Source organism: Acinetobacter sp. CY05 (genome assembly GCF_059515805.1).
The window spans coordinates 1-57,671 of record NZ_JCAKMW010000013.1 but is presented as its reverse complement, the minus strand read 5'-3'; the positions used below and the strand labels follow the sequence as shown (position 1 = coordinate 57,671).

Genomic DNA, 57,671 nt, shown 5'->3' with positions numbered 1-57,671 from the left:
CTTAATTCAAGTGTTACAAACCTTAAAACGTCATGTGTCACAAGACCTTTGGGCCGTGTTTGGCTGTGGTGGTGACCGTGATCGTGGTAAACGTCCATTGATGACGCAAGCGGCATTACAAGGTGCTGACGTGGCCTTGCTTACCTCAGATAACCCACGTACTGAAGATCCTGAGCAAATTTTTGCTGACATGAAAGCCGGCATCGATTTTAGCGCGCATCGTGTGCATGAAATTCATGATCGCCGTGAAGCGATTAAATTTGCAGTTAAAACGGCTAAAGCCGGTGACATTGTGGTGATTGCCGGTAAAGGTCACGAAAATTATCAAGAAATTAATGGCGTGCGTCATTGGTTTGACGACGTTGTTGAAGTGCAAGCTGCGCTTAACATGCCACAGCAGGCCGATCGTGCCTATCCTGCGCAATAGGAAAACATCATGCATACCTCAACCACCAGTACTGTGCCTTTAGAGCCGTGGACAGCCGAACAACTTGCCGCAGCCACCCAAGGGCATTGGCATAATAACCAAGTGCCACAAGGCGCAATTAAACGTATTTTAACGGATTCACGTCATGCCGAAGCCGGTGATGCCTTTTTAGCTTTAAAAGGCGAGCGTTTTGACGCCCATGATTTTATTGTACAAGTGGCTGCCCAGGGCTGCCAAGTTGCGATAGTCAGTCATCCTGTAGATGCCGATATTTACCAATTGGTGGTGAGTGATACACGTTTGGCTTTGGGTGCTTTGGGCGCTTATCGTCGTCAGCATAATCCGCAGCTTAAAGTGATTGCTTTAACGGGCAGTAGTGGTAAAACCACCACCAAAGAAATGCTGGGTAGTATTTTATCGCGCTTAGCCCCAACGCTGATTACTCGCGGTAATCTAAATAATGATTTAGGTGTGCCGATGATGTTGCTTGAGCTGTGTGCTGAGCATCAATATGCTGTGATGGAATTGGGCGCAAGTCATCAAGGTGAAATTGATTACACCTCAAATTTAGTGCAGCCGCATGTGGCAGGCATCTTAAATATTGGGACTGCGCATTTGGGTGAGTTTGGTGGTCGTGATGGGATTTGCCGTGCTAAATCGGAAATTTACGCACATATTGCCAGCGATGGTACAGCCATTTTCCCAAGTGATGATGACTTTAGTGCACAAATTCAAACTGCCGTACACAATGAAAAAATCTTAAGTTTTGGTCACGGGGGTGACATCTTTGCCACAGATATTGATTTACAGCCCCAAGAAACCACATTTACTTTAAACACCCCGCAAGGCACTAGCCGAGTGAAGTTACCATTTGCGGGTGAGCACAATGTACAAAATGCGTTGGCTGCGGTGGCTTTTGCCTTGGCTTTAAATATTGATCTACAAGACATTGTACAGGGTTTAGAACAAGCTCAAGGTGCTAAAGGTCGTCTGAACTTTATTCAACATAAAAATCATTTATTTATTGATGACACCTATAACGCCAACCCAAGCTCAATGCGTGCTGCTGCCGAAGTGCTGGCGAAGCAAGAGGGTATTCGCGTGATGGTGATTGGTGATATTGGTGAACTAGGTGCTGCTGCTGCGATTGAGCATTACAAACTGGGGCGCGATTTAGTCTCAGTCAAAGGCTTAAACTTTGTCGTGGCAGTGGGCGAATTTGCCCCTGCGGCACAAGAAGGTGCGCGCAGTACCCAATATGGTAAAAAAATGCAGGCTTTCTTAACTCAAGAACAAGCCTTACCTCTTTTAATTAGTCTAGTCGAAACACATCAAACGCAATCCATGAGTTTCCTGTTTAAAGGTTCTCGTTATACCCATATGGAAACGTTGATGGCGCAATTGATGGAGAAACTGTAAATGCTACTCTGGTTGTTCGAACACTTAGCGAGTTATCATGACTCGTTTGGTGTAGTACGTTATTTAACGCTACGTGCACTATTAAGTGTCCTCACCGCGCTTGGGATTGGGCTTGCGCTTGGCCCCTATATGATCCGTAAATTACAAGCCTTAAAATACGGTCAAGCGGTCAGTAGCTTTGCGCCTGAAGGTCATGCCAAAAAAATGGGCACCCCAACCATGGGTGGTTTACTGATTCTATTGTCTATTGGTATTTCCACCTTACTCTGGGCAGATTTAAGCAACCCTTATGTCTGGATTGTGCTTGCAGTAATGGTCATTTTTGGTGCCGTAGGTTGGGCCGATGACTGGATTAAAATCCGTTATAAAGACAATGCCGGTTTACCAGCCCGCAAGAAATTCTTTTGGACTTCAGTTGGTTCAATTGGTGCAGGTATCGCGCTGTATTACATTGCAACTCTACAACCGAGTGCAGCGCAAACAGCGTCTATGTTGGATGTGCTGATTCCATTCTTTAAAGAAATCTCGATTCCACTGTCGATGATTCCACTGGGTATCGGTTTTATTATCTTTACTTATTTGGTGATTAACGGTGCATCCAATGCAGTCAACTTAACCGATGGTTTAGATGGTTTGGCCATTATGCCAATCGTCTTGGTGGCAGCAGGTTTGGGGGTGTTTGCTTATCTAGCGGGTGATGTACGCTTTGCTAATTATCTGCATATTCCTTATGTAAAATATTCATCTGAATTGGTGGTGATCTGTGCAGCGATGATTGGCGCAGGTTTGGCTTTCCTTTGGTACAACGCCCATCCTGCGCAAGTATTTATGGGTGATGTCGGCGCATTATCTTTAGGTGCGATGCTCGGTACCATTGCAGTGATGGTTCGTCAAGAAATCGTCTTTGCCATTATGGGCGGTGTGTTTGTGGTAGAAGCAATTTCAGTCTTCTTACAAATAGGTTCACTACGTATGCGTAACAAACGAGTGTTCTTAATGGCGCCACTCCATCATCATTACGAGAAAAAAGGCTGGCGTGAAACACAAGTGGTGATTCGTTTCTGGATTATCACAATTATGCTGGTAGTTTTAGGCTTAATGACTTTAAAATTGCGCTAAGCAAATCGTAAAAAGAAAGTCGGCATTTGCCGGCTTTTTTTGTTTTTGGAGAAAATGATGAACCTACTCATGTGCCCTGTATGTCGGGAAAAACTGAGTCTTACAGAAAAAACATGGCACTGCGTAAATCGTCATAGTTATGACTTGGCTAAACAAGGCTATGTCAATTTACATGTAGTGCAGCATAAACACAGTAAAAATCCGGGTGATACGCCTGAGTCGGTACAAGCGCGCCGTGCCTTTTTAAGCGCAGGGCATTACGCACCATTGCAACAGGCAGTGGTGAAAAAAATTGCTGAGTTAAGGATTGAAAACTTGCTGGATATTGGTTGTGGTGAAGGCTATTACACCAATGCAATGCAGGCCCAAGTATTGCAATGCGTAGGGGTAGATATTGCGAAAAATGCGGTACAAGTGGCAGCGAAGCTGAATAAAGACATCACTTGGATTGTTGGTACTGGCGCAACTTTACCTGTTTTAGACGCTTCAATTGACCTATGCACCAGTCTATTTAGCCCGATTCCTAAGCAAGAAATTCTACGTGTCTTAAAAGATAACGGTCATTTAATGGTGGTCACGCCAGCACAAAATCATTTATATGCGATGCGTGAAGCCTTGTTTGAAGAGGTGAAACAACATGATTCGGCTAAATTTGTTGAACAGCTCAAAGATGCCTTTGATTTAGTCGAAGATATCGTGATTGATGCCCCTATGCAGCTCAATCAAACTGATTTAAAAAATCTGATTGCCATGACGCCTTATGCCTATAAAGCCAAACCAGAGCGTCGTCAGACTTTAGAAGTCAATGAACACTTTAATTTGGCCGCGCAGTTCCAAATTTATGTGTTTAAAAAGAAATAAAAAAAGCCCGCAATCGCGGGCTTTTCCTTATTCAACTTCTCGAATTAAATTTTCTAAACTGTCGCTAGGTGCTTCCCGTTTAGGTTCAGGTTGCATCGGCGGTGGTGTTTTACGTACCGGCTGCAACGCTGTAGTGCCAGGTAAGTCGGCAAAGTCATTCTCTACGCTGCGTTTTGGTGCCACTGGGGGTGGACGATAAATTGGACGTGCCAGCGGCGGTGCGGTACGGTGTTGTTGATCGTCTTGTTCAGCAGATTCAACTTTGTTACGATCTTCTGGTCCTTTAGCTTTAGCATCTAGTCGAACCCATGCTGATGGTGTGCCTTTTAAAGATTTCTCCATAAAGTCACTCCAAATTGGAAGTGCTGCCACGCCGCCATATTCACGGCGTCCTAAGGTGCTTGGCTGGTCAAAACCGACCCAAGTAATGGTCACGAGTTTACCGTTAAAACCGGCAAACCATGCATCTTTTGCATCGTTGGTAGTACCTGTTTTGCCACCTAAATCATCACGACCAATTTTTAAAGCAGCACGACCGGTACCGTGATTAATTACATCACGCAAAATATTGGCCATATCATAAGCTGAGCTGGATTTTAAAATCCGCTGCGCTTGACGATATTCAGTGCTGTCGGCAGGTTTAGCAGTTGGAGTAGGTGCAGCAGTGGCTTCTGAACTTGCTGCTTCAGATGCAGCTTTGGCTTCAGATGCAGCCTCTAAAAATGCTGCATCATCTGCTGAAAGTTCTTTGAGATCCTTTTTAGCAGGTTCATCTTTTTGAGTAATACACTGAATACAGGCATATTCAGGATTGGCTTTATAGATCACTTTGCCATAGGCGTCTTCAATACGCTCAATAAAATATGGTTGAACGCGGTAGCCACCATTGGCAAACGTGGCATAACCTGTGGCCATTTGTACCGGTAAGACTTGTGGTGTACCTAAAGCAATGGTGTAGTTACGCGGAATTTGATCTTCTTGTAAACCAAAGTCCATAAATAATTGTCGTGCACGTTCAACGCCGACGCTTTGTAATAAACGCACTGATACTGTATTACGTGATAAATACAATGCTCGGCGCAGTGGAATCATGCCCAAATAACGTCCATCGGAGTTTCTAGGAGTCCATTTACCAATGGTAATAGGCGCATCATTAACCATACTATGCGGGGTCATGCCACGCTCTAATGCTAAAGCATAAACAAAGGGTTTGATGGTTGAACCTGGCTGACGCCAGCCTTGAATGGCACGGTTAAATTTAGACTGATAAAAGTTATAGCCCCCCACAACTGCTTCTAAAGCCCCATTGTTAGGGTTTAATGCAATCAATTGGCCTTGGACTTTTGGAACTTGGACCAGTGCCCATGAAGTTTTTTCTGTATTGGGGCGTAAACGTACAATATCCTTAACTTTGACAATTTGTGAAGCCCGGCTTGGCGCAGCTCCTACACTATTGGCGCTGCGATAGGGGCGTGCCCATGACATACCTGACCAGGGTACGGTTACCGTTGAACCATCTTGCATAACAGCATCAAAGCTATTCGTACCAACTTTAATGACTTGAGCGGGGTAGGTGTTGGCATAAGCCATAAATTCTTTTAAGGGTTTATCGTGTGCCTCAGCACCACGCCAACCATGACGACGGTCATAATCTTCTAAGCCATCACGTACTGCCTGTTCGGCGTAGGCCTGACGTTCACTATTAATGGTGGTATAAACTTTATAACCTGAATCGACTGCATGTTCGCCAAATTTTTCCACTAACTCGCTACGCACCATTTCGCCTACATAGGGAAATCGGTTGCTAATACTACGGTCAGGGCTGTCTAAATTTAATGGCTCGGCAATCGCAGTTTGGTATTGCGCTTGGTCAATATAACCTAGCTGTAACATCCGTCCTACAATCCAGTTACGACGCTCTAGCGCACGTTCAGGATTGGCAATCGGATTATATTTAGAAGGTGCTTTAGGTAATCCGGCAATCATGGCCATTTGCGCCACAGAAAGCTCATTTAAACTCTTGTTATAATAAATCCGCGCTGCAGCCGCGATACCATACGCATTTTTACCTAAGAAAATTTTATTTACGTATAAGGTTAGAATTTCTTCTTTACTTAAAGTCTGTTCAATTTTGCGTGCTAAAAATACTTCAGTCAGTTTACGTTTTAAGGTACGTTCTGGACTTAAATAATAGTTTTTAGCCACCTGCATAGTAATGGTTGAACCACCGGTTTGCACATCAGATCCAGTCAAACTCTCAGTCACAGCACGACCTAAGCCCTTAAAGCTCACCCCGCTGTGATCAAAGAAAGATGAGTCTTCGGCTGCTAAAAACGCATGGACAAAGGTCTGTGGAATTTGGTTGTAGGCCACCGGAACCGAGAGTTTGCCACCATATTCGGCAATCAGTTGGTTATCTGAGCTATAAACTTGTAAAGGCTTAAGCAAAGGCGCTTTTTTGAGGGTCGACATATCCGGTAAGGATGGGGCGATATAAAGGTACATGCCATAAAAACCCATCGGAATTGAGACTAAAATTATAATTATGCTCAAAAAAAATGGATGCACACGGCCTGAACAAGATAGCTTTTTCATAACAAGTAAGTTTTAATAAGAGCTAATGGCAAACTAATTGGTCGTCAGTATAGCCTTTACACCTACGGATTGTTAGATGAGTTATTGTATCCGTATAAAATTATAGACCTTGACCGATTAGTGGGTTTTTGTTTTTTGGGGATAAAAAAATAATAGGACTGAATTGTGCTCAGGTTATATCGTAAACCAAATAAGGGGTTAACGGGCGTAGATATTAGTTCTACTTCTGTTAAAGTTTTAGAACTCGCTGTAAAGAATGGTAAGTACCATGTCGAGAGTTATGCTCTTGTTCCATTACCAGATGGCAGTGTGGTTGAAAAAAATATTTTAAATGTAGAAGCTGTTGCAGATGCCCTAGAGCGTGCAATTAATCTTGCTGATCCACGCAGTGATCATGCCGCTTTTGCTGTTCCAACCTCCATGGTGATTTCTAAAGTCATTGAGATGGATGCGGACATGAATGATGACGAGCGTGAAGTGCAAATCCGTATGGATGCTGAGCAATATATTCCGTTCCCGCTTGATGAAGTCAGCCTTGATTTTGAAGTCCTCCCTGATCGTTTAGCTAATCCGCAACGCGTTAAAGTGTTACTGGTTGCGACACGTTTAGAAAACATTAGCCTTCGCTCTGAGGTACTAGAGCTTGCCGGTCTTACCCCAAAAATTGCCGACGTAGAAAGCTTTGCCATTGAAAATGCGTATGAAGTTTTTGCTGATACCTTGCCAGTGGGCGTACATACCGTAGCAATTTTAGATATTGGTCATACTATGACCACGTTATCTGTCATGCAAAACGGTAAAGTCATTTATACCCGTGAACAGGTCTTTGGGGGTAAGCAATTAACACAAGATATTCAAAACCGCTATGGCTTGTCTTTTGAAGAAGCAGGTCGTGCTAAGAAAACTCAAAGTCTGCCAGATGATTACGAGGCTGAGGTTTTAGAGCCTTATTTGGATGCCGTCGTCCAACAAGCCGCACGTTCATTGCAGTTCTTTTTCTCATCATCACAATTTAACGAAATTGACCATATTTTGTTGGCGGGTGGTAATGCCAATATCACAGGCCTTGCCAAGCTCATTCAGCAAAAACTTGGTTATCGCGTCACGGTAGCGAATCCATTTTTACAAATGGGCTTTTCCAGCAAAGTTGATGTACAAAAAATTGAAAAAGATGCGTCTTCACTGATGGTGGCCTGTGGCCTCGCAATGCGGAGTTTTGATTAATGGCAAGAATTAACTTACTCCCTTGGCGTGATGAGCTAAGAGAAAAACGTAAAAAAGAATTTATTGCGGTTTCTATTGGGGTGGCTTTACTTGGCGTATTAGGCGTGGTTGGGACTTGGATGTACTTTGATGGTCGTCTTGAAGACCAGAACCAAGCCAATCAATTGGTGATGAGCACCAACCAAAACCTAGATGTCCAGCTAAAATCTTTGGAAGGCTTGCAAGAACAGCGCGATGCCATTGTTGAGCGTATGAAACTGATTCAAGGTTTACAAGGTCAACGCCCTGTAGCAGTGCGTCTCGTCGATGAACTGGTACGTGTCATACCAAGCAATATGTACATCACCAAATTTGTCCGTCAAGGCGATAAATTTACCATTGAAGGGCGTGCTGATAGTCCAAATACTGTGGCAGATTTACTGCGTGGTCTAGAAGCATCATCGTGGTATCGCAATGCCTTTATGAATTCGTTCTTAGCCGTGGAAGAAGGTAAACAGCAACCAGCCAGTTCGCTTGTACCACGTCGTGAAGACAGCTATGGCTCATTTGTGGTGACAGCTGATCTTGATGAAATCAAAATGGATATCGTGGCAGATCTAGATGCAGCTGCAAGTGAAGCGGATCTTATCGTAACGGGGGCAGAATAATGAGTCGTGAAGAATTTGATGAATTAAGCCAAGACGTCGTCAGCCCCAAAAAGAAAATGACGGTGGAAAAGTTTTTCCAGCAGTTTAATACCTTAGATACCAGTAATTATGGTAGTTGGCCTGTTTCAGTCAAAATTACCTGTTGGTTATTTTTACTTTTAGTGATTGCTGCTATTGGCTACTTTTTGGCAATCAAGCCAAAGTTAGATGCGATTGAAGCTGCCCGTGCACAAGAAACTCAGTTACTCAATGAATTTCGTGAGAAAGATTCTAAATTGCGTAATTTACAGCAATATCAAGCGCAGCTCATGGATATGCAAGCCAACTTTAACCAGCAGTTAGAACAGCTACCTAAAGAAACTGAAATTCCAGGTTTAGTTGAAGACATTAACATCACTGGGGTGAATGCTGGACTGAAATTTAAAAATATCCGTCTAGAAAATGAAATTAAGCAAGAGTTCTTTATTGAACAGCCAATTTCGATTGAAGCGACAGGTGATTATCATGCCTTTGGTTCATTTGTCAGTGGTATTGCCGCCTTACCGCGTATTGTCACCTTACATGATTTTGAAATTTCAGCTTTAGAAAACAAAGAGAAACGCGCTGAAGTGCCTGTAGTGACTTATAAAGTTAATGCCAAAACTTATCGTTATATCGGTGTAAATCCAAACGAGCAAAATCCAGATGCAACAGAGGAGACGCCATAATGCATACACGCAAAATTAGCTTAAGCCTCTTGCTTGGATTGGCCTTGGTCGGTTGTGATTCACGCATTGACTCAGTCAATCAACAAATGGCGGAGATTCGTAACCAACCGCCTTTGCCAATTGAGCCTGCGCCAGTATTTATGCCTGTGCCAACCTTTGATTATGCAGCGCATCAATTAAAAAGTCCGTTTATGCCTACTTCTTTAGCGGCAGAGCTGAAAATTATGGCCGGCAAGCGAGTTTATCCAAACTTCTCGCGTGCGCCACAACCACTCGAGAGCTATGCCCTAGAAAGTTTGAATATGAAAGGCAGTATGCTCAACAGCTCAGGTAAAATCACAGCAGTTATTCAAACCCCTGATGGTGAGCTAGAGCGAGTACAGCTCGGCAGTTATATGGGCAACAACCACGGTCGCGTGGTGCGTATTACACCAACGCAAATTGATCTGATCGAAATCATTCCAGATGGTCGTGAAGGTTATTTAGAACGTCCACGGAGCCTGGTACTGCTGGGTGCTGCTGCACCTTAAGGAATAACAATGAACAATAGTGTGAAAGATTTTATTTTTGGGGATGGTAATACCATGAATTTATTGCGTCAGTTTTCGATGGCAACGGTAGCAATGGCAGTCATGCAAGTGGCAAACGCACAGGTGAGCATTACCAATATTGTGCCTATGCAAGTACCTAACCAAGGCACCGAAATTCGTGTCATGTTTAATGGTATTCCCCCTGAGCCACAAGCATATCAACTCGAAAACCCATCACGTTTGGTGCTAGATTTTGAGAAAGCCACACAAACCTTAAAACAAAATAAGATTAATATTGCCACCAAAGAAGCCAGTAATCTTGAAGTGATGTCAGATGCGCAGCGTGCGCGTTTAAACATTAATTTGGCTGATGCCGGTGCCTTTACCACGCGTGTAGAGGGCAATACTTATATCCTTAAAATTAATCCAACCACAACAACAGCTGCATCAGTCGCGCCAGTGGCTGCAGTTAAAGAAACCCAAGGCATTACCAATATTGGTTTTGAGCGCGGGGCTGCAGGCGAAGGCTTGGTGGTGATTGATCTTGCAGGACCGAATACCCCTGTAGATGTACAGCAACAAGGCAGCAAAATTGTGGTACGTACCCTAGGTAATAAAGTCCCGACTCACCTCGCACGTCGGTTAAATGTCAATGACTTTGCAACACCTGCTTCAACCATTGATGCACAAAACAGTGCTGGCAGTGGTGTTATTACCATTCAAACCAGTGGTAGCTATGAATACATGGCATATCAAGCAGAAAATAAGCTGACCATTTCGGTCAAACGCCCTGTTGACCGTAGTACTGCGACAGCACAACAGGCGGTAACACGTACCGTACAGCACTATAACGGCAAAAAAATCTCGCTGGATTTCCAAGACATTGAAGTACGCCGTGTACTACAGCTCTTAGCTGACTTTACCGGCATTAACATGGTGGCGGCAGATACAGTACAAGGCAACATTACTTTACGCTTAAAAGATGTGCCATGGGATCAAGCTTTAGATATTATTTTAAAGACTAAAAACTTAGATAAACGTCGTAATGGCAACGTGATTTGGATTGCACCTTTGGCGGAATTGACCAAAGCTGAAGAAGAAGAAGCCAAAGCGATTGCTCAAAGCATTAAATTGGCACCACTGCAAACTGAATATATTCAGCTCAACTATGCTAAAGCTGCTGATATTGAAAAATTGATTGTTGAAGGTCGTAATGCCAGTAATCGTGGTGGCTCAAGTAATAACAGTGCAGATAGCGACTTACTTGGTGATAGCGTAGGTTCACTCCTCAGCCCACGTGGTACAGCATCGATTGATCCACGAACCAATACTTTAATTATTAACGATACTTCAGCCAAAATTGATCAAATTCGTAAAATGATTGATTTACTTGATGTCTCGGTAAAACAAGTGATGGTCGAAGCGCGTATTGTGCGTGCCTCAACGGATTTCACCAAAGAAATGGGGGTGAAGTGGGGCTTGGTGTCACAAGGGATTAACAAGAATAATAACTTGTTGGTAGGCGGTAGCGATCAAACCCTATGGGATTTACGCGGTGAGCCAAATGAAAACGGTGGCTATGATATCCAACGTCCAGATAACTTAAACGTCGATTTAGGTGTAGCAAGTGCAGCAGGTCGAGTGGCGTTTGGTTTAATTAGCTTGTCTGACTTTATGTTGGATCTTGAGTTATCTGCACTACAATCAGATGGTTATGGTGAAGTCATTTCTACACCAAAAGTATTAACTGCTGATAAACAACAAGCTAAAGTGGCCTCTGGTCAACAAATTCCGTATCAAACCACCACCACCACAGGTGGCGGGACCACTGCTGATACCCAGTTTAAAGATGCGCTGTTAAGTTTAGAAGTCACACCAAGTATTACCCCCGATGGCAAAGTGCAAATGCAGCTATTAATTAATAGCGATTCGCCATCAGGCACAGCACCTAATGGTGAAATCATTTTAAATAAAAATGAAATTAACACCAATGTGTTGGTCAATAATGGTGAAACTGTAGTACTTGGCGGGATCTTTGAACAAGAAACTCAAACCCAGCAAACCAAAGTGCCATTTTTAGGTGATTTACCTTATGTGGGGCGTTTGTTCCGTAAGGATTTGAAATCTGAAGATAAGCGTGAGCTATTGATTTTTGTTACACCGCGAATTGTTAATGACAGTGTTTCAAGAAATCATTAATATATTTTCAATTTAAGCAAAATTAATAGGTGACTCCTTGCCAAGCAAAGAGTTTGACACCCTGCCAAATATCTATTTGGTAGGGCCGATGGGGGCGGGTAAGACCACGGTTGGTCGACATTTAGCAGAGCTGTTAGGACGTGAGTTTGTCGACAGTGATCACGAAATTGAGCGTAAAACCGGTGCCGCCATTCCATGGATCTTCGAAAAAGAGGGTGAACTTGGCTTCCGCGGTCGTGAAACGGCAGTGATTGATGAACTTACCGCACGCTCAGAGTTGGTGGTCGCCACTGGGGGAGGTGCAGTGACCCAAGCACCTAATCGTCAATTCTTAAAACAACGTGGTATTGTTGTTTATCTCTATACTCCTGTCGAAATTCAACTTCAGCGTACTTATCGCGATAAAAACCGTCCTCTCTTACAAGTTGAAAATCCGGAACAAAAGTTACGGGAACTACTTGATATACGCGATCCTTTATATCGTGAAGTGGCACATTACATTATTGAAACCAATCAAGGTGCAGCGCGTGATTTAGCGCAAAAAATCCTGACCTTGATTGTTCAAGCACCTCAAGCACAAGTTAAATAAGCGATCTTTAATCATGCAAACTTTACACGTTGAACTCGGTGATCGTCGTTACCCGATCTTTATTGGCAGTGACTTAAATCCACAAGTATTACTTGAACCTTATATCAAAGGTCGTCAGGTGATGATTGTCAGTAATACCACGGTTGCACCGTTGTATTTACAGCATTACGTGACTGCTATTGAAGCCTTAGGTAAAACGGTAGCAACGTGTATTTTGCCAGATGGTGAAAAGTTTAAAAATATTGAAAATTTAAACTTAATTTTTGATGCTTTACTGGAAGCTGGCTTTAACCGTGATTGTACGGTGCTGGCTTTAGGTGGTGGTGTGATTGGCGACATGGCAGGCTTTGCCTCTGCTGCGTTCCAACGCGGGGTGTACTTTATTCAGGTACCCACCACATTATTATCACAAGTTGATTCAAGTGTGGGGGGCAAAACCGGGATTAACCATCCTTTGGGTAAAAATATGATTGGTGCCTTCCAACAGCCACAAGTGGTGTTGGCAGATATGTCACAGCTCAAAACCTTACCCCCACGTGAATTATCAGCTGGCTTAGCCGAAGTCATTAAATATGCCTTATTGGGTGATATTGAGTTTTTAGCATGGCTTGAACAACATATGGATGCTTTAGTTGCAGGTGATGCTGAATTATTGGCCGAAGCGGTGTATCGTTCATGTGCGCATAAAGCGCGTATTGTCGCCAATGATGAAAAAGAGCAAGGCGAGCGCGCCTTGCTTAATTTAGGACATACCTTTGGTCATGCCATCGAATCTTATTTAGGTTATGGTGAGTGGCTGCATGGTGAAGCGGTAGCGACGGGTATGGTGATGGCAGCAGATCTATCGCAACGTATGGGCTGGATCTCTATGGATGATTTAGAACGTACAAAAAAAATCATTTCTCGCGCCCAATTACCGATTGTTTGTCCTAAAATTCCACTAGATGAATTCTTAGGATTTATGGCGCATGATAAAAAAGTGCTCAATGGTCAACTGCGTTTGGTGTTAATGCAGCAGCTGGGTCAAGCCATCATCACGAAAGAATTTGATGTAGAATTAATGCAACAGGCAATTTTAGCCAATCAAGAATAAGGTTATCCATGGCAGCAATCCGTACTTCTAAGCAAAACATGCACAATACTATATGGTTAGTATGCGGATTGCTGTGCTTACTCTTGGGCTTGGTGGCTTGGGCAATAACCGACAAAGATCAATTACAGGTGGTAGAAACCAAAGCCGAAACCGAAGTGGCTGTACAAATTCAACCTGAAAAAGTTGCAGCAACGACGCATTTAGGCGGGTTGTTAGAGGAAGTACGCCCTTTAGAAATGACTACACGAGTGGTGGCAACGGGCCAGCATGAAGCTGAATTCCGTGGTAATAAATTTATTGAAGACAATAAAAACAAATATGTTGTTGAGTTATTCCGGGTCTCGGAAGAACAGATCATTAATACTTTTTTAAAGAAGCAAGAGTCACGTAAAGATTATCGCTATATTCGTTTAAGCGGTGAGAATCAAGCCGAACAATATGTATTGTTATACGGTTTATATGACAATGAAACGGAAGCTAAAAATGCGTTGGCTACCTTAGCTATCAGTTTGCCTAAATCTGTAGCGCCACATGTTGCACAGGTCAACAGCTACAAAGATTTTGTCAATGATATGGGTTCAGATGAGCTTGGCTTAAATCAAAAACTGTATGCAGTCAAATTGCGTCCTGTTGCAGTGCCTATCGTTGATGAAACAGTATTGGCAGAAGCCAAGCGCAGAGCCTTACTCAATCAACAACGTCTAGCTGCGCAGGCAAAAAACAATATGAGCACCAATCCAAGAGCTCAAAGTAATACTCAAGCGCGTGAGCCGGCACGTCCACGTCCAGCACCAAATCCAGAAGCTCCTGCGATAAGTCCAGATAAAGCCACTACATCAACGACTGTGGTACGCCGAGATCAACATGGCAATGTAGTGGATGTCGAGCAAAGTCACAGTCAAAGCCAACAATAATGCATGAACTACGTCACAATAGAGTGCAAATTTGAGTTGAAAATTTGTTCTAAAATGGCGCAGAGTCAGTTATAACTAGAATTAAGTGCCCATCTATGGTGCAAAAAGAAGCATAAATCCAATCTTGCTAACGAAGTAAAAAACAAATATTTCGAGATATAAACGTATTAACAGCAAAATAAAAACATTGGCATTCTTTTTGCTTAATTGGTGCATGAATTGAGTAAATGTCCCCGTTTTGGCGCGACAGACTGCAAAAACTGTGCACTGCACTGCTTTAAAAAAGTGCTTTGATCCAATCCTCAGTTATGTCAGTCAAACAAGGACCACACCCAACAAAAAATGAACTGTTAATTGCCCATTTATGGGCCCTGCAAGAAGGGTACGCTATGCACATGCCATCGCCTCACAATGTAGCTCCCACTCAAGGTTTATACCAACCCGATGAGTTTAAAGATAACTGTGGTTTCGGCTTAATCGCTCATATGCAGGGTGATGCTAGCCATGACTTAGTCCAGACCGCCATGCATAGTTTAAGTTGTATGACCCACCGTGGTGGTATTGCCGCAGATGGCAAAACAGGTGATGGTTGTGGCTTATTATTGGCTATGCCAAAAGCTTTCTTCCGTGAAGAAGCAAAAAAAATTAGTGATATCACCTTAAGCGAAGTCTTTGCTGTAGGTACAGTGTTCTTAAATTTAGATCCTGCACTGGCTGCACATGCCAAACAAATTCTAAGCAAAGAAATTGAAGCAGAAGGTTGCCGTGTGATTGGTTGGCGTATTGTCCCAACCAACAACGATGCTTTAGGCTCAATTGCCATGCAGTCTTTACCTGCATTTGAGCAGATCTTTGTCAACTGCCCAATGGGTGTCACTGAAGTTGAGTTTAACCGTAAGCTGGTTATGGCGCGTCGTCGTGCGGAACAGCAAATCAATGATCCATACTTCTATGTCACGACTTTATGCTCAACTGTAATTAGCTATAAAGGTTTGATGATGCCGGTGTATATTGCCGACTTCTATTTAGACCTTGCTGATCCACGTTTAGCTTCACATATTGTGGTCTTCCACCAACGTTTCTCAACCAACACTTTACCGCGTTGGCCATTGGCGCAGCCATTTCGTTATTTAGCACATAATGGTGAAATTAACACCATTACCGCCAACCGTAACTGGGCCGTGGCACGTACCCCAAAATTTGAAAACCCACTGTTACCGGGCATCACCGATTTAAATCCAATCGTTAACCGTACTGGTTCGGATTCTTCAAGCTTAGATAACATGCTTGAATTATTGGTGGGCGGTGGTATGGATTTATTCCGTGCCTTACGTATGTTAGTGCCACCAGCATGGCAAAACGTAGAAACCCTAGACGCCGACTTACGTGCTTTCTATGAGTTTAACTCGAAGCACATGGAAGCATGGGATGGTCCTGCGGGTCTGGTGATTCAAGATGGTCGTCACGCGATTTGTATGCTGGATCGTAACGGTTTACGTCCTGCGCGTTGGGTCATCACTAAAAATGGCTACATCACACTGGCTTCTGAAATTGGCGTTTGGGGCTATGAACCTGAAGATGTAATCTCTAAAGGTCGTGTTGGGCCGGGTCAAATCCTCGTGATTGATACCTTAACTGGTAAAATGTTGGATACCAAAGACGTCAACAATCATCTGAAAAACATGCGTCCTTACCGTGAATGGTTACGCGAAAATTCAGTGCGTCTACAAGGTAGCCCAGAACTCGAAGAACACTTATGTGATCAAGGCTTAAAAGGCGAGCAACTCAAAGCATCACAAAAAATGTTTATGGTAACCTTTGAAGAACGTGATCAATTGCTACGTCCAATCGCAGAAAGCGGTCAAGAAGCTGTAGGTTCGATGGGTGATGATACGCCAATGGCAGTGTTGTCGCGTCAAGTACGTCATGTGTCTGATTATTTCCGTCAACAATTTGCTCAAGTCACCAATCCACCCATTGATCCACTGCGTGAATCAATTGTGATGTCGCTTGAAACCTGTTTTGGTCGTGAGCAAAACGTCTTTGAGCAAAGTCCTGAACATGCAGATCGTTTAATTGTCTCAAGTCCAGTGCTATCCAATTCAAAAATGCATCAAATTCGTACCATTGGTCGTAAAGGCTATGAGATTGCCGATATTGATCTGAACTATGCAGAAACTGAAGGTTTACAAGCAGCAATTGCGCGTATTTGTGAAGAGTCAGCACAAGCGATTCGTGATGGTAAAACTTTACTTGTACTATCAGACAAGAAAATCCGTGAAGGCTATTTACCTGCCAATGCGATGATGGTGACAGGTGCGGTGCATCACCACTTAATTAATAGCGGTTTACGTACCGATGCTAACTTGATTGTTGAAACGGGTTTTGCCCGTGATCCGCATCAATTTGCCGTGTTACTTGGTTTTGGTGCCACAGCGATTTATCCATATCTTGCTTATGATGTGATTAATGACTTGATTGCTAAAGGTGAGTTATTGGGTGATCCAGTTTATGCACAAAATAACTTCCGTAAAGGCATTGAAAAAGGCTTACTCAAAGTCCTCTCTAAAATGGGGATTTCAACAGTTGCCTCATATCGTGGCGGTCAGCTATTTGAAGCTGTGGGTTTATCGAATGAAGTTGTCGACACATGCTTTACAGGTGTGCCAAGCCGTATTCAAGGGGCGACTTTTGTTGATTTAGAAAATGATCAGAAAAAATTAGCAAGTTTGGCGTGGAAAGCACGTAAGCCGATTGAACAAGGTGGTTTACTCAAATTTGTGTTTGATAAGGAATATCATGCCTTTAACCCAGACGTGATTAATGCCTTACATAAAGCCGTGCGCTCAGGCAACTATGCAGATTTTAAAGAATATGCACAGTTGGTGAACACACGTCCTGTTGCCACCATTCGAGACTTATTAAAGCTTAAAACAGACAACTCGATTCCAGTAGAACAAGTGGAATCCGTAGAAGAAATTTTACCGCGCTTTGACTCAGCTGGGATGTCCTTAGGTGCATTGTCACCAGAGGCACATGAAGCGATTGCCATTGCCATGAATACCATTGGCGGTCGTTCCAACTCAGGTGAGGGCGGTGAAGATCCAGCGCGTTACGGCACGATTCGTAACTCGAAAATCAAACAAATTGCATCGGGTCGCTTTGGTGTAACACCTGCTTATTTAACCTCAGCAGAAGTATTACAGATTAAAGTGGCACAAGGTGCAAAACCAGGTGAAGGTGGTCAGCTGCCGGGCGGTAAGGTAAATGGCTTAATTGCACGTTTACGTTATTCTGTACCAGGCGTTACCCTCATTTCGCCACCACCGCATCACGACATCTACTCAATTGAAGATTTATCACAGTTGATCTTTGATTTAAAACAAGTTAACCCACAGGCGATGGTGTCGGTGAAACTTGTTTCTGAGCCGGGTGTCGGTACGATTGCGGCAGGTGTGGCGAAAGCCTATGCCGATTTCATTACCATTTCAGGTTATGACGGCGGTACAGCGGCATCTCCACTTTCCTCAATTCACCATGCCGGTTCGCCATGGGAATTAGGACTGTCTGAAGCGCATCAAGCGCTTCGCGTTAATGACCTACGTGGCAAAGTACGCGTACAAACTGATGGTGGTTTAAAAACTGGCCTCGATGTAGTGAAAGCTGCCATTTTGGGTGCAGAAAGCTTTGGTTTTGGCTCAACCCCAATGATTGCACTGGGTTGTAAATACCTACGTATTTGCCACTTAAACAACTGTGCAACTGGTGTGGCAACGCAGCAAGACCATTTACGCCAAGAGCATTATATTGGCGAGCCACAAATGCTGATTAATTTCTTCACCTTTATTGCTGAAGAAACTCGCGAATGGTTGGCGGCACTCGGTGTTGCAAGCTTAAAAGACTTGATTGGCCGTACCGATTTACTAGAAATGTTACCGGGTGAAACCGATAAACATGCCCATTTAAATTTAAGTGCTTTACTTGAATCACATCCTGCGGCAGAAGGTAAAGCACAATATTGCCAAGTACAAGGCAATGAACCATTTGATAAAGGCGTGCTAGCCGAGCAAATGATTGCTGAAATGCTGCCTGCCATTGAAGCAGGTACAGGCGGCCAATACAGCTTTACGATTGGCAACTGTGACCGTTCAATTGGCGCACGGATTTCAGGTGAAATCGCGCGTCGTTATGGCAACTTAAGTATGGAAGCACATCCAGTCAAAGTGAACTTAACTGGTACTGCGGGTCAATCACTGGGTGTATGGAACGCGGGCGGCTTGCACATTAGTTTAGAAGGCGATGCCAACGATTACGTGGGTAAAGGGATGGCAGGTGGTCGCATCTCAATCTTCCCACCAAAAGGTTCACCGTTTCAAAGCCAAGAAACCGCGATTATTGGTAACACCTGTCTATATGGTGCAACAGGCGGTAAATTGTTTGCAGCAGGGACTGCAGGCGAGCGTTTTGCAGTACGTAACTCAGGTGCCTTTGCAGTGATTGAAGGTGCAGGCGACCACTGCTGTGAATATATGACCGGTGGTATTGTCACAGTGCTGGGTAAAGTCGGGCATAACTTCGGTGCGGGTATGACTGGTGGTTTTGCCTATGTACTTGACCTCGATAACGACTTTGTCGATCACTATAACCATGAGTTGATTGAACTCAACCGTATTTCTACAGAAGCGATGGAAGAACATAAAGCCTTCTTACTGCGCATCTTAGATGAACATATTCAAGAAACAGGTAGTGCTTGGGCGTACAAGATCCGCCATGAGTTTGATTACTATAGTCGTAAGTTCTGGTTGGTAAAACCAAAAGCTGCTAACTTACTGACTTTACTAAAAACAACTCAAGCAGATCCACAATAATTCCACGAGCAAGACAAAGGCAGATGTCAGCCTTAACCTAAAACAGCTGACATCCACCGACGGAGACAGATATGGCAGAGCGCCTAAATAATGACTTTCAGTTTTTGGATGTAGCACGCCAAGACCCTGAGAAAAAAGATATCGATGTCCGCAAAGCTGAGTTTGTGGAAATTTATAAACCCTTTACAGCAGAGGTGGCTAAAAACCAAACCCATCGCTGTTTAGGTTGTGGTAACCCGTATTGCGAATGGAAATGCCCAGTGCATAACTATATTCCAAACTGGCTGAAACTGATTGCAGAAGGACGCATTTTCCAAGCGGCTGAATTGTGTCATCAAACCAACACCTTACCTGAGGTGTGTGGTCGTGTGTGTCCACAAGACCGTTTATGTGAAGGTGCATGTACTTTAAATGATGGTTTTGGTGCGGTGACCATTGGTAATGCGGAAAAATATATCAATGACACCGCCTTTGCTTTGGGCTGGCGTCCAGATATGTCGCATGTGAAATGGACCGATAAAAAAGTCGCCATCATTGGTGCAGGGCCTGCGGGTCTGGGCTGCGCAGATATCTTGGTACGTGCTGGCGTACGCCCTGTAGTGTTTGATAAACGTCCTGAAATTGGTGGTCTACTCACGTTTGGTATTCCAGAATTTAAAATGGAAAAAGACGTGATGAAACGTCGCCGTGAGATTTTCACTGGCATGGGGGTCGAATTCCGTCTAAATACCGAAATTGGCACCGATATCACCATCGAGCAATTGCTTGCCGATTATGATGCTGTCTTTATGGGCATGGGCACTTATACTTATATGAAAGGCGGTTTTGCTGGTGAAGATTTAGAAGGCGTACATGACGCTTTAGATTTCCTGATTGCCAACGTGAATCGTACTCAAGGTTGGGAAAAAGACCCTGCTGAATATATTTCAGTCGAAGGCAAGAAAGTTGTAGTACTTGGCGGTGGTGATACCGCGATGGATTGTAACCGTACTTCAATCCGTCAAGGCGCAGAGTCAGTGACTTGTGCTTATCGTCGTGATGAAGCCAATATGCCGGGTTCACGCCGTGAAGTGAAAAACGCGCGTGAAGAAGGTGTTAACTTTGCTTTTAACCGTCAGCCCATCGAAATTGTCGGTGAAAATGGCAAAGTCACTGGGGTAAAAGTGGTGACTACTCAACTCGGCGAGCCAGATAGCCGTGGTCGTCGTAGCCCAGAGCCTGTACCGGGTTCAGAAGAAATTCTAGCTGCTGATGCAGTGCTTCTAGCTTTTGGTTTTCGTACCTCACCTGCTGATTGGTTTAATGATGTAAAAATTAATCTAGATGGTTCAGGTCGTGTAGTTGCACCAGAACAGCAAGAGTTTAAGTTCCAAACGTCTAATCCAAAAATCTTTGCTGGTGGTGATATGGTGCGTGGTTCAGACCTTGTGGTGACTGCAATCTGGGAAGGTCGTCAGGCAGCTGAAGGGATTTTAGATTATCTAGAAATCTAACAATTTAAATTCATTCAAGAAAAACCCGCACTCAGCGGGTTTTTTGATGCCTTTCATTGCCTTGAAAAATTTAGATTCAAAGCGCTAATGGGTCAGCGTTAGGCACTTCAAAAGGCCAATTAAATAAAAACAACAATTCCTAGAAATGTTTATGTCTACAATGCTTATAATTTCTACAACTACAAAAAAAGCATAGGATACAGCAGCATGAACTTTATGAAAAAATCAGCTTTAGTCATTGCCTTGGCAAGTACCTTAACTTTATCGGGCTGTGGCTATAACACTTTACAAGTCAAAGATGAAGCCGTCACTGCATCTTGGGCAGAAGTGCAAAACCAATATCAACGCCGTGCCGATTTAGTGCCAAACTTGGTTAATGTGGTGAAAGGCTATGCCCAACACGAACAGCAAGTTTTAACTGAAGTGACCCAAGCGCGTGCCAATGTTGCGGGTTTAAAAGTCGATAAAGAAGTTTTAGAAGACCCAGCATTATTTGAAAAATATCAACAAGCCCAAGCGCAAATGACCAGTGCTTTATCACGTTTATTGGCTGTGACTGAAAATTATCCTGATCTAAAAGCCAATGAGCAGTTCCGTGATTTACAAGTGCAATTAGAAGGCACGGAAAACCGCATTGCCGTGGCACGTAATCGTTATATTAGCAGCGTACAAGACTTTAACAGTTATTCACGCCAGTTCCCGCAAGTGATGACGGCAAAAGTGATTGGTATGAAAACCAAAGAAAACTTTAGCGCTGATGCCAATGCACAAAATGCACCACAGGTTTCATTTGACTAATACTTTCAACCTGTAGGAGACCAAGATGCTCATCAAAAGGTTGATTCATGTGATAGTACTGCTGCTGGTATTGTGCAGCAGTCAAGTTTATAGCAATGAAGCCACCGCAGTCGATTCAGGCGCAGATGCTGTGGTGTTGGGTAAAATCATTCAGCCCAAAGATAGCGCTACCGCAGCTGAGCCGAATCAAGCCGCAACAAACACAGCAACAACTGTTGCAAATGATTTAACAGAAGGTGAAACACGCAATTTACCCAGTTTAAATCAGCCAATTATCGATCAGGCCAATATATTAACCGCTGCAGAGAAGCAGCAGATTAGCCAAAGCATTCGGCAAATTCATGAACAAGGCAAAGCACAAATTGGCGTAATTATTGTACCAACAACAGGCCAAGAAGATATTTTTAGCTTTGCCATGCGTGTGGCTGAAGCATGGCAATTGGGTAGTGCTAAACGTGACAATGGCTTACTGATGGCAATTGCCGTCAATGACCGTCGTATACAAATTCTAACCGGTTATGGTTTAGAGGGTGTCATGCCTGACATCATCACTAGCCGTATTATTAACCAACATATTACGCCTTATTTTAAACAGAATCGTTATGCTGAAGGGATTGCTTCAGGCATTGGACAAATTCAAGCAATTTTAAATCAAGACCCAGAAATTGCCGCCCAAGCAGCGCAGGAGTTACAACAGCGTCAACAACAAGCTTTACATGAGCAACAAGCCCGTGAAAGCACCATGATGACTGCCTTATTTATTTTAGTGGCGGGTGTCATTGCCTCTTATATTGTGGGAAGGCGTTTAAGTGCCTCTACCGCAGCTGTAGCAGGCTTGGTGGCAGGTTTAGTCAATGGTGCAGGTTTAATCACCAGCTTATTGCTCGCAGGTGGTATTTTCGTATTGCTAATTAGTTCAATCGCGCAATTGGTATTGCAGATGTTTTTATCAGGTGGCGGCCGCGGTGGTGGCGGTGGATTTGGCGGCGGCGGTTATCGTGGTGGTGGCGGCGGCTTTGGTGGGGGAGGAGCTTCAGGATCATGGTAATCACAACAGAAACGACCAATATTGTCACACAACCCAAAACAGAACACTTCGCACAGCCAAGCTTTAAGCGTTGGCTCAAGCATTTTTTATTTATGCCAGCCACCAAACGCTATTTTAATCAACAAGATCAGCAAGCAATTACCACAGCAGTTGAACAAGCGGAACACGGCCATGTGGGTGAAATTCAAGTGGTGATTGAAGGGCATATTCCATGCTCACAAGCCTATAGACAAGATGTGAAAATGCGTGCTCGTGAATTGTTTGCTGAATTAGGTGTGTGGGATACCGAGTTTAATAGCGGTATTTTACTCTATATTAATTTATGTGAGAAAAGTGTTGAAATTGTGATTGATCGTGGTATTCGGCAAGGTACAGAGCAACAAGTATGGGACAAAATTTGTCAGCAATTACTTAATCAAATGCGCGAGCAGCAGTACAGAGAAGCTGTTGTTGAGGCAGTTTTAGCCATTGGTGAAGTATTAGATCAATTTTATGACCAAAAAGTTGTAGATTTGGATGACGAACTGGGTAATGCACCTATTTTACTAGGTTGAAAATAAGGTAAACAACTGACAATTTTTGTCAGTTGTTTACATAAAAGATACATTAAGCGAAATTTAAAAATAATTTAACTTTTAAATATAATAATAATATCAATAGCTTGTTTGCAATACAAACCAAGTATTTAACATTGGCATAACATTTGCTTATATTACAAAATATAAATAAACAAAAACATTTGTGGAGAATGTTATGAACGCTCAAAAAGGTTTTACCCTTATTGAATTAATGATCGTTGTAGCAATTATTGGTATTTTGGCTGCAATTGCGATTCCTGCTTATCAAGATTATATTGCTAAATCACAACTTGCAGAAATGTCTTCATTGGCTGGTGGTGCTAAAACAGCGATAAACACGAATTTGCAAAATAATTCATGTTTATCAAATGCTGCTGCTGAAAATACTTTCGCGGGCAAGTACGGTACTTTGGTGATTGATGAAGGTAAAACTCCTAGCACTGACTCGGGTAATACAGCTGCTTCTGGTTGTACTATGACTTATACAACGTTAGCATCTGCTTCATCTAAAATTGCAAGTACTGCTTTCCCGCTAACTATGCTAAATAATGGTAATGTTTATGTAACAACTGTTCCTGCAGGTATGGATAAATATGTACCTAAAGCAATGTTACCAGCTGCAGGTGGCACGACTACTCCTACTCCTACTCCTACTCCTACTCCTGCAGAGTAATATACTATCTAATTGTATGAATAAAAAAGGCTGCAAATGTGCAGCCTTTTTTATTTGTCTAAAAACAATACATAAAAAAGTTAAAATTTCTTATCATAAGCCTAAATTTTCCTCATTCTTCGCTTATGAAATTCTATCTCCTTTTAACGGCTGCAGTGCTCATGGCATTGGCATGGCTGTTACCTGTGCATTACCGGCCTTGGGTCACTTATACAGGCGAACTGTATGCTTTCCTTGCTTTAATTACTGTAAGTGCTATTTATCTTAAGCAAAATCTCATTATCCCTAAAGTTAGCTTGCCTTTATTAGGTCTAAGCTTAGTGCCTTTAATTCAATATGGTTTTGGGCAAGTCTTTTTCTTTGATAAAGCCTTACTATGCAGTATTTTCGTGTTTGGTTTTTGGCTGAGTATCACTTTGGGCTTTAACCTAGCTTCTGAATCTAAACAAGCCAGAGAAACGCTATTCACCAATCTTTGTTATTTGCTCACCGCAGTCGGTGCAGCAACGGCATTTATTGCAGTGTGCCAATGGGTCAATTTAGATGCTTACTTGCCAGGTATGCACAATATTAAAAGCTTTGGCGGGCGACCATACGCCAACTTTGCCCAGCCCAATAATATGGCAACTTTCTTACTGATGGCTTTGTTGGCCTGTTGGTATCTATACGAAAAACAAAAACTTGATAGTAAAGTCTTAAGCTTTATTGCAGCACTGATTGTCACAGGTGTCGTCCTTGGTCAATCACGTACCTCATGGGTGGCATGTTTATGTATCTTATTCTATGGTGCTTATCAATATTATAAAGGCGTACTGAGCCTAAAATGGTATTACGTCACGGCATGGAGCGCTTTATTTGTGGTTATGCTGATTTGGGCATTACCGCTAAGCGTCACTATTTTATCGCCATTTGCAGATAGCGCAGTAGCCAGTGGTGCAGGGGCAGTTGAATTATCAAAACGTGCTACGGGCGATATGTCGCGACTTGCCATTTGGCAGCAAATGTTACATGCCATTATGGAACAACCCCTTTGGGGCTATGGTTGGCATCAAACCAGTGTAGCCTACACTTTAATTAGTGATTACTTCCAAGGTCCAGTGTGGATTAGAAGCGCGCATAATTTTGTCTTAGATTTTTTGGTTTGGAATGGTCTAGTTATTGGCGTACCATTTTTGGCTTATTTTGCCTATTGGGGTCTACAATTATTACGCCGTGTGAAATCAGTAGAGTCAGTGATTGCCTTGCTGATGGTTACAGTATTTGTGGTACATGCCATGCTGGAGTTTCCGCAAAACTATGCCTATTTCTTACTGCCGATTGGTTTTATTATTGGAATCTTGCAAGCACAATCTACAACGCAGAGTTTCAGCCTTAGTCCGCGTTTTATGCAGGTGACGTTTGTGCTTGGTGTGGCAATTACAGCCTTAATCTATCGAGATTATGAAACGGTTGTGCCTAAGCTTAATCAATCCATGCGTTATGAAAAAACGCCTGAAAAGATCACCAATGATGATCGGGTGTATATGTTGGAAGAGTTTAATCGCCGTATTGAGTGGATTCGAATGAATCCTTATACGGCCTTAAATCAGGATGAGATCACCAAGATCAGTGAAATTGTACTGAACTACCCAACCACCTATGACTTATTCAAATACGCTAAATTATTGGCATTTAATGGCTATGAAGAAGAAGCTAAGCATCAACTCTGGTTATTACGTGAATTACGTGATTTAGATATTAGTTATCAAGAATTGACTGAGATACAACCCCAGTCTTAATTAAAAAAGCCCGCAATTGCGGGCTTTTTATTTTTCTTAGAGCTGGCTTTGAATATAGTTTGGTGTACCTACTTGTTCAGCAATATCTAACTGTGTTGTGGTCCAATCTAAATATTCTTCTTCTTTCTCTAAAATTTCCTGGACTAAATCACGTGTGACATAATCCATTGAGGTCTCCGCTAAGGCCACAGCTTGTTGTAGCGCTTCAATATTTTCTTTCACTTTGCGTACATCACAATTGAGTACTTCTAGCGTATGTTGACCAATATAGAGTTTGCCTAAATGTTGTAAATTTGGCAGACCCTCTAAAAATAAAATGCGTTCAATAATCTTATCAGCATGTTTCATCTGACGAATCGATTCTTTATATTCTGCTGAACCGAGTTGCTCAATACCCCAATCATTAAACATACGTGAATGTAAGAAATATTGGTTAATTGCGGTAAGGTGATGATATAGAACCTGATTTAATTGATGAATAACGTCACGATTGCCTTTCATTGCACCCACTCCAATCTATATGCCCTAAGGCTTTAATTTTAAATTAGAATAATGTTAAACAACAAATGATCGAATGGCGAGTAATTTATAGAACAGCAAATGAAAATCGCAATCAAAAACAACTGCTCGGTACATTTAGGCAATAAAAACCCGCCTAGAGTCATAAGCGGGGGAGGAGTTAATTTGCCTATAGGCTTATTGTTCTAATTATAAACATTAAGCTGCGACAGAGATTCTGGCAGCAATTTGTGCAACTTCTTCACTAATAATTGAACGTGCTTCTGGTGCACAGCGTCCACAGCAAGTACCAAGGTCAAGCAAATCACGAACTTCACGGTAATTTCCTGCACCATTCGCAACAGCATCTTTAATATCCTGATCGGTAATACCGCGACATAAGCATACGTACATCAGTCATCACATACAATGAAATAAGATAACTAGTATTATTGATAATTATTATCAATTGTCAATTTATTTCATCTTATTATTGGATAATGTTTGATTGAGTTTTTGAATTAAAAAACGCCACTCAATCGGTGGCGTTTATGCAGATTTTTTAAGTTATTGATTGATAATAACAACACCATCCATTTCGACCAAAGCGCCTTTAGGTAAGCTTGCTACACCTAAAGCTGCACGGGCTGGATACGGTTGAGCAAAGTATTCACCCATAATTTGATTGACAAGTTGGAAGTGTGAAAGATCAGTTAAGAAAATATTCAGTTTTGCGATATCTGCCAACGAGCCGCCAGCTGCTTCACATACAGCTTTTAAGTTATCAAATACACGGCGAATTTGCGCTTCAATGCCTTCAACCAATTCCATACTGTATGGATCTAAGCCAATTTGACCTGAAAGATATAAAGTATCATTCACTAAAATAGCTTGTGAATAAGTACCAATCGCAGCAGGTGCATTTTCGGTATGGATTACTTGGCGGGACATCAATTTCTCCTTATATCGTATATATATACATCATAGTCGATCAGCTCAGCTTGCAGAAGCATTATCGTTTAATTTGATTAACTTGCAACTCTATTAGACTCATTAATCGTGACAGGTTGAAACAAACGCCCAATACGTGGGAAGCCAAATTGCATACGTAACTCACGGATAATTTTTGCGATATGTTGGCGATTATTTACAACAATATTCACGTAAGTTTTGCCTTCATGCGGACGTACCATTTCAACGCCTGTATGTTCTTTACGACATTGATAAATTAAGTCAGAAATTTGCTCATCATTTAAGCTTATATCAATAGCTAAATAGGCTGTAAAGCTGACATCTTCGACCACATCATGATTTTTATTCCACTGTAATGGCATGATGTTTTCAGGGTGTAAATGTTGCTCATGTAATAGATTACGGCAACGCGCACGATGCACAATTAAACCGCGACGTGATAAATGGCCTTGAATTGGATCACCGAGCACAGGATTACAGCAATGTGCATATTTGACATCAACGCCTTCGGTGCCTTGAATGAGACGCTGGGATTCTTCACTATGATGATCTTGTGAGAATAAATGGTTGGCCACCAATTGAGGTAATAAATCACCTACCGCAATTTGCTCAAATAAACGCTCTTTGGATTCTAAGTGACGCCATTCAAGTAAATCGGTCCAATCATCGAGTGTAAGATCTTTAGTCGAGCGGTTAAATAATTTTAAAGCACGATCGAGGGCTTGTTGACCGACCAAACGCTGCTCTTCAATATCTTGTTCACGCAAAATGTTTTGTAAAGCACGGCGCGCTTTTTGGGTATTAATAAAACTCAACCAATCTGGGTTAGGTGAGGCTAAAACATCAGTAATAATTTCAATTACTTGACCATTAGATAACGCAGTCGAAAGTGATTTGATCTCACCGTCAATTTTAGCACCTACCGCATGGTTACCTAAAAATAGGCTGGCTGAATAAGCAAAGTCGACCACCGTGGCACCTTGTGGTAACTCATGCAAGTGACCTTGCGGTGTATACACCCAAATTTTTTCTTGGTGTAAATAATCGAGCAATTCATTAAACGTGGTTTTAGCACAATCACCATCGACCAAAACATTTAAGTTTTGCATAGATGCTTGAATCGCAGAACGACAAGCTTGCGGTGCATTTTCACCAAGTACCACACCAAAACGTGCTGCTTTACGCATCAGCTCAGTTTGAATGGTGAGCGAAAGCGTAGTTTTTTCACCTTTTAAGGTCATTAATAAAGATTGGTTGCCACCGGGTAATGGACGACGAATATGATCGGAATATTTTAGAACTTTGAAGTTTTCACGTAGCACTTCAGCCAAACGGTCACAATCGGCAATACTTTGTAAAATAATTTCAAAAGCATGACTATGGGTCAGCTCTTGTAGATTAATATCGTTTTTAACAAAGTGGCGCAGTAACTCAATATTATTATTTTTCTTTTTAATTCGGCCAATTAAATTCTGTTGTTCAAGTAAACTGCTCAGCTTACTTTCCCAAATCGCTTGATATTCACAACGCTTAGGCTTGGTTTGTAACAACACTTCTTGGATGTTGTTATACATATCTAAATCAAGATTCTGATAACACAGATGTTCTAAGTTATCTGCCATCTCATTCATACCCACAATGCGTGCCATCGGCACAAATACATCAAAGGTTTCTTGAGCGATACGTGCGCGTTTATCTGGACGCAGCGCATCTAGGGTGGTCATATTATGGTAGCGGTCAGAGAGCTTAATAATAATGACACGTGGGTCTTGTAAGGTAGCTTGCAAGATTTTACGGAAAGAGGCAGCTTTATTAAATTCTTTGTCACTAGAATGACTGAGTTTGGTGACACCATCGACCAATTCAGCAACTTTTTTACCAAATTTTTCAGTGATATCTTCTTTACTAAATTCAGTATCTTCAATCACATCGTGCAGCAATGCTGCCATGAGGGTTTCTGGATCAAGACGCATATGCGCTAAGATGCAGCTCACCGCGATAGGGTGTAAAACATAGGGCTCGCCACTTTTACGGGTCACACCATCATGTGCCATATCGGCATAATCACAAGCGTCTAGCACGCGCTCGACATCACGTTCACTTAAATAAGCGTCGATAATAGTTTTGAGCTGTTGCTTTGCTTGATTGACATCTGCACCTGGCATAGAACACCTTTACGATACACGTTTTGCGATAAGTGAATGGGTTAATCCTCTAATGAAATGTATTCTGCGACTGTTGTCAATTTTTTCAGGCAAAAAATACAAAAAATCTTCATAAGAGAGAAAAGGGTATAACTGATGTTATAGCGTTTCTTGGACAAATAGAAAAGTAGGGAGAATAAAAAAGCCTAGTATAAAACTAGGCTTTAGTTAGAAAGTTAATCTTATTGGAAAGAAAAACCATCTAAATTTAAGTTATTTGCAGAAAGTGCAAGATCAAGGCTTGAGGTTTGGTAGTCTTGCTCACGTTGTTTCAAAATGTCTTTTGAAACGTGACCCGCTGCAATCTCACGTAATGCAACAACTGTAGGTTTATCGTTGTCCCATTCTACGGTAGGTTCAATACCTTGACGTGCCAATTGACGCGCGCGTTTGCTTGCCACTAGTACAAGCTCAAAGCGGTTGTCTACATGGTCTAAACAATCTTCAACGGTTACGCGTGCCATAAGAATTCTCGGTTGAATAGTAAATTTAAACAGACTAAGCAGTATAAAAGTCTTTACTTAAATACTCAAGTTTTAATCACTCGCTTGCAGGCGTAATCAGCTTTTGAATTAGCTCACGGTGGCGAGTGGCTTGTTGTTGTAACACCAAGCGATTTGCGGTAATCACTGATTCTAGATCATGTAAGGCTTTGTTAAAGTCATCGTTAATAATGACATAATCAAAGTTACTGTATTGCTGCATATCTTCAACCGCACAGCTTAAGCGATGTTCAATCACTTCAACTGAGTCTGTGCCACGGTTTGATAGACGTTGGCGTAGATCAAATTGGCTAGGCGGTAAAATAAAGATTTGTTTTGATTCAGGAAAAAGTTTGCGTACTTGTTGCGCACCTTGCCAATCAATCTCAAGCAATACGTCATGACCTTTGGCAAGTTGCTCTTTTACAGTCGCTTGCGCTGTACCATAATAGTTACCAAATACTTCGGCATACTCAATAAAACCGCCTTCTTCAACCAGTTTTAAAAAGTCTTCTTTTTTTGCAAAGTGGTAATGTACACCGTCAAGTTCGCCAACGCGTTGACCGCGTGTGGTGTGGGAGACAGAAACGTGTAAATTATTCACACGTTCAAGCAATGCTTTAACAAGGGACGTTTTGCCCGTTCCTGATGCAGCAGAAACGACAAACAAGAGACCCGACATGATATTTTTCCTGATATGATAAAATATCTTCTCTATTTTAAAGTAGACAGCCACTAAACTAAATAGTCCAAGTGACTTTGTTTACATTTATTTCAAATCATTCATCCGAAACTAAAATGGGTATTGAGGATTCTATGGAAATTGTCTTGGCCAATCCACGTGGTTTTTGTGCAGGTGTAGACCGTGCAATTGCAATTGTAAATCGTGCCTTGGAATGCTTTAACCCACCCATTTATGTGCGCCATGAAGTGGTACACAATAAATTTGTGGTGGATGATTTACGTCAGCGTGGTGCGATCTTTGTTGATGAACTCGACGAGGTGCCAGATGACAATATTGTGATTTTTAGCGCACATGGTGTTTCTAAAGCAGTACAGCAAGAAGCTGAACGCCGTGGTCTAAAAGTTTTTGATGCCACTTGTCCTTTGGTGACTAAGGTACATATTGAAGTGACCAAATATGCCCGTGAAGGCATTGAAGCGATTTTAATTGGTCATGAAGGTCATCCAGAAGTGGAAGGCACGATGGGTCAATATGACAAAAAAAATGGCGGTCATATTTATTTGGTCGAGGATGAAGAGGATGTCGCCAACTTGGTGGTGAATAATCCTGAGCAAGTGGCGTTTGTGACTCAAACCACTTTATCTATTGATGATACTGCTAAAGTGATTGATGCCTTACGTCAAAAATTCCCAAATATTCAAGGCCCACGTAAAGATGACATTTGCTATGCCACACAAAACCGTCAAGACGCAGTACGTGATCTAGCTGCACAATGTGATGTGGTTTTAGTGGTGGGTTCACCAAACTCATCTAACTCTAATCGTTTACGTGAATTGGCAGAGCGTATGGGTAAACACGCTTATTTGGTTGATAATGCCGATGAACTACAACAAGCATGGTTTGCGACAGGGGCTAAAGTCGGTGTAACTGCTGGGGCATCAGCACCTGAAATTTTAATTAAACAGGTAATTCAGCGTTTACGTGATTGGGGTGCAACTCTACCGCAAGAGCTTGCAGGACGTGAAGAGAATATTACCTTTAGTTTGCCTAAGGAATTACGTATTCCTGTTACTCAAGCTTAAATTACAGCAATAACACTAAGCCAATGTGACTCCATTGGCTTTTTGCAGTTCAAATTGAGTTTTTAAGTGAAAATTGCCTGAAATAGCTATTAGCTAAAACAATAAGTTAAGTTAGAATAAACTGAAAAAGTTGACCAAACTGATTGGTTTTTATTGATTATATAAGTTTCGCTAAATGACAGAAACGAATAGGGGTTGTTATTGCATGTTGCGCAATAATGAAATTGTAATTTTAGGGTAGTTCTGTTTGATTACCTTTTGAGCCTCATCTGCTTTTTTCTGCCATTTATCTGTGACAGGTTTGTATTTTTTGTACCTTATTTGATAATTATCACAACATAAGGTGCTGAATTTTGTGGGATGAGAGGATGCGTAAGTTACAAGGATTTACCTTAATCGAGTTGATGATCACCATAGGTATTTTAGCGATTCTGGCAACCCTTGCAGTGCCATCTTTTGCCAGTATGGTACGTAAATATAATTTAGAAAGTAGTGCCATGGAACTCAATATGTTGCTTAGTCAGGCACGTACTACCGCAGTCAGTACTCGTCAAGACATCACCGTTCATCTCAATCAAACTGCCTTAAACACTGAAAAAGAAAAATATTGGATGCCTAAAGGACAGGTTAGCTACCGTAGTATTAAGGTAACTGAGATTACTTTTAAAGCTTCTGGTCAAGTACACGCACAAGACCAAAATTTTGATTTGGCATTACAGCTATGTGATCGCTCCAATGCATCTGATCTGTCAATGACTTTGCACCTGTCACGTTTTGGTACCGTACAACACATTGAAAAGGGGACATGCGCATCATGAGTGCCCAATCACAACGCGGTGTTGGTTTAATGGAAGTGATGGTTGCAGCATTGATCTTAGCCGTAGCAGTACTTGGATTTATTAGCTTGCAATACCGTTCTTTAGAAGCAGCCAATGAGGCTTATTACCGTACGCAAGCCATGAGTGTGGCGCGGGATTTGGCAGAACGTATTCGTGCGAATCAATTGGAACAAGAGACCTATTTAAAACAATTAACCTACTCTCAACCCTCTGATACAGCGACTGAAAAAGCCTCAGAAGAAGGCGTGACAACACCCAGCACATGTATGAGCAATCAATGTACAGACGAGCAGTTTGCGATTGCTGATGTTGAAGAAATTAAAGCCAAAGCACAAGCAGTAGGGATGCAAGTGGCTATGCAAAAATGCAGTGGTGTAGAACAACGTAATTGTATTTATATTGCTTGGGATAAAACCTTGCCAAAGGATGGAACAGCAGCAGATGAAAGTTGCACCAGTGGTGGTACATATATTGATGGGTCGCGTTGCATTGTGATGGAGGCCTATTAATAATGAAAAAACGCTATCAACACGGGATTAGCTTACTTGAGCTTATGATTGCACTGGCACTAGGTTTGATTTTAGTGGCTGTGGCAGTACAAATGTTTATCTCCTCTCAAGCCAATTTAGCTCTGCAACGTAGTTTGGGTGACTTGCAAGATAATGGTCTATTTGGCATTGATTTTATTGCCAAAGATCTGCGTAAAATTAATTTAGGCGCTTCATTACCAGTGTTAGATTCAAAAATTGCTCAAGGTGGTATTCTACTTTCAGCGGATAATATAGTGGGTTCTAGTGCAGAAAATATTAGGTTGGAGGGCTTTCAGATGGGACATCTCTCTTTAACTGAATCTTTAATAGGTACTTCAAATTTTACTGGCCAAAAAAGTGATCAACTGACGATTCAATATAAAACAGTGCAAAATATTTATGATGACGCCACTTTTTTAAGAAAAATAAATAATGGTTTAAGTGGAGCAGAAAAAGGTCTTGTTGTAGGGTATGACTGTGAAGGGGGCAAAATTGTTTTAGAAGATGTGGCTAATCAAGTCTATATCGTACAGCGCTATTATGTGACACCAACTACCGGTGCAACGATGGCAGAGGGGAGTAAAAATCCAAATCTGGCATTGTACTGTGATGCTGGACGTTATCAGTTAGGCGCGGTTGATGACGCGCTTGCTGCTACAGCTAATGAAAACCGCGTGGTCACAGTGGCAGGGATGGGTAGTAATGGTCAAATGGTGCTACGCCGTGTTGATCATTTTCGTGTGTTGTTGGGTGTGGCGACTGGAGATTATGGTAAAAGTGAAAATTTTCGCTACATGACTTTAAATGATTATAAAGCTTTGAGTAGTGATCCTTTACCAAAAATCCGTAGTGTTAAGTTAGGCTTAGTGATTCGTTCTCAAGATCGTATTCCAGCAGCAAGTGTGACAAAGCAAACTGCTTTTAATATTTTAGATCTCAGCTCAGCCCAATTGGTTGGCGGAAAAGACAACTATATGCGTCAAGTCCTGACACAAACCATTGCTTTACGTAATGCACTTGGGGAGGATTTACGATGATAGATTCTCACAATCAAAAAGGCTCTACCTTAATTGTTGTGTTGATCATGTTAGTGGTCATTACCATTATTGGTGTAGTGGGGGTAAGACACAGCATGACTTCACTCAATATTGCCACCAATAGCCAAATCAATGAGTTATTAAGACAAAGTTCAGATTCAGCTATGCTTGCTTTAGAAGAAGTCAATGATTTAGCTCAGCTTTCGACAGCTAACGGTATATTAGGTTTTATTAGTCGACCTGAAAACCTTAATAAAGAATTAGTTTTTTGTTTTAAAAAATCAGGTGGGATTGCTTTTGATATTAGTCAAGCGAGTATGCTAGAAATTGAAAATAATAAAGTAAAAAAGAGTGCTTTAGGTGATAGAGGCTTTTGTAAACCAGATGATGCGGATTTTTATACTAGTCAAAGAAATGTTGTTTTAACACAAGTCGCAGTTAAACGCTCAACTGCAGGTGTATTAGAGCCCGCTTTTTCTAACTATACCATTGGTACTGATTTTGTTTCATCAAAAACGCAGAATAATGAAAGATTTACTGTCTATTCAACTTCCGTTTTACCTTCTGTGGGTGATGCCAAAAAGGAAGAGGTTTTTGCATGTTTATCTGAGCATATGAACAGTAACTTACAGATTTCAGGTGCCGGTACCTCTAATGCGACAGCAGTTACAGTATCTAAATGCTTAGAAAATTTAGGTGTGCCATATATTACACAAGTGGCCGATTATAGTTATATGGTGGGGTTTAACCAGATATCAGGAAAGAACTGATAGCATGGGGGTATTAGCGATGAAAAAGACAATAATCAGTAGTGCTATTGCTGCAATATTAGCAGCCACTAGCTTGATAACACATTCAACATGGGCTAGTGACCGTGACATTTATCAACGTGGTGGTGAAGGTTCTACAGCACTTATGTTGACATTAGATATTACTGAAACAATGCGTGGGATTCGAGGCGAGCTCAATGATGGTTTCAGTGATTACTACATGTGTAATCAAGCTACAAATAATAGCAGTCATATCATATCGGTAAATAGTGAATCATTTAAGGTTAGATTTTGCCGTTATACCACTACAGGTTATGGAATTTTAGAGTTAGGCGAGAAACTAAAAGATTTTATTATTCCTGGTCGTTATAAAAGCTACACAGATTACATTAATCAGACTTGTACCTATCGTGAAGATTCTTCAATTGAATATATTTGCTATGATCGATTATCTAAAGCAAAAATTGCATTACTGAGTCTATTAGTTGGTAATCCCGAACGTGGCATTGGTAAGCTCTCAGATGACAAGGTTATTGGTTTAACAACATTTTCAGCCTATCACCAAACTGCTGATAAACTTGGATCTTTCGCTGGTAAAGTAAATATTAAGCCGCGCCGTTTAGATGAAAGGGTAACTCTATCCGATGGAACGAAAATAACACAACGAAAATTATTAATTGAAACAATAAAAACCATTGATGATATTGATGAGAGTTTACTTGAAGAAATATCTAAAGGTTTAGATGGCAATCGAGATAGTAATTCTCCGATTGCTTCGGCCTATACAGAAGCTGCAGCTGCATTGATGGGAACGACTACAAAAGGTGCAGGATTAAGAGTTATTGGGCGTAAAGATGCTTTCGGAAAATTACAAGTATTTTATAAGTGTGAAGGTAATTGGGATATAAATGGCTATTGTCCACTAACCAAATGGAAAATTGTTGAAAGTAGTTTACCAAAAGTCTTACTTGGCGCAGGAAGTGTCGAAGAGCTTGATAGTTTTATTAAGCAAAATTACCCATCTGATGGAACTTTCTTTCGTAATGATCGACCTATAGAAAGTAATGAAAATAAAGAGTCTGATGGTCCATTTCTAGGTACCACTTACTATTATGTGAACGATGCTAACAAAGAAGTTTCTTATAGTGGTTTTAGCTATGCCAACGTATCATCTGAGCGTAATCAAGCTACCTACAATCGCCCTACCTTGATTCAAAATCAGTTGAATAATCCATCTTTAAAATCATGTCATGCTCAAGGTATTTACATGCTTACAGGTGGCACTCCATATATTAAAAATGGTAAGGGAAGTGATTACTCACCTGAATTTGGAGTTGAGCGTATGATGCAACGTACTTTAGCTCCATTAAATAGTACTCAACAATTAAATACGTCTTTTAAATGTTTTGGGCAAAATATTAACTCTACTCTAAAAGATTCTGAAAAGAGCGGTGTAGGGTTGTTAAAAGACAATACGATGTGGGCTTGCTTATCAAACTTTACAGAAGCTTTAAAAGATCCAAATAAAAATCCTACTAATCTTGAAATTAAAACAGCCATTGCTGGAATGGGAAGATATTTTTCTGACTTACCTGATACTAAGGGCGTAGATTTAGAAAGTGCTACAGCAGTAGATGATTATTTTAACCAAGTAAATAATACAAGTTTTTCTAAACGTTTCTTAGAGTTAAAAGATGAATCAGAAAAACATAATATTCGTAACACGGCGAAGTTAGGTGCACTTGGTGGTGGTGGTTTCTATTCAGCCTTATCTGTGGAAGAAATTGCAGAGAGTGTAAATCACTTTATTAACTATATGGCGAAGGATATTCCTTCTGTATCAGCAAACAAAGCTGTGATTCCTGTGGATGTCTTGAATCCTTATGAATTACAGCCTTATGCATATTTAACAATGTATGAACCAAGTGTACAAGGTGCAGTGGCGGCATGGGCAGGTAACTTGAAACGCTATGGAGTTTCTAAAGATGGTATGATTGTAGCTAAGGATAAAAATAGTATTTTTACAGCCAATAGCACTGTACGAAATGATGCAGAGGATTTATGGCAAAATACTAGCCTTAGTGTCGTTGAGGCCGCAAAAAAATCTATCTTTCAAGGTGGTGCGTTAAATAAAATCCAATTAAGGCATCATGATGTGGGAGGGGAGCGCACTTATCAACGTACAGTTTATACGACACGTAAATGTATAACAAAACAAAATAATGTTGCTTGTGAACAAGACCCTAATGTTAAATTAACTCAATTGAATAGAGATTATTTTACAGATAAGTTATCTGGTAAAGATAGCTTACGGGGCTACTTACTTGGCTTGCTGGGATATGATGTTTTAAACCCAAAAAATATTAATAATGAAGAAATTTTAAAAGTGTGGGAGGATCGTCCGGAACTACGTCAAATGGGTGCGGTGTTACACTCAGATCCAATTGTTCTAACGCAAGAGGCTACTTTTGATAATAAAGATAATCAAAAAGTGGTATCAAGAAAAGACTATGTCCTATTTGGTACCACCCAAGGTTTGTTACACGTTATAGACGCAGAAAAAGGCGATGAAAAATTTGCGTTTGTGCCTAATGAAATGGTGGAGAGTAATTATCACTCTTTCTTAGATCCAAATTTTTCTAGTACAGGTAATGATTTTAAGTACGGTATTGATGGTCCATGGACGGTTCATACTGAATATGTGACTAATCAAGATGAATCAGGTAAGTTAACTACCTTAACAGTAGGCAAGGTGGGACAGGGTGAAACAGCTGTTCAGGGAAAACAGTGGGTATATGGTGGTTTACGTATGGGTGGGCGTAGCTATTATGCGCTTGATCTTAGTGATTTAAAGATACCTAAAGTAAAATTCCATATTGATCCTGAAAACAAAAGAGTCGTTACTCCTGAAGGACCTTACCATTATCCTGAATTAGAGTATATGGGGCAAAGTTGGTCTAAACCTGTGATTACATATGTTGATTGGCAGGGTGAGCGCAAATTAGTAATGTTTGTTGGTGGTGGTTACGATTCTGACCCACAAGGTATGAACCAAGGTTATGAACATCTAACCTATCAGCAAGAAAATGGTCAGGGCGCGGGCGTTTATATGTTTGATGCTGACACTGGAAAGCTATTGTGGTGGGCAAGCAGTAATGTAGGTAAAGTTGATTACGAAGACCAAACTACTAGTGACACGAATTTAGTACCAGGACTCTACACTGAGAAAATGGCTTATAGTGTAGTAAGTGCGATTAAAACGGTTGACCGTGATGGTGATAGTCTAACCGATCATTTGTATTTTGGTGATTTAGGGGGACAAGTTTGGCGTATTGATATTGATAACTTTAGAAAATCGGGTGACGCCTTTGCTAAGCGGGCAGTACGCTTATTGAATCACGAAGAAGCACGCCAGCAAGGAAGGCAGCCACGTTTTTATGTAGAGCCAACTTTTGGTATTTATCGCTTACCAACTTCTGGTCGAGTGATTGCAAGTTTAAGTATTGGTTCTGGCAATGCAAGTAGTCCCCTGCATAATCCGGATAATGCAGTAAATTGGGTAAAAAATGCGATATTTACAATATATGATAAAGATGTAACACGTACTGGTCTATATAAACTACAAGACGAGGACTTGAATAAAGATTTATCGCTACCTTTGTTGACTAAAGAGGCACGTGATGCAGAGAACAAATTTACGCCTGAAAGATATGAAGAAGAATATCAAAAAAATAGTGGCTGGCAATATGTATTCTCTGACAATTCAGCAACAGTGGCGGGTCAAGATTTTTATACAACCCCGATGGGGCCAAAAGTAATTTCAGATCCAGTGCTGATGAATAATCAACTCTTCGTTAGTGTATTTGATAGTGAAAGAAAAGGTACAGTACAAGGCTGTGATGCAGGTATTCGCGGTGAAAGTGTAATTGAACGCTTCTGTATGCCATTTGGTTCTTGTGGTAGTAACAGTGGTATGCAAAATAGTTTATATGCAGGTGTAGGTATTGCACCAATCAATATTAGCTCGGCAGGGCAGGGTGCGAATAACTCACGTAAGATTATTAATAGTCAGTGCGAAGGAGATAGTTGTTCGATTACTGGTACTGCCAATAATGCTGTAGCTAGTGACAACAAACTTAATCGTAAATTGAGTCCAATGCGCTGGTTTGAACGCGAGTGAGGCCAGTTATGAAACAATCTCAAGGCTTTACTTTAATTGAGCTCATGGTGGTGGTGGTGATCATCACCATCCTCACCTTAATCGCAATTCCAAGCTATAAAAACTATATTCGCCGTGCTGATTTAAGTCAGGCACAGCAGGAGATGCAAAAGATTGCCGATCAGCTCGAGCGCTATAAAGGACGAAGTTTTACCTATAATGGTTTTAGTCTAGCTTCTGCCTTTGATGATGCGGCAAAAGTTTCAATAGATGAGAGTACTGGAACGCTATACTTACCAATTGGTAGCAACAGTAGTAATGCGAAATATATACTCACATTACTAGATGGAGACAAAGCAACAGCGTTAAATGCAGTTAAGACTTCAGCAGGCGATGATGGTTTTTTAGGTGATGGCCTTGGACATCGTTGGAAAATGAAAGCGATAAGTCATGATAAAACCAACTATAGTCTTGTAATGACCAGTGACGGTTTACAATGTAAAACCATCAATCAAGTTGATGCCGCTGCATATCGCTGTGTAGCAGAAAATCAGACAGGGATGGGCGAGGCATGGTAAAACAAAATGGCTTTACCCTAATCGAGATTATGATTGCTGTGGCGATCGTTGCGATTTTAGCTGCAATTGCGATTCCAAGTTATGAACGCTATCAGATAAAAGTCAACCGTGTTGCCGCACAAGCTGAAATGATTGAAATTGGCGCACAGTTACAGCAGTACTTAATTACCCATCGTAGTTTATTGGCAGATAGTAGTGCTGAGACTGGCCCATTAAAGTTTGTACCGCAAACTTTACCACGGCATGACACAGCGCTTTATGCGCTTGATCTAGAGATTGTGAGTTCATCTACTTGGTATTTGATCGCAAGGCCACAGGCTGGAACTCGCCAAGCCAATGATGGTATTTTAGTTTTAACATCTAAGGGATATCGTTGTTGGGATAAGGAAAATAAAGGCATTTGTAATAAAGATGAGTCGGGTGAGTATAAGATTACTGCGATAACGAACTGGGATGGCCGTTGATCGGATGAAATTCAAAGGTGTGGATAAATCATTTTTTAATCTTCCTTTCCTAAAAAAGATCGCGTAAAATACTGCCCTCTATGAAAGGGGTTTGAAATGTATCGATGGTCGGTACAGGGATAATCCGTAAAAACTATAAGGTTCTATCATGGTTGTTATTCGTCTTGCACGCGGTGGTGCTAAAAAACGTCCTTTCTATCAAGTTATCGTAACTGATAGCCGTAATGCACGTGACGGTCGTTTCATCGAACGTATTGGTTTCTTCAACCCTACAGCTCAAGGTAAAGCAGAAAAACTTCGTTTAGATACTGAACGTTTTGCTCACTGGATCGCTCAAGGTGCTCAACCTTCTGAACGTGTTGCTTCTTTAGCTGCTCAAGCTAAGAAAGCGGCTGCTACTGCTTAATGTCAGTAGGTAATCCCATGACACCAGCACAGAATGTTCCAGAAGATCGTATTCAGATTGGACAGCTACGTTCAGCATATGGGTTGAATGGGTGGCTCTGGGTCTATTCCAATACAGAACCCATGAGCAACATATTTGACTACCTGCCTTGGTACATTGAGACCAAAGCAGGTTGGCAAATGGTAGATGTAAAACGTTGGAAACCACATGGCAAAGGTCTAGTTGTCAGCTTAAAAGGTGTGAGTGATCGCACAGCAGCAGATGGCTTAGTTGGCGCTAATATTTGGATTTCAAAAGCGCAACTTCCTAAAGCAGGGATGGATGAGTTTTACTGGTCAGATTTAAAAGGCTTAACTGTGTTAGGTCTAGATGAAGATGAACAAGAAGTAAACCTTGGTAAAATCCATGAAATGTTTGAAACAGGTGCCAACGATGTTATGGTGGTACATGCCACACCAGACAGCGTTGATGCTGAAGAGCGTTTGATCCCATGGCATAAAGATGTGGTACAACGCGTTGATCTAGAAGCTGGTCGTATCTACGTAAATTGGGGCGTAGACTACTAAGTCTTATAGGAAATAGAGGAATCTGCGATGTTTTTTGCAGTGATTACGCTTTTTCCTGAGATGTTTGAAGCGATTACAGCCTACGGTATTAGCGGGCGTGCAGCAAAACGCGATTTAATGCAAATTCATTGTATTAATCCACGCGATTTTGCAACGGGTAACTATAAACGAGTGGATGAACGTCCATTTGGTGGTGGTCCGGGCATGGTCATGATGGCTGAGCCTTTGGCTCAAGCGATTCAACATGCCAAACAACTTGCACAACAAGCAGGAAAAACCAATGTCCCAGTGGTGTATATGTCACCACAAGGTCAAACTCTACATGAACATGCGGTACAGCAGTTTGTTGAATACGACGGCTTGATTGTACTTTGCGGGCGTTATGAAGGGGTCGATGAACGTTTAATCCAAAAATATGTTGATCAGGAATGGTCAATTGGTGATTACGTGTTATCGGGTGGTGAACTGCCTGCCATGGTGTTATTGGACAGCATTATTCGCAGACTTCCAGGTGCGATGTCCGATGAACAATCGCATGTGCAAGATTCTTTTGTGGATGGTCTACTTGACTGCCCACAATATACAAAGCCTGACCATTTTGAAGGTTTGGATGTGCCTGAGGTACTTAAATCGGGTCATCATGCAAATATTGAAAAATGGCGCTTTTTGCAGCGTTATCAGCGTACACTTGAACGTCGACCAGAATTGGTTGAGCAAGTTGAGTTGACCAAGCAGCAAAAAAAATGGCTCAAAGATTCAGGTATCTAAAATTTTTTAGGTGCTTTTAATAGGTTCTTTATATCTTGAAGTGGTCAAGTGTAAAGAGAAATATAATCGGGTTTATGCGCTTTAGCCTCTAAACCCTGCGAAGATCAGACCGCTTCTGACTCGCACATATTGGAGATACCCCATGAGCGGTAAGCATCCTTTAGTTCAAGTTATTGAAAATGCACAGTTAAAAACTGATATCCCTGCTTTTGCACCAGGTGATACAGTTGTTGTTCAAGTTAAAGTAAAAGAAGGCGAGCGTGAACGTCTTCAGGCTTTCGAAGGCGTTGTAATCGCTAAGAAAAACCGTGGCTTAAACTCTGCTTTCACAGTACGTAAAATCTCTAGCGGTTTTGGTGTTGAGCGTGTTTTCCAAACTCACTCTCCAATCGTTGCTGGTATCGAAGTGAAACGTCGTGGTGATGTACGTCGCGCTAAACTTTACTACCTACGCGAATTGTCTGGTAAAGCTGCACGTATCCGTGAAAAATTACCAGCTCGTAAAGCAAAATAATCTGCTTTATACGCTTAAAAAAATGCGCCTTGTAGCGCATTTTTTTGTTTTATAAACCTTGTAGTTTTAAGCGGTTGGCATGTTGACGGTAAACAGAAACAGGATCGGGCGCAAAGACATGCGTTAAACCAAAAAATTGGTTAATAATGTCGAGATGATTCCAGTTGTAGTTATCACGAATAGTTTTACCAAATTTGGCACTACAGCGTGTCACTAAACCATCATTATCGCCTTGAGCATCGGTAATTTTTGCTGTGACTGCCAATAATCCATCAGGATCAAGAGCATTGGTCAGCGTACCTGTGCCTGTAAATGAATAGAAGTAGATCCCTTGTTGTTGTGCAGGGCCATCGCCACAGGTGGATGTTGGCATGCCTAATGGATATTTAGTTTGAAACGCGGCTGAACCAGCCAAACTAAGACTTTTACCAGCACTCAAAGAATCATGTGGAAAGCTATTTGACTCAATGCTTTGTGCCCAGACCAGCATCTTAGATACAAAATTAACCACATCTACCACAGGTGCTTGTAGCTGCGAGCCTTCGACTTGCATAATAAAATCAGCAGTTTTAGAGCCTTTTAATGGACTCGCAATTGCAGTGGCCGAAGCAACTTTGTTTGGGGCTACGTTGGTTACGTAGGCAATACTATGCCCCCCATGACTATGACCCAATAAATTGACTTTAGCCTTGCCTGTAATTGCAATAATTTCATCCACTTGCTGTAACAGTTGTTCACCGCGTACTTCAGATGAATTAAACGGGGAAACTCGTGTAGCCCACACATTTGCACCATTACGAGCTAAGTCGGGTAAAATTTGATACCAATAATCCACACCTAACTCATCTGTACCAGCACGAATCCATCCTCCCATACCATGGGCAAAGACTAGGGGGTATTGAGTTTTGGCATAAGACGAAATAACAAAGTTAGTCTTTATTTGACTACTATTAGAGGCGTAGCTATGACAAGCCATTGCCAGCAACACAGTCGATAAACAGATTTTTAACATAGACATCATCCTCGAAAGTTGAACCTGTTCTGTCCTAAACAGGGGGGTAGGTTATTCTGCAAAGGGTAAAACACCTCCTTGATCATGAATATTTTCAAACGTCTCTAAACGTAATTGTTGTTGTTTTTCAGGAAAATACTGTTGTTGTAATTGCAGAATATTTTGTCGTTTGCTTTGATCACTTAATGCGCTTTGTAAAACTTGATCTCGTGCAGCTAAATACTGTTGTACATTATTTTTCCATGTTTGCCGCTGTTGATCGAGTTGTTCAAGACGAACGGTTGCCTCTGCACCCACTAGATTTAAACGTAACTGTTTAAGCTCCGCAGCACTGCCTCCACGGGCTTTGAGTTGCTGGCTTAAACTACGCAAATCTTCAAGTTGCGATAAGCTCTTTAAATTGTCCTGCCAATCTGTGGGTAAGTTTTGAAATAAAGCATTAAGTGCCTGTGCTTTGTCTTGTTCAGATAAATTTTGATTTTCTAAAATGCTCAGCCGAGACAAGGTGTAATCTTGATAGAGATCTTCTTGACCAAATAAACCATTTATTTCTTCGTTATTAAAAAAGCGTTGGCGTAAATTTTTTGTAGCAGTAAAAATGGCAGCAAAATAAGCTGCATTTTCTTCACCTACGGGTTTATTAATGCTGGCTAAGGCTTGACGATAGCCCAAATAACGTTGCCATAAATCTAAAATTTGTTCACGGCTTGGGCTGTGATAAGCGGTTTTAATATAGCTACTAAAATCGTGTTCAATTTGCGTTAAATCTTTTTCACCATATTGACTAATAAAGTACTCAAAACACTGTTTGGTTTGCTCATTAACCATTAATTGTGCGGCTGCATCTAAGCGCAATTGACAATTAATTTGCGTATCTTGCTGACTTAAGCTTTGTACCGTGGTGTTTGATGCATGAGGAGTGTGTGAGGCAGTTGGCTGAGCCAATGGCACAGATTGCGGCACACTTTGTGGTGGTGTTGATGAATGGGGACGTAACCACAATAACAATGTGCCTAGTCCAAGTAAAACCAACAACAAGATCCAAATCCATTTTGGCATACAGACATCCTTTTTATACAGCAGTTTAATGCAAAAACACCTCCTTTGAATAGCTATACAGCTCACTATCAGATTGTTACCATGAGCCAATTTTTTTGGCTTTAATTGTTATGAAATCTTCTCCAAATAAAGTGCAGCGTCGCCATTTGAGTGGTGTTTTTTTACTTAATAAACCTCTAGGGATTAGCTCTAATGCAGCGTTACAAAAAGTGCGCTGGTTGTATCGCGCGCAAAAGGGTGGGCATACAGGCGCACTCGATCCTTTGGCTTCTGGCTTATTGCCAATATGTTTAGGCGAAGCCACCAAGTTTTCACATTATTTACTCGATTCTACCAAGCGTTATCAAACCACGGTGTTTTTAGGACACAGCACTACTACAGGTGATGTCGAGGGTGATGTGCTGTTAGAAAAAGCAGTGCCTGAATTGACGCAAGAGAAAATTCAAGCCGTATTGCAACAGTTTATCGGTGATATTCAGCAAGTCCCACCGATGTATTCAGCCTTAAAAAAAGAAGGCCGTCCTTTATATGAGTTGGCGCGTAAAGGTATTGAAATTGAGCGTGAAGCACGTCCAATTACGATTTATGCATTAGAGCTTATCTCTTTTAATGAAAACAGCATTACTTTAGATGTGACCTGCTCTAAAGGTACCTATATTCGTGTATTAGGTGAAGATGTGGCTAAAGCATTGGGCACATATGGTCACTTAACTTATTTACACCGTATTCAGACCGGGCACTTCGATTTAATTCCAAGTTATACTATTGAACATCTTGAAAGCCTCACCGAACAACAACGCGATGCGTTATTGTTACCTGCTTTTGCGCCTGTGCAACACTTCCCTCATATCCAAGTGCCTGAAGGTCGCGCTGAGTATTTCTGCCGTGGTATGGAAAGTAATATTGAGCATGCTGCTGAAGCACAGGTCTTGGTCTTTGATGGCGAAAAATGCTTAGGTCTGGCACAAATTAGCGATAAAAAACGTTTAATCCCCAAACGCGTTTTAAATCTCGACTAGGAATTCTCATGGAATTAGACATTATTATTAGCCTGATTATTTTCGCATTTTTTGCTGGTGCAATTGATGCGGCAGTTGGCGGTGGTGGTCTAATTCAAATTCCCGCGCTGATGGGTGCAATGCCACAGCTTGCACCCGCAACCGTATTTGGAACCAATAAATTATCTTCAATTTGTGGTACAGCTTCAGCTGCATGGTCATATTTACGTAAAGTCACTTTGCCATGGCAGCTTTTATGGGTGATTGGAAGTTGTGCTTTTCTTAGCTCATTTGTAGGGGCAGCCTGTGTCACTTTAATTCCAACAGATATTTTGCGTCCATTGGTGTTAATGATGCTGATTGTAATTGCAGTTTATACACTACTTAAAAAGCAATTTGGCCAGCAACATATACAGTTTGCAATCACCAAAAAGTTTTTGGTTTTAGCTGCTGTGGGCAGTTTAATCATTGGGTTCTATGACGGTATTTTTGGTCCCGGTACCGGTAGCTTCTTTATCTTTTATTTTATTCGCTATTTAAAAGTCGACTTTTTACATGCTTCGGCATTGTCTAAGGTTGCCAATCTCACCACCAATTTAGCAGCATTAAGTTTCTTTGCCCCTACAGGGCATGTGCTACTGGGAATTGGTCTAATGATGGCTGTAGCGAATGTACTAGGTTCTGTGGTTGGGGTTAAAATGGCGCTTAAATATGGCAGTGGTTTTATTCGTATCCTATTTTTAATTTTAGTTAGTGTATTAATTTTACGTTTAAGCTATCAAATTTTTGTAGGTTAATGCGCTTAAGTTACAGCTTTACTATATTCAAGCGATAGGGTTTTTAAGTATAAAAAATATTCAACCGATCATCAGCTATCGCCAAGGATCATTTATGAATATTTTTGAAGCATTAAGAGAAAGTCATCAAAAACAACGTGAATTAGGGGAAGCTTTACTAAACACCTCAGGTGATAGTCCTGAACGTAAAGCATTATTTGAGCGCTATAAAAATGAATTATTCGCACATGCTGTTGGGGAAGATCGTTATTTTTATATTCCATTAATGATGAGTGATTCAGGTCTGAACATTACCCGCCATGCCTTAGCCGAACATCATAAAATGGATGAGTTGCTCGAAGAGCTAACAGAACTCGAAATGAGTAACCCAGGCTGGCTCAATAAAGCCAAGAAACTGGTAGACACTGTGCTGCATCATTTAGATGAAGAAGAGCACGGTTTTTTCCAGCAAGCAGGAAAAATTTTAGCGGACAAAGAAAAAACCAGTTTAGCCAAACATTATTTAGCTGAATATCAAAAATATAAAAAGTCTGATAAAGATGCCTTAGTTTAAGTGAGTGATTGAGCTCAACGTGGCAAGCGTTTAGCTGGATTTACTTCGCATGCTAACCCCAATTGAAGCTAACATCACGCAGCCCAGAGCGATCCATTGCCAAAAGGCGATGGTTTCGCCCAATAATACCCAACCTGTCAGTGCAGCCAAAGCTGGCGAGAGACTTGATAAAGTACCGTAGCTTAATTTACTTAAACGCTTTAAGGCTTGTAAATCTAAGGCATAAGGAATGGCAGTCGCCAGTATCGCGATGGCTAGCGCCTGCGGCCAATATTCGATATTAAGTAAGGCTTGGGCATTTTGATATAAACCAATCGGTAATAAACTCAGTGCAGATAACGTAATAGCAATGGTCAGCGCATGCATGCCAATGTTTTGCTGTACCACTTTTTGCCCAAAGTAAATATAAAATGCCCAACATAAACCTGCGCTTAAAGCACAAATCGCACCAAAAACTGAGAAATTACCTGCTAGTGCTTGCTGCCATGGCACCATTAAGCCAATCCCTAAAATTGCCAATCCAACCCAAATATAGTCACTACCTTTTTGAATAGAAAGTAAGGCAAGCCCTAAAGGCCCAATAAACTCTAAACCCACCGCAATCCCTTGGGGTAGTTCGCCAAGCGACAGATAAAACAGCACGTTCATTAAACATAGTGCTGCGCTATAGCAGATTAAATCACGCCATTTTAAAAAGCTCAGCCGCTTTAAAATATGCCATGAACGGAACATCACAAAAACAATTATTGATGCAAAACATAATCTTAGAATCGTGACACTTAAAGGATCAATCTGCAAAAACAGCTGTTTAGCAAATGAGGCGCTAATTTGATACGAGATCATAGAAAGCACCATAAACAATACTGCAAGCAATTGCGGACGAGCCATAAGTTAAAATTCGAATAGGAGTTGGCGTTTATTATAGCTTTAAATAATACCGGCAAAAATGTAATCAAATGCTTATATTTGCTTGAAAAATGAACAATATAATTGCAAGCTATAGTTGAAGCATTATTAAACAAAACTTTATAACCATTATAAGGAAAAAACACATGCAATCTCCATGGAAGCAAGTGCTATTGGCCAGTATGATTGGTCTGAGTTTAATTGGTTGTGGTGGATCGAGTTCAAATGATCCAGTGACACCACCGACAGAAAATACAATTCAAAAACAAGTTTCAGCCTTAATCTTAACAGCCACGGGCAACACGATTAACAATGCCAAAATTAAAATAGCAGGGCAAACTTTTACTACAGATGCCGCAGGTCAAGCCAATTTTAATGTGAATATTCCACAAGCTGCTCAGGATGTTGTGGTGCAGATCGAAAAAGCAGGTTTTGTTAATCAAGCGCTACGCATTAAAGCCTCAGAGCTTGAAAGTATGAATGCAAGTTTGTTAATGGTAAAAAACCTAATTGAAGTGGCTACAATTGAACAAGCACAAGTTATTGAAAGCTCAGAACTAAATGCCAGTATCACTATTCCTGCGAACGCATTTGTACGTCCAAATGGTCAACTTGCCACAGGTAAAGTCATCATCGAATTTACCCCTTGGGATATTCAAAGTACTGATTTAAATGCAATGCCTGCCAATGGTGTAGCACAAAATAATCAAAACAATATTGTGGATTTAATTAGTGCAGGGATGATATCGGCAACTTTTAAAAATGAACAAGGTGAAACCTTACAGTTGGCTCGCGGTAAAAGCGCAGATTTGATGATGGATTTACCCATTGAAAATATTGCCAATCAAGAAATGACAGTCGGTACAGAAATTCCAATGTGGTATTTTGATGAAGCCAAAGGCTTATGGCGAGAAGAAGGTATAGGCCATGTAGTCGAATCCGCTCAGTCCTCGACAGGTTTGGCAGTGCATGCCACTGTATCGCATTTTTCGACATGGAACTGGGATTTAGAGTTTGAAAATGACGGTACTTTATTGGTGCAATGTATGGCTGAAGGACAAGCTTTACCTTGTCATGCAATGGCTGAGATTCGCTTAAATGATGGCTCTCGAGTAACTAAGTACTCACATATTCCAGTCAGTGGTCTAGAAGTTGTTAACATACCCACCCAAGCAAGTATTGCTTGGAAAGCCTATGGAGTGGGAAATGGTTTCATTGGTCAAGCGCAAAGTTCAACGGACTCACCAGTCATCATTCAATTGCAACTGCCAACCACCAAAAATAATGTCAGTTGTGAATTAGCAGATGGAACAGCGACGTCTTGTCAGGGTGTGTTAAATAACCAAATTCCTTTTAGCATTGGTCTGTCAAGTAGTCAGGTAGTCAGTACCTTAGCCAATCATCAAAATTTACAATGGCAGGCAAAGACCCCCTTAATGTGGAAAAATAATCAATGGGTACGTTACCGTGGTACGCAGATTTCAGATGCGTCTGAAAATGTGGTGATTAAACTGACAGAGCTAGAAACTTTAGCTGATACGTTGGGGCTTGATTTCTACGCAGAATGTAAAGCCTATAATGTAGATGAAGATTTAACAGGTCAGCCATGTGAGTTAACAGTAGAAATAGAGAACACCAATCGAGAGTGGAACACACTGGTTTATCAAATTCCATTTGGTGTACGTACTCATATTGCATTACCAGCACCTTATACAGGTTTTGAGGTCTATGATCAGGGGCCTATCCACTCTATCAATCTATTTGCTTCGGTGTTAAATGGTCGCTATTGTGACACCATGTTTGGTTCATATGGATTTGAACGTAACTCTGGAATGTCTTTTATTATGGAGTTAACGCCATCTAGAATTGATGGGGGTGTAGATAGTGATGAGGGATGTGTCACCACACCAACTTAATAGAATAAAACCACGCTATGGCGTGGTTTTTTCTTGTTTAAGCTGAGCTTGAGTTTTTTGTTTAGCCTGCTGTGTGGTAACAGTACAACCGATAGAGGCCAAAATAATCACACTTAAAGCCAACCACTGCGTCCATAACAGTTGTTCACTTAAAAAAATAAACCCCGATAATGCAGCAATGGCAGGTTCTAAACTGGTCAGGGTACCAAAAGCCAAGGGTGTCATATGACGTAGGGCATACATTTCTAAGCAAAAGGGTAAGGCACTGGCCAATAGGGCTAAAGTTGCAAAGAGCATCAGATAATGAGGTTGCCACACCGCACTGGGCATGCCCATGTATAAAGCCACTGGCATTAAACACAGCATGCCCACACACATGCCTAAACATACCGTATGATTACCCGAAACCCCAGATGGTTTTTGCCCAGCCACAATATACAACGCCCAACATGCACCTGCGCTTAAAGCAAAGAAAATGCCCAGCGGGTCAAGTGAGGCTGTGTGATTAAAGGGAAACAGTAGCACCAACCCTAAAATGGCCAGACCCACCCAAACAAAGTCAAACTTTTGCCGTGCGTAATACAGTGCTACGCTTAACGGGCCAATAAACTCAAATGACACCGCAATACCCAAAGGTAAGCGTGCAATAGACAAGTAAAACAATATATTCATACCCGCTAAGGCGATGCCATAGCTGATGATTGCCGAATAATGAATATGTTTAAAATTGACCTGCCAAATTCGAAACACAATGGCCAACATAGTTGCTCCCAAAAATAAGCGCATAGCGGAAACACTTAAAATCGGGAAATCGGCAAATAAAACCTTGGCCAAGGAGCCACTACTTTGGATAGAGATCATGGCAATGATCAACAAAATAATAGCGTGCAGCTGTGGTAGGCGAAAAAGAGTGTGCATAACAATAAAAAAACCACAGCCTTAAAGACTGTGGCTTTTATTTAAATTGAATTAGAACAATACGCGAACGCGGATTGTGCCTTCAACTTCATGTAATGTATCAAGTGCTTCTTTAGATGCCGTCGCATCTACGTCCATGACTAAATAACCTACATCGCCTTTAGTCATTAAAGACTGACCAGAGATGTTGATGCCATGTTCAGCAAACAAGTTGTTGATTTTAGACAACACACCTGGAACGTTTTTATGGATGTGAAGTAAACGGTGTTTACCTTCAGTCAATGGTAACGCGATTTCTGGGAAGTTCACCGCAGATAAAGTCATACCTTTATCTGAGTAAGCGACAAATTTCTCACCTACTTCTAAACCGATGTTTGCTTGAGCTTCCATGGTTGAACCACCAACGTGCGGTGTTAAGATCACGTTTGGCAAGTTACGAAGTGGAGAAACAAATTCTTCACCGTTGGCTTTAGGCTCTTTCGGGAATACGTCAACCGCAGCACCTGCAAGGTGACCAGATTTTAAAGCATCAGCCAAGTCTTCAATCACGACACATGTACCGCGTGCCGCGTTAATGAAGATTGAACCTTCTTTCATTTGTGCAAACTGGTCTTTGGTCATGAAGTTACGTGTAGACGGAACATCAGGAACGTGTAAAGACACCACGTCAGCATTGGCAAGCAGCTCGCCTAAAGAACCGACTTGACGTGCATTACCAAGTGGTAATTTCGTCACTGTATCAAAGTAAATCACTTTCATACCCATGCTTTCAGCAAGCACAGACAATTGTGAACCAATTGAACCGTAACCGACGATACCTAAAGTCTTACCACGAGTTTCGTATGAACCTACCGCAGATTTGTTCCAACCGCCAGCGTGTGTATCTGTTGATTTTTCAGGTACACGGCGTAGAAGAAGAATCGCTTCAGCAAGTACCAGTTCAGCAACCGAACGCGTATTTGAATATGGTGCGTTAAATACTGGAATACCACGGCGCATTGCTGCGTCTAAGTTCACTTGGTTCGTCCCAATACAGAAACAACCTACCGCGATAAGTTTGTTCGCAGCTTCAAAGATTTCTTCAGTCAACTGAGTACGTGAACGAATACCAATGAAATGCGCATCTTTAATCGCTTCTTTCAGTGCTTCACCCTCAAGCGCTGTTTTACGATAGTCGATGTTGGTGTATCCCGCTGCGTTTAATGTGTCGATTGCGTTTTGGTGCACGCCTTCTAACAATAAGAAACGGATTTTATCTTTAGGTAGAGAAAGATGTTGGCTCATTACGGCTCCGCTACAAAGGCCAAATTTAGTGGCAATATGATAGCATAGGAAAATACACTATAAACATTTGCTTTATGACCCATGGATTTTCTTGCATGTTGAAAATATCGCCTAATTTTAAAATTTCGGTCTAACTAAGCCTGTAATTTGTAAGCGACATTAGCAAAAATGCCATTTTCTGCGAGTCTTGGGCAAAAATGATTTATAATAGTGTCCCGCAAAAACCACCTCCAAAAAATGGAACGATTTTTGTGCATGATGAGATGAAAAATATTCATTTTAAATGTTTGTTTTTTGCTCATATTCTTGTGAATAAACTTCTTGCTAGGTCTGCAAACGATGAATGCTCCAGTCGCTTTAACACCTGAGTTATTGGCTCAATTAACAGCTATCGTCGGTGAAAACCGTATTAAAACTGATGCTGACAGCCTCGAAAATTGGGGACGTGACCACACCAAACACTTCGACCCAAATCCATCGGTCATCGTTTTTCCTTCCAGCACAGAGCAAGTCCAACAGATTGTTAAACTTGCCAACCAATTTAATGTTGCAGTAACACCATCAGGTGGTCGTACTGGTTTATCAGCGGGTGCTGTAGCGGCCAACGGTGAAATCGTGATCAGTATGGACAAGATGAACCAAATCTTGGAATTCTTCCCAGCTGACCGTATGGTACGTGTACAAGCAGGTGTAGTGACTGAACAGTTGCAAAACTATGCTGAAGAACAGGGCATGTATTACCCAGTCGATTTTGCTTCTGCGGGCTCAAGTCAAATTGGCGGTAACATCGGTACCAACGCGGGTGGTATTAAAGTTATTAAATACGGCATGACACGTAACTGGGTACTAGGCTTAACAGTTGTGACTGGTAAAGGTGATGTACTGCGTTTAAACAAAGGCATGATTAAAAATGCCACAGGTTATGCGCTACAACACTTATTTATTGGTGGTGAAGGGACTTTAGGTTTAGTCACAGAAGCTGAAATTAAGCTAGAGCGTCAACCACAAGACTTACAAGTGATGGTACTGGGTGTACCTGACTTTGAAGCGGTGATGCCTGTACTTCATGCATTCCAAGCGAAAATTGATTTAACAGCATTTGAGTTCTTTGGTGAACTTGCGATGCAAAAAGTACTTGATCATGGTCATGTACAACGTCCATTTGCAACCGAATGCCCATTCTATGTCTTACTTGAGTTTGAAGCGCCATTTGAGCCAATTATGGACAAGGCGATGGAAATCTTTGAGCACTGTATGGAACAAGGTTGGGTATGGGATGGCGTGTTAAGCCAAAGCCTAGACCAAGTGGAGAGCTTATGGCGTTTACGTGAAGATATTTCTGAGTCGATTGCGCCATTTACACCATACAAAAATGATATTTCAGTACTAATTACCTATGTTCCTGCATTTATTAAAGAAATTGATGCAATTGTGTCTGACAACTACCCAGACTTTGAAATCTGCTGGTTTGGTCATATTGGTGACGGTAACTTACACTTAAATATTTTAAAACCTGCCGATTTAAGCAAAGACGACTTCTTTGCGAAATGCCAAGTTGTAAATAAATATGTGTTTGATACTGTGAAGAAATATGACGGTTCTATTTCTGCGGAACACGGTGTAGGTATGACCAAAAAGCCATATCTTGAATACAGCCGTTCAGCAGAAGAAATTGAATACATGAAAGCGTTAAAGCAAGTATTCGATCCAAACGGTATTATGAACCCTGGTAAATTATTTGATCTTTAATATGATCAATTAAGCAAAAAAGCCTCAACAGTTGTTGGGGCTTTTTTTATACAGTCTTGCCATAGAATTTTTTTTTTAGGCGCGGCATGATCAAATTTTATAAACACAATTAAGGATAATTATATGTTACGTTTTTTCGCTTTAACTGCTGTATTGGCATCACTTACTGCGTGTGCCACCACGGAAAATTTATTTAATAAAGCCAAAGGGGTGGTGCATTCGTCTTATACGCCACTTGAGCAGGTGTTAAAGGCGCAGCCAAATTTAGAATCAGAATTAAATGCAGTCGAGATTCGTCAGGTATTTAACCGTGTGGAAGCGCCAACTGCCGCGCAAGTGACGGTTTTAGAGTCAGGTTTAATGGATGATTCTGTGAGTGCAATTCGTACCACCTATCAATTTAAGTTAGTGGATGAGCAATGGAATTTAGTGGATAAGAAAGCGGCTTATAAATGTAGCCGTGGCAGTAATACCAAGTCTTTCCAAACGGCTGTATGCCCCTAAAGTTAGGTTGCTTTTTTAAGCCATTCTTCTATGTTAGGCGTATCAATTGATACGCTTTTTTATTGGGGGATAGGGTGGCTGAAAATATTTTAATTGTGGGCAATGGTTTTGACTTATCACATTATTTGCCGACTAAATACGATCACTTTATGATTGTAATGAAAAGTATAGAAGATTGGAATTTAGAAAAGGGAGATATGAGATTTGATAACCTGTTTTCTCATTTGTTAGCCAAAAAGGATGTTTTTATCACTCATACAAAGCTCTTTTATGATATTTCAAATGCTAACTTGAGTGCAGATGATTTGTCTGATCTAAAAGATAAATTAGGAAAAAATACTTGGTACAGATATTTTGAAAAGCATACAAAAGATATAGGTTCTTGGATTGATTTCGAAAATAAAATTGAAGAGGTTTTGTTAGCTTGTGGGAATGTACTTCCTTATATTTCTGACTTAAATGAATCTGCTAAGACAGTTGATGCGTTAGAGAGTACTACTGAATCAGGAAATAAGTTTAGCCAACGAAATCTTCAAATTCTTAAGAGTTTTGATTTTGTGCAAGAACGTAAGTCGATGAAAAATGGCGGAGAATTTTCAACCTTTTATCTTAATAAGGAGTTTTCTCCCAATAAGCATTTGAAAAATGGTTTCGATATTTCATTATTCTTAAGTCATTTGTTAAATGGGCTAAATGAATTTGTTGGAATTTTTAATGTCTACCTTAACAAATTGATAAAAACGCTGATTCCTTTAGCTCATCAAATAAATATTGATGCAGAAGATTGGGTAAGACCTAGTAAGATTTTTTCCTTCAATTATACAGATACTTACTCTCGAATTTATAGGGATACAGAAGTCAAAATAGATTACCTACATGGTGTACACGGAGCTAGCCAGAATATTGTTTTAGGAGTTTCAGATCTGGAAGCCCCTGAACTGATAAGGTTAAAAGCTTTTGGTTTTACTAAGTATCACCAAAAATTATTTAAAGAAACAGATTATTTATTCTTAGATTCGTATAAGGAGGAAATTTTATTTCAAGAAGAGCAAATTGCGGAACAATTAATCTCAACTAATCCTGTGACGTAAGCATCCGCTGAACCCCATCGCTATATTTTAATGGGGATCAGGTTTCCATCGGTGTGGTAGTAATTCTTCTATTTGGGTCACTTTATGTGTCGGTAGTCTTTTCAGCACATCACTTAAATAGGCATACGGATCCAGCTCATTCAATTTTGCTGACTGAATCAGCGTCATGATATTCGCCGCTCGCTGACCACTGCGTAGAGAACCTGCAAACAGCCAGTTTTTACGTCCCAAGGCCCAGGGACGCATCTGGTTTTCTACCCCTTGCGCAGCAATGCTGCTCATATCTATAGGTAAATTGCCATCATCTAGATAGCGGCTTAAAGCACGCCAACGTTTTAGGCTGTAATTAATGGCTTTGACTGTGGCAGAACTCGGTGGCACCTTGAGAGCATGCTGGTTGAGCCATACATACAGTTGTTGCATCACCCGTTGACTATGTTGTTGCCGATAGTCGTAGCGTTGTTGTGCTGTATTGATGGTCGCTTGTCTGAGTTCTGCTTCTATCGCATAGAGTTTTTGCATCAGTACTAATGCCTGTTCAGCAATTTGACTTTTCCCAGTCACATGCAGTTCATGGAATTTACGTCTCGCATGTGCCATGCAGCCCACTTCAATGATTTGACCTGATTTAAAACGGGCTTTATAGCCACTGTAATCATCACAGACCAAATGACCCTGCCAGTCTTGCAGAAAGTCTTCTGCATGCTGACCTGAACGACTCGGCTGGAAGTCATAGATCACCGCCTGAATAGGATTGTATTGTGTGCTGGCATAAGCCCAGACATAACCTTTTTTCGGTTTTTTCTCTTGATCACCAAGTTGCATGAAGGTGACTGGTGTTTCATCTGCATGAATCACCTGCTGTTGCAACACTACCTCTTTTAAGGCATTGGCTAGAGGTTCTAGTTCAACACCACAGCGACCAAGCCAATCTGAAAGAGTAGATCGAGAAAGATCAACACCAGCCCGTTGATAGATCAGGCGCTGACGGTACAGTGGTAAATGATCAGCATATTTAGATACCAGTACATGGGTCAGTAGTTCAGGACTTGCTATACCTTTATCAATGACATACGCAGGCATCGCTTGTTGTGTCAGCGTATCGCACTGATCACAGACCCATTTGCCACGTACATGTTGCTCTTTATAGAACTGTGCCGGTCTGAAATTCAATTTTTCACTGACATCTTCACCGATACGACGCAGTTGGCATCCACAAGCACATTGCGTTGATGCTGGTTCATGCTCAATACGTACAGTCGCTAGATGATCTGGCAATGGACGACGTTTAGGTTTATTGGCTTTCTGTGTTGTTACATTGGTTTTATCTGAATTCAGCCGTTCCAGTTCCAGCTCGACTGCTGCGATATCTTCTTCAACCGCTTCATCCCACAGATGGATTTGTTTGGCGGTGAGATGTTCATTTTTACTGCAGAATTTGTGTTTTTTAAACAGTGCCAGCTCATGCTCGTATTTTTGATTGAGAATGGATAGATGTTGAACTTTGGCATCTAGTTGCTGATTTGATTTTTCTAATTGCTGATGCTGCATCGCCAACTGTCTGGTGAATTCCAGTAGTTGTTCATGGGTCAGTTGGCTTAAATCAGGCATCGTATTCATGAACATAGTATGCCTGAAATTATAAATACGATGCTATAGAACCTTTGCAGAATAGCAGAACCAAGTGGCTTGGTTTAGAGCATCGTGACGACCTGCACTTGTCCAATTCTCTGCCAAGGTAAGCCTTCTTGTATTAATGCTTGTAATTGTTCCAAACTGAGTGAGATGGTTTCACCTTGATGAACCTGGGCCCAGTGGAATTTGCCCTGTTCTAGACGCCGAGCACACAGCCAGATGCCCAGGCCATCATGTACCAGTACTTTCATGCGATGACCACGTTTATTACAGAACAGGTAAGCACAATGGGGTTTGATCGAACCAAAGGCTTTCAACACCTGAGCCATGGCAGTATCCACCCCTGCACGCATATCCATCGGTTGAGTAGACAACCAGATTTCATCGATACGGATCATTGAGTCAAACCCTGTATCAGCACGAGTAATTCAGTGACTGATTCCACAGGCCAATCGATCTCGATCATCTGATCCTGTGCGGAATCTTGTTCGTGATGCAGTGGAATTCTGATATGAGCGAGAGCTTTCTTCTCTGGTACAGGTGGTGGAGGTACTTCTTGTCTGACTGGAGTCGAGTGAAGAATGACTGGAAGAAAGTCGGTTTGAGGATGAGGTGGGCTTTTTAGAACTGGGGGCATTGATATGGACTGGCGAATCCATTTATGCAACAGATTTGCATTGATCTGATGTTGCATTGCCACCTTGGCCACTGATGTATCTGGCTGCAGGCACTGCTGAATAAGCTGGTGTTTAAATTCAGCCGTGAAGGTTCGACGGGGCTTTTTTAGCGGTGATGTACTGTCTATAACTGTATTTAAATCCATAAATAGGTGTCCACTTAAATTTTAGTGGACACTATCGTGATATTCATGGGTTAGAAAAGTGGGGTTCAGCGGATGCTTACTATGTAGAGAATTACAAAGATCCTCGATGCAATCTCAATCTATTGAAAGATTCTGATTGATCTCCTTCATGATGAATAAATATTGTCATCTTTGATGTGAACTTTGTAAGCGTCCGCTGAACACACCTTATGAATTCATCCTATAAGCCTTAATTTAGTCCCCACTTAAAAACAAGTGGGGACTAAAATTTATGACTACAAATCACCAGACATCCATCGCATCTCTTGCGAA

53 protein-coding genes (1 of these 53 running past the window's edge) are annotated in these 57,671 nt (G+C 41.3%); 38 read left to right on the top strand and 15 right to left on the bottom strand.

Annotated elements, in window-relative coordinates; all coding sequences use genetic code 11:
- The 4 genes in view from AC5YCD_RS10375 to AC5YCD_RS10360 are tightly spaced (at most 57 nt apart) and all read left to right on the top strand, a layout consistent with a single transcriptional unit that may run on beyond the window.
- A protein-coding gene (locus tag AC5YCD_RS10375) for a UDP-N-acetylmuramoyl-L-alanyl-D-glutamate--2,6-diaminopimelate ligase (RefSeq protein ID WP_496129965.1) crosses the window boundary here: on the top strand, positions 1-427 show its final stretch. It extends 1,067 nt beyond the left edge of the window; only the last 427 of its 1,494 coding nucleotides appear in the window; its start codon lies off the left edge, out of view; its stop codon occupies positions 425-427.
- Between the two features lie 9 nt (positions 428-436).
- Positions 437-1,846, top strand: a complete 1,410-nt coding sequence (locus AC5YCD_RS10370; protein ID WP_496129964.1) for a UDP-N-acetylmuramoyl-tripeptide--D-alanyl-D-alanine ligase — start codon at positions 437-439, stop codon at positions 1,844-1,846.
- Positions 1,847-2,965 carry a phospho-N-acetylmuramoyl-pentapeptide-transferase gene (mraY, locus tag AC5YCD_RS10365; RefSeq protein WP_496129963.1) on the top strand — a complete coding sequence of 373 codons (1,119 nt, stop codon included), beginning with the start codon at positions 1,847-1,849 and terminating at the stop codon, positions 2,963-2,965.
- A 57-nt stretch (positions 2,966-3,022) separates the two neighbouring features.
- The gene (locus AC5YCD_RS10360; protein WP_496129962.1) at positions 3,023-3,826 is read left to right on the top strand and encodes a putative RNA methyltransferase; all 804 of its coding nucleotides are present in this window, start codon (positions 3,023-3,025) and stop codon (positions 3,824-3,826) included.
- 27 nt (positions 3,827-3,853) lie between these two features.
- On the opposite strand, the gene ponA is transcribed toward AC5YCD_RS10360, so the two are convergent.
- Positions 3,854-6,421, bottom strand: coding sequence for a penicillin-binding protein PBP1a (ponA, locus tag AC5YCD_RS10355; RefSeq protein ID WP_496129961.1), 2,568 nt, complete (start codon positions 6,419-6,421; stop codon positions 3,854-3,856).
- Positions 6,422-6,586: 165 nt separating this feature from the next.
- Here ponA and AC5YCD_RS10350 point away from each other — a divergent pair, with 165 nt between their 5' ends.
- The 15 genes from AC5YCD_RS10350 (at position 6,587) to AC5YCD_RS10280 (ending at position 25,560) form a co-directional block, all read left to right on the top strand.
- Entirely contained in the window at positions 6,587-7,645 is a 1,059-nt protein-coding gene (locus tag AC5YCD_RS10350) for a pilus assembly protein PilM (RefSeq protein WP_496129960.1), read from the top strand.
- Positions 7,645-8,292 carry a PilN domain-containing protein gene (locus AC5YCD_RS10345; protein ID WP_496129959.1) on the top strand — a complete coding sequence of 216 codons (648 nt, stop codon included), beginning with the start codon at positions 7,645-7,647 and terminating at the stop codon, positions 8,290-8,292. Before AC5YCD_RS10350 ends, AC5YCD_RS10345 begins: the two co-directional genes overlap by 1 nt.
- Positions 8,292-8,999: a type IV pilus inner membrane component PilO gene (locus AC5YCD_RS10340; RefSeq protein ID WP_496129958.1), complete on the top strand. Its 708-nt coding sequence runs from the start codon at positions 8,292-8,294 to the stop codon at positions 8,997-8,999. The genes AC5YCD_RS10345 and AC5YCD_RS10340 overlap by 1 nt, the downstream gene beginning before the upstream one ends.
- The gene (locus AC5YCD_RS10335; protein ID WP_496129957.1) at positions 8,999-9,529 is read left to right on the top strand and encodes a pilus assembly protein PilP; all 531 of its coding nucleotides are present in this window, start codon (positions 8,999-9,001) and stop codon (positions 9,527-9,529) included. The genes AC5YCD_RS10340 and AC5YCD_RS10335 overlap by 1 nt, the downstream gene beginning before the upstream one ends.
- A 9-nt stretch (positions 9,530-9,538) precedes the next feature.
- On the top strand, positions 9,539-11,728 hold the full coding sequence (locus AC5YCD_RS10330) for a type IV pilus secretin PilQ (RefSeq protein ID WP_496129956.1): 2,190 nt from the start codon (positions 9,539-9,541) through the stop codon (positions 11,726-11,728).
- Between the two features lie 37 nt (positions 11,729-11,765).
- The gene (gene aroK / locus AC5YCD_RS10325) at positions 11,766-12,317 is read left to right on the top strand and encodes a shikimate kinase AroK (protein WP_496129955.1); all 552 of its coding nucleotides are present in this window, start codon (positions 11,766-11,768) and stop codon (positions 12,315-12,317) included.
- A gap of 13 nt (positions 12,318-12,330) precedes the next feature.
- Positions 12,331-13,410, top strand: a complete 1,080-nt coding sequence (gene aroB / locus AC5YCD_RS10320; RefSeq protein WP_496129954.1) for a 3-dehydroquinate synthase — start codon at positions 12,331-12,333, stop codon at positions 13,408-13,410.
- Between the two features lie 8 nt (positions 13,411-13,418).
- Positions 13,419-14,324 carry a hypothetical protein gene (locus AC5YCD_RS10315; protein ID WP_496129953.1) on the top strand — a complete coding sequence of 302 codons (906 nt, stop codon included), beginning with the start codon at positions 13,419-13,421 and terminating at the stop codon, positions 14,322-14,324.
- Between the two features lie 395 nt (positions 14,325-14,719).
- Positions 14,720-19,192 carry a glutamate synthase large subunit gene (gltB, locus tag AC5YCD_RS10310; protein WP_496130001.1) on the top strand — a complete coding sequence of 1,491 codons (4,473 nt, stop codon included), beginning with the start codon at positions 14,720-14,722 and terminating at the stop codon, positions 19,190-19,192.
- Positions 19,193-19,263: 71 nt separating this feature from the next.
- Positions 19,264-20,685 carry a glutamate synthase subunit beta gene (locus tag AC5YCD_RS10305; RefSeq protein ID WP_496129952.1) on the top strand — a complete coding sequence of 474 codons (1,422 nt, stop codon included), beginning with the start codon at positions 19,264-19,266 and terminating at the stop codon, positions 20,683-20,685.
- Positions 20,686-20,892: 207 nt separating this feature from the next.
- Positions 20,893-21,483 carry a LemA family protein gene (locus AC5YCD_RS10300; RefSeq protein ID WP_496129951.1) on the top strand — a complete coding sequence of 197 codons (591 nt, stop codon included), beginning with the start codon at positions 20,893-20,895 and terminating at the stop codon, positions 21,481-21,483.
- Positions 21,484-21,508: 25 nt separating this feature from the next.
- Entirely contained in the window at positions 21,509-22,531 is a 1,023-nt protein-coding gene (locus AC5YCD_RS10295; RefSeq protein WP_496129950.1) for a TPM domain-containing protein, read from the top strand.
- The gene (locus tag AC5YCD_RS10290) at positions 22,525-23,085 is read left to right on the top strand and encodes a TPM domain-containing protein (RefSeq protein ID WP_496129949.1); all 561 of its coding nucleotides are present in this window, start codon (positions 22,525-22,527) and stop codon (positions 23,083-23,085) included. Before AC5YCD_RS10295 ends, AC5YCD_RS10290 begins: the two co-directional genes overlap by 7 nt.
- Before the next feature lie 199 nt (positions 23,086-23,284).
- Positions 23,285-23,782, top strand: a complete 498-nt coding sequence (locus AC5YCD_RS10285) for a pilin (RefSeq protein ID WP_496129948.1) — start codon at positions 23,285-23,287, stop codon at positions 23,780-23,782.
- A gap of 125 nt (positions 23,783-23,907) precedes the next feature.
- Complete coding sequence (locus AC5YCD_RS10280; RefSeq protein ID WP_496129947.1) at positions 23,908-25,560, top strand: PglL family O-oligosaccharyltransferase; 1,653 nt, start codon at positions 23,908-23,910, stop codon at positions 25,558-25,560.
- A 36-nt stretch (positions 25,561-25,596) separates the two neighbouring features.
- Here AC5YCD_RS10280 and bfr read toward each other — a convergent pair whose 3' ends face one another.
- The 6 genes from bfr to gmk form a co-directional block, all read right to left on the bottom strand.
- Positions 25,597-26,061, bottom strand: a complete 465-nt coding sequence (bfr, locus tag AC5YCD_RS10275) for a heteropolymeric bacterioferritin subunit Bfr (RefSeq protein WP_496129946.1) — start codon at positions 26,059-26,061, stop codon at positions 25,597-25,599.
- A gap of 216 nt (positions 26,062-26,277) precedes the next feature.
- A complete protein-coding gene (locus AC5YCD_RS10270; RefSeq protein WP_496129944.1) occupies positions 26,278-26,472 on the bottom strand; it encodes a bacterioferritin-associated ferredoxin in 195 nt (64 codons plus the stop codon).
- A 153-nt stretch (positions 26,473-26,625) separates the two neighbouring features.
- Complete coding sequence (locus tag AC5YCD_RS10265; protein ID WP_122900069.1) at positions 26,626-27,009, bottom strand: RidA family protein; 384 nt, start codon at positions 27,007-27,009, stop codon at positions 26,626-26,628.
- Between the two features lie 77 nt (positions 27,010-27,086).
- Positions 27,087-29,195, bottom strand: coding sequence for a RelA/SpoT family protein (locus AC5YCD_RS10260; protein ID WP_496129943.1), 2,109 nt, complete (start codon positions 29,193-29,195; stop codon positions 27,087-27,089).
- Between the two features lie 221 nt (positions 29,196-29,416).
- Positions 29,417-29,698, bottom strand: coding sequence for a DNA-directed RNA polymerase subunit omega (gene rpoZ / locus AC5YCD_RS10255; protein ID WP_067762989.1), 282 nt, complete (start codon positions 29,696-29,698; stop codon positions 29,417-29,419).
- 76 nt (positions 29,699-29,774) lie between these two features.
- Positions 29,775-30,398 carry a guanylate kinase gene (gene gmk / locus AC5YCD_RS10250; protein ID WP_496129942.1) on the bottom strand — a complete coding sequence of 208 codons (624 nt, stop codon included), beginning with the start codon at positions 30,396-30,398 and terminating at the stop codon, positions 29,775-29,777.
- Between the two features lie 134 nt (positions 30,399-30,532).
- Here gmk and ispH point away from each other — a divergent pair, with 134 nt between their 5' ends.
- From ispH to rplS, 12 genes are all read left to right on the top strand, one after another.
- On the top strand, positions 30,533-31,483 hold the full coding sequence (gene ispH / locus AC5YCD_RS10245) for a 4-hydroxy-3-methylbut-2-enyl diphosphate reductase (protein ID WP_496129941.1): 951 nt from the start codon (positions 30,533-30,535) through the stop codon (positions 31,481-31,483).
- 368 nt (positions 31,484-31,851) lie between these two features.
- Complete coding sequence (locus AC5YCD_RS10240) at positions 31,852-32,301, top strand: pilus assembly FimT family protein (RefSeq protein WP_496129940.1); 450 nt, start codon at positions 31,852-31,854, stop codon at positions 32,299-32,301.
- Positions 32,298-32,831: a type IV pilus modification protein PilV gene (gene pilV, locus AC5YCD_RS10235; RefSeq protein ID WP_496129939.1), complete on the top strand. Its 534-nt coding sequence runs from the start codon at positions 32,298-32,300 to the stop codon at positions 32,829-32,831. The genes AC5YCD_RS10240 and pilV overlap by 4 nt, the downstream gene beginning before the upstream one ends.
- A gap of 2 nt (positions 32,832-32,833) precedes the next feature.
- Positions 32,834-33,889: a PilW family protein gene (locus tag AC5YCD_RS10230; RefSeq protein ID WP_496129938.1), complete on the top strand. Its 1,056-nt coding sequence runs from the start codon at positions 32,834-32,836 to the stop codon at positions 33,887-33,889.
- Positions 33,886-34,659, top strand: coding sequence for a pilus assembly PilX family protein (locus AC5YCD_RS10225; protein ID WP_496129937.1), 774 nt, complete (start codon positions 33,886-33,888; stop codon positions 34,657-34,659). The genes AC5YCD_RS10230 and AC5YCD_RS10225 overlap by 4 nt, the downstream gene beginning before the upstream one ends.
- A gap of 19 nt (positions 34,660-34,678) precedes the next feature.
- Positions 34,679-38,839, top strand: a complete 4,161-nt coding sequence (locus AC5YCD_RS10220) for a pilus assembly protein (protein ID WP_496129936.1) — start codon at positions 34,679-34,681, stop codon at positions 38,837-38,839.
- A gap of 8 nt (positions 38,840-38,847) precedes the next feature.
- Positions 38,848-39,396 carry a type IV pilin protein gene (locus AC5YCD_RS10215; RefSeq protein WP_496129935.1) on the top strand — a complete coding sequence of 183 codons (549 nt, stop codon included), beginning with the start codon at positions 38,848-38,850 and terminating at the stop codon, positions 39,394-39,396.
- Positions 39,390-39,860, top strand: a complete 471-nt coding sequence (locus AC5YCD_RS10210) for a type IV pilin protein (RefSeq protein ID WP_496129934.1) — start codon at positions 39,390-39,392, stop codon at positions 39,858-39,860. The genes AC5YCD_RS10215 and AC5YCD_RS10210 overlap by 7 nt, the downstream gene beginning before the upstream one ends.
- 148 nt (positions 39,861-40,008) lie before the next feature.
- Entirely contained in the window at positions 40,009-40,266 is a 258-nt protein-coding gene (rpsP, locus tag AC5YCD_RS10205; protein ID WP_122900046.1) for a 30S ribosomal protein S16, read from the top strand.
- 17 nt (positions 40,267-40,283) lie between these two features.
- On the top strand, positions 40,284-40,832 hold the full coding sequence (rimM, locus tag AC5YCD_RS10200; protein ID WP_496129933.1) for a ribosome maturation factor RimM: 549 nt from the start codon (positions 40,284-40,286) through the stop codon (positions 40,830-40,832).
- A 27-nt stretch (positions 40,833-40,859) separates the two neighbouring features.
- On the top strand, positions 40,860-41,600 hold the full coding sequence (trmD, locus tag AC5YCD_RS10195; RefSeq protein ID WP_496129932.1) for a tRNA (guanosine(37)-N1)-methyltransferase TrmD: 741 nt from the start codon (positions 40,860-40,862) through the stop codon (positions 41,598-41,600).
- Between the two features lie 142 nt (positions 41,601-41,742).
- Positions 41,743-42,114, top strand: coding sequence for a 50S ribosomal protein L19 (gene rplS, locus AC5YCD_RS10190; RefSeq protein ID WP_122900042.1), 372 nt, complete (start codon positions 41,743-41,745; stop codon positions 42,112-42,114).
- A 49-nt stretch (positions 42,115-42,163) separates the two neighbouring features.
- On the opposite strand, the gene AC5YCD_RS10185 is transcribed toward rplS, so the two are convergent.
- Together AC5YCD_RS10185 and AC5YCD_RS10180 are read right to left on the bottom strand one after the other, a co-directional pair.
- Positions 42,164-43,135 (bottom strand): lipase family alpha/beta hydrolase, encoded by a 972-nt coding sequence (locus AC5YCD_RS10185; protein WP_496129931.1) that lies wholly within the window; start codon positions 43,133-43,135, stop codon positions 42,164-42,166.
- A gap of 42 nt (positions 43,136-43,177) precedes the next feature.
- Positions 43,178-44,185, bottom strand: coding sequence for a lipase secretion chaperone (locus AC5YCD_RS10180; RefSeq protein ID WP_496129930.1), 1,008 nt, complete (start codon positions 44,183-44,185; stop codon positions 43,178-43,180).
- A gap of 110 nt (positions 44,186-44,295) precedes the next feature.
- On the opposite strand from AC5YCD_RS10180, the gene truB reads away from it, so the two are divergent.
- The 3 genes from truB (at position 44,296) to AC5YCD_RS10165 (ending at position 46,533) form a co-directional block, all read left to right on the top strand.
- Positions 44,296-45,204: a tRNA pseudouridine(55) synthase TruB gene (gene truB, locus AC5YCD_RS10175; RefSeq protein ID WP_496129929.1), complete on the top strand. Its 909-nt coding sequence runs from the start codon at positions 44,296-44,298 to the stop codon at positions 45,202-45,204.
- An 8-nt stretch (positions 45,205-45,212) separates the two neighbouring features.
- Positions 45,213-45,980 carry a sulfite exporter TauE/SafE family protein gene (locus tag AC5YCD_RS10170; RefSeq protein ID WP_496129928.1) on the top strand — a complete coding sequence of 256 codons (768 nt, stop codon included), beginning with the start codon at positions 45,213-45,215 and terminating at the stop codon, positions 45,978-45,980.
- Between the two features lie 94 nt (positions 45,981-46,074).
- The gene (locus tag AC5YCD_RS10165; RefSeq protein WP_496129927.1) at positions 46,075-46,533 is read left to right on the top strand and encodes a hemerythrin domain-containing protein; all 459 of its coding nucleotides are present in this window, start codon (positions 46,075-46,077) and stop codon (positions 46,531-46,533) included.
- Between the two features lie 30 nt (positions 46,534-46,563).
- On the opposite strand, the gene AC5YCD_RS10160 is transcribed toward AC5YCD_RS10165, so the two are convergent.
- Complete coding sequence (locus tag AC5YCD_RS10160) at positions 46,564-47,421, bottom strand: EamA family transporter (RefSeq protein WP_496129926.1); 858 nt, start codon at positions 47,419-47,421, stop codon at positions 46,564-46,566.
- 164 nt (positions 47,422-47,585) lie between these two features.
- Between AC5YCD_RS10160 and AC5YCD_RS10155 the strand changes: the two genes are divergently transcribed.
- The gene (locus AC5YCD_RS10155; RefSeq protein WP_496129925.1) at positions 47,586-49,355 is read left to right on the top strand and encodes a hypothetical protein; all 1,770 of its coding nucleotides are present in this window, start codon (positions 47,586-47,588) and stop codon (positions 49,353-49,355) included.
- Positions 49,356-49,370: 15 nt separating this feature from the next.
- On the opposite strand, the gene AC5YCD_RS10150 is transcribed toward AC5YCD_RS10155, so the two are convergent.
- Positions 49,371-50,273 (bottom strand): EamA family transporter, encoded by a 903-nt coding sequence (locus AC5YCD_RS10150; protein ID WP_496129924.1) that lies wholly within the window; start codon positions 50,271-50,273, stop codon positions 49,371-49,373.
- Positions 50,274-50,324: 51 nt separating this feature from the next.
- Positions 50,325-51,557, bottom strand: a complete 1,233-nt coding sequence (gene serA / locus AC5YCD_RS10145; protein WP_496129923.1) for a phosphoglycerate dehydrogenase — start codon at positions 51,555-51,557, stop codon at positions 50,325-50,327.
- Between the two features lie 339 nt (positions 51,558-51,896).
- Between serA and AC5YCD_RS10140 the strand changes: the two genes are divergently transcribed.
- The 3 genes from AC5YCD_RS10140 (at position 51,897) to AC5YCD_RS10130 (ending at position 54,901) form a co-directional block, all read left to right on the top strand.
- Positions 51,897-53,306: a D-2-hydroxyglutarate dehydrogenase gene (locus tag AC5YCD_RS10140; RefSeq protein WP_496129922.1), complete on the top strand. Its 1,410-nt coding sequence runs from the start codon at positions 51,897-51,899 to the stop codon at positions 53,304-53,306.
- Positions 53,307-53,429: 123 nt separating this feature from the next.
- Positions 53,430-53,810, top strand: a complete 381-nt coding sequence (locus tag AC5YCD_RS10135; protein ID WP_496129921.1) for a hypothetical protein — start codon at positions 53,430-53,432, stop codon at positions 53,808-53,810.
- Between the two features lie 74 nt (positions 53,811-53,884).
- The gene (locus AC5YCD_RS10130) at positions 53,885-54,901 is read left to right on the top strand and encodes an AbiH family protein (RefSeq protein WP_496129920.1); all 1,017 of its coding nucleotides are present in this window, start codon (positions 53,885-53,887) and stop codon (positions 54,899-54,901) included.
- Between the two features lie 27 nt (positions 54,902-54,928).
- On the opposite strand, the gene tnpC is transcribed toward AC5YCD_RS10130, so the two are convergent.
- From tnpC to tnpA, 3 genes are all read right to left on the bottom strand, one after another.
- Positions 54,929-56,521, bottom strand: coding sequence for an IS66 family transposase (gene tnpC / locus AC5YCD_RS10125; protein ID WP_496129919.1), 1,593 nt, complete (start codon positions 56,519-56,521; stop codon positions 54,929-54,931).
- Between the two features lie 74 nt (positions 56,522-56,595).
- The gene (gene tnpB, locus AC5YCD_RS10120) at positions 56,596-56,934 is read right to left on the bottom strand and encodes an IS66 family insertion sequence element accessory protein TnpB (RefSeq protein WP_496129918.1); all 339 of its coding nucleotides are present in this window, start codon (positions 56,932-56,934) and stop codon (positions 56,596-56,598) included.
- A complete protein-coding gene (tnpA, locus tag AC5YCD_RS10115; RefSeq protein ID WP_496129917.1) occupies positions 56,931-57,359 on the bottom strand; it encodes an IS66-like element accessory protein TnpA in 429 nt (142 codons plus the stop codon). The genes tnpB and tnpA overlap by 4 nt, the downstream gene beginning before the upstream one ends.
- Positions 57,360-57,671: the final 312 nt, after the last annotated feature.

Excerpts from the sequence above, each read along its gene's own strand:
- pilV (WP_496129939.1), top strand. The coding sequence starts at position 32,298 with ATGAGTGCCCAATCACAACGCGGTGTTGGTTTAATGGAAGTGATGGTT.
- tnpB (WP_496129918.1), bottom strand. The coding sequence starts at position 56,934 with ATGATCCGTATCGATGAAATCTGGTTGTCTACTCAACCGATGGATATG.
- rpsP (WP_122900046.1), top strand. The coding sequence starts at position 40,009 with ATGGTTGTTATTCGTCTTGCACGCGGTGGTGCTAAAAAACGTCCTTTC.
- AC5YCD_RS10345 (WP_496129959.1), top strand. The coding sequence starts at position 7,645 with ATGGCAAGAATTAACTTACTCCCTTGGCGTGATGAGCTAAGAGAAAAA.
- tnpC (WP_496129919.1), bottom strand. The coding sequence starts at position 56,521 with ATGAATACGATGCCTGATTTAAGCCAACTGACCCATGAACAACTACTG.
- AC5YCD_RS10265 (WP_122900069.1), bottom strand. The coding sequence starts at position 27,009 with ATGTCCCGCCAAGTAATCCATACCGAAAATGCACCTGCTGCGATTGGT.
- AC5YCD_RS10230 (WP_496129938.1), top strand. The coding sequence starts at position 32,834 with ATGAAAAAACGCTATCAACACGGGATTAGCTTACTTGAGCTTATGATT.
- AC5YCD_RS10370 (WP_496129964.1), top strand. The coding sequence starts at position 437 with ATGCATACCTCAACCACCAGTACTGTGCCTTTAGAGCCGTGGACAGCC.
- AC5YCD_RS10155 (WP_496129925.1), top strand. The coding sequence starts at position 47,586 with ATGCAATCTCCATGGAAGCAAGTGCTATTGGCCAGTATGATTGGTCTG.
- AC5YCD_RS10300 (WP_496129951.1), top strand. The coding sequence starts at position 20,893 with ATGAACTTTATGAAAAAATCAGCTTTAGTCATTGCCTTGGCAAGTACC.
- AC5YCD_RS10305 (WP_496129952.1), top strand. The coding sequence starts at position 19,264 with ATGGCAGAGCGCCTAAATAATGACTTTCAGTTTTTGGATGTAGCACGC.
- AC5YCD_RS10360 (WP_496129962.1), top strand. The coding sequence starts at position 3,023 with ATGAACCTACTCATGTGCCCTGTATGTCGGGAAAAACTGAGTCTTACA.
- bfr (WP_496129946.1), bottom strand. The coding sequence starts at position 26,061 with ATGAAAGGCAATCGTGACGTTATTCATCAATTAAATCAGGTTCTATAT.
- serA (WP_496129923.1), bottom strand. The coding sequence starts at position 51,557 with ATGAGCCAACATCTTTCTCTACCTAAAGATAAAATCCGTTTCTTATTG.
- aroB (WP_496129954.1), top strand. The coding sequence starts at position 12,331 with ATGCAAACTTTACACGTTGAACTCGGTGATCGTCGTTACCCGATCTTT.
- truB (WP_496129929.1), top strand. The coding sequence starts at position 44,296 with ATGAAATCTTCTCCAAATAAAGTGCAGCGTCGCCATTTGAGTGGTGTT.
- ponA (WP_496129961.1), bottom strand. The coding sequence starts at position 6,421 with ATGAAAAAGCTATCTTGTTCAGGCCGTGTGCATCCATTTTTTTTGAGC.
- AC5YCD_RS10315 (WP_496129953.1), top strand. The coding sequence starts at position 13,419 with ATGGCAGCAATCCGTACTTCTAAGCAAAACATGCACAATACTATATGG.
- ispH (WP_496129941.1), top strand. The coding sequence starts at position 30,533 with ATGGAAATTGTCTTGGCCAATCCACGTGGTTTTTGTGCAGGTGTAGAC.
- AC5YCD_RS10285 (WP_496129948.1), top strand. The coding sequence starts at position 23,285 with ATGAACGCTCAAAAAGGTTTTACCCTTATTGAATTAATGATCGTTGTA.
- AC5YCD_RS10340 (WP_496129958.1), top strand. The coding sequence starts at position 8,292 with ATGAGTCGTGAAGAATTTGATGAATTAAGCCAAGACGTCGTCAGCCCC.
- AC5YCD_RS10210 (WP_496129934.1), top strand. The coding sequence starts at position 39,390 with ATGGTAAAACAAAATGGCTTTACCCTAATCGAGATTATGATTGCTGTG.
- AC5YCD_RS10330 (WP_496129956.1), top strand. The coding sequence starts at position 9,539 with ATGAACAATAGTGTGAAAGATTTTATTTTTGGGGATGGTAATACCATG.
- rpoZ (WP_067762989.1), bottom strand. The coding sequence starts at position 29,698 with ATGGCACGCGTAACCGTTGAAGATTGTTTAGACCATGTAGACAACCGC.
- AC5YCD_RS10135 (WP_496129921.1), top strand. The coding sequence starts at position 53,430 with ATGTTACGTTTTTTCGCTTTAACTGCTGTATTGGCATCACTTACTGCG.
- AC5YCD_RS10215 (WP_496129935.1), top strand. The coding sequence starts at position 38,848 with ATGAAACAATCTCAAGGCTTTACTTTAATTGAGCTCATGGTGGTGGTG.
- gmk (WP_496129942.1), bottom strand. The coding sequence starts at position 30,398 with ATGTCGGGTCTCTTGTTTGTCGTTTCTGCTGCATCAGGAACGGGCAAA.
- AC5YCD_RS10290 (WP_496129949.1), top strand. The coding sequence starts at position 22,525 with ATGGTAATCACAACAGAAACGACCAATATTGTCACACAACCCAAAACA.
- AC5YCD_RS10240 (WP_496129940.1), top strand. The coding sequence starts at position 31,852 with ATGCGTAAGTTACAAGGATTTACCTTAATCGAGTTGATGATCACCATA.
- AC5YCD_RS10160 (WP_496129926.1), bottom strand. The coding sequence starts at position 47,421 with ATGGCTCGTCCGCAATTGCTTGCAGTATTGTTTATGGTGCTTTCTATG.
- tnpA (WP_496129917.1), bottom strand. The coding sequence starts at position 57,359 with ATGGATTTAAATACAGTTATAGACAGTACATCACCGCTAAAAAAGCCC.
- trmD (WP_496129932.1), top strand. The coding sequence starts at position 40,860 with ATGTTTTTTGCAGTGATTACGCTTTTTCCTGAGATGTTTGAAGCGATT.
- AC5YCD_RS10335 (WP_496129957.1), top strand. The coding sequence starts at position 8,999 with ATGCATACACGCAAAATTAGCTTAAGCCTCTTGCTTGGATTGGCCTTG.
- AC5YCD_RS10260 (WP_496129943.1), bottom strand. The coding sequence starts at position 29,195 with ATGCCAGGTGCAGATGTCAATCAAGCAAAGCAACAGCTCAAAACTATT.
- mraY (WP_496129963.1), top strand. The coding sequence starts at position 1,847 with ATGCTACTCTGGTTGTTCGAACACTTAGCGAGTTATCATGACTCGTTT.
- AC5YCD_RS10140 (WP_496129922.1), top strand. The coding sequence starts at position 51,897 with ATGAATGCTCCAGTCGCTTTAACACCTGAGTTATTGGCTCAATTAACA.
- AC5YCD_RS10150 (WP_496129924.1), bottom strand. The coding sequence starts at position 50,273 with ATGCACACTCTTTTTCGCCTACCACAGCTGCACGCTATTATTTTGTTG.
- AC5YCD_RS10280 (WP_496129947.1), top strand. The coding sequence starts at position 23,908 with ATGAAATTCTATCTCCTTTTAACGGCTGCAGTGCTCATGGCATTGGCA.
- rplS (WP_122900042.1), top strand. The coding sequence starts at position 41,743 with ATGAGCGGTAAGCATCCTTTAGTTCAAGTTATTGAAAATGCACAGTTA.
- AC5YCD_RS10270 (WP_496129944.1), bottom strand. The coding sequence starts at position 26,472 with ATGTACGTATGCTTATGTCGCGGTATTACCGATCAGGATATTAAAGAT.
- AC5YCD_RS10170 (WP_496129928.1), top strand. The coding sequence starts at position 45,213 with ATGGAATTAGACATTATTATTAGCCTGATTATTTTCGCATTTTTTGCT.
- AC5YCD_RS10225 (WP_496129937.1), top strand. The coding sequence starts at position 33,886 with ATGATAGATTCTCACAATCAAAAAGGCTCTACCTTAATTGTTGTGTTG.
- gltB (WP_496130001.1), top strand. The coding sequence starts at position 14,720 with ATGCCATCGCCTCACAATGTAGCTCCCACTCAAGGTTTATACCAACCC.
- AC5YCD_RS10165 (WP_496129927.1), top strand. The coding sequence starts at position 46,075 with ATGAATATTTTTGAAGCATTAAGAGAAAGTCATCAAAAACAACGTGAA.
- AC5YCD_RS10295 (WP_496129950.1), top strand. The coding sequence starts at position 21,509 with ATGCTCATCAAAAGGTTGATTCATGTGATAGTACTGCTGCTGGTATTG.
- AC5YCD_RS10220 (WP_496129936.1), top strand. The coding sequence starts at position 34,679 with ATGAAAAAGACAATAATCAGTAGTGCTATTGCTGCAATATTAGCAGCC.
- AC5YCD_RS10180 (WP_496129930.1), bottom strand. The coding sequence starts at position 44,185 with ATGCCAAAATGGATTTGGATCTTGTTGTTGGTTTTACTTGGACTAGGC.
- rimM (WP_496129933.1), top strand. The coding sequence starts at position 40,284 with ATGACACCAGCACAGAATGTTCCAGAAGATCGTATTCAGATTGGACAG.
- AC5YCD_RS10185 (WP_496129931.1), bottom strand. The coding sequence starts at position 43,135 with ATGATGTCTATGTTAAAAATCTGTTTATCGACTGTGTTGCTGGCAATG.